A 57,671-nucleotide genomic window follows, 5' to 3' on the forward strand; every position below is an offset into this window, starting at 1 on the left:
GCCACAAAAAAGGAGCTGCCCTAAACAGGCTGGCACAAAGCCGCCTTGAAAAATAAAGATAGAAATTATTTGGAATTCATCACAGAATCTTTAATGGGCCTTTAAAAGCCAATTAAAGATACAATGGACAGCGTGTAAAAGCGCCCAAATAATCCTCAACATTATCGATCTAAATTAAATCTTAAAGAGTTTTTTAATAATTTGGGCGTTCCCCTGAAGAGGGTCGCGCTTTACGTTCCAATCTTTTTGCTCGTTCCTCACAAAAAGGATTTCCTCTGCAATCGCTAACCGAAATATCCGAAATGAGTGTTGCGCTAACGATGGGAATGGCATCTTTTAATTGGCAACTTAAAGCCAATTAAAGATATAATCGACAGCGTGTAAAAGCGCCCATATAATCATCCATTACCAACTGTACCTATTCCGTTTTCTATCGCGTTCCGCAAAACAAAATATTATAACTAGCGGGTAAAGCACAAAGCGATTTTCATTCAATTTGTAATTTCAGCCAAATGATCCTTTGCAAATTATGAATTAGGAGCTTAAAAACAATCGTCAAGTTTTCGACTTTCAAAAAAAACTATCAACAAACTGGGAAAATAACTCTTGAGTTTGGAATAGAAATAAGTGAATGCTACCAAACTGTAATTTCTATTGCAAGCACGGTAAATACAACGCTCCAACTTCCAACTTTCCAATTCCTTTATGCAAATTTGCGTCATGGAAATTTTTGATGTGCTTATTATTGGTGCAGGACCAATTGGAATGGCTTGTGCCATCGAAGCTAAAAAAGCAAATCTCAGTTATGTCATTGTAGAAAAAGGCGCTTTAGTTAACAGTCTTTATAACTATCCGGTATTTATGACGTTCTTCTCGACCTCGCAAAAATTAGAAATCGGTGGATTGCCTTTTGTAACCATAAATCCAAAGCCAAACAGAAATGAAGCCGTAGAATATTATCGCCGTGTGGCGGAAAGTTTCGAACTGAACATCCATTTGTTTGAGCGGGTTGAAAATGTGGTGAAAAATGAATCCAATATTTTTGAAGTAGCAACTTCTAAAGGACAGTATGAAGCAAAAAATGTGGTGGTTTCGACGGGGTTTTATGATGTGCCTTTAATGATGAATGTTCCGGGCGAGGATTTGCCGAAAGTTACCCATTATTATAAGGATCCGCACTTGTACGCTTTTCAAAATGTTTTAGTTGTTGGCGCTAACAATTCTGGGGTAGATGCAGCTTTAGAGACTTATCGAAAAGGTGCAAATGTGACTATGCTTATCCGCGGAAGCGAACTTGGTCCGCATGTAAAATATTGGGTTAGGCCAGATGTTCAAAACAGAATTAAGGAAGGTTCTATTAAAGCGTATTTCAATTCAGAACTTATCTCGATAAACGAAAAGGAGGTTGAAATAAAAACACCAGAGGGAAATGTGACGTTGGCAAACGATTTCGTCATAGCGATGACAGGCTACCAGCCAGATTTTAGTATGTTGCGCAAGTTTGGAATAGCGCTTCCCGAAAGTTCTTGTCCAAATTATAATGAAAACACCATGGAAACCAACGTTTCAGGCTTATATTTAGCAGGTGTTGTTTGCGGTGGAATGGATACGCACAAATTATTTATCGAAAATTCTAGAATACACGCCAACATTATTGTACATAATATTTCAGGTAAAAAAGAGACAATTTAGTTAAACTACTTAGGTTGTACAAACCTTCGAGGTTTTCTTACTTAATAAAGGTAAGTTTGCATCGAAAAAATTTTTCGACTTCATGCCGGGAATAGAAGAAATAAAAAGGCCAATTGCTGCCGATATAAAAGCGTTTGAAAAGACCTTTGAAGAATCGATGCACAGCGATGCACCATTATTGGATAGAATTACGCATTACATTGTAAAGCAAAAAGGTAAGCAAATGCGACCTATGTTTGTTTTTTTTGCGGCTAAACTTTGCGGCGGAATTTCTGAATCTACGCATCGAGGCGCAGCATTGGTTGAGCTTCTACATACAGCAACTTTAGTGCACGACGACGTGGTTGACAATTCTTACGAACGCCGCGGATTCTTCTCCATTAACGCTTTATGGAAAAACAAAATTGCTGTTTTGGTTGGCGATTATCTGCTGGCAAAGGGTTTGTTGCTTTCCGTAAACAATTCTGAGCACAGGTTGTTAAAAATTGTTGCCGAAGCCGTAAAACAGATGAGTGAAGGAGAACTGTTGCAAATCGAAAAGGTGCGTAAAATGGACATTTCTGAAGCGCTATATTTCGATGTCATCAGACAAAAAACAGCTTCTTTAATCGCTTCTTGTTGTGCTGCAGGTGCAGCTTCAGCTGCTGCAGATGAAGAAATGATTGAAAGAATGCGGTTGTTCGGTGAATATGTGGGGATCGCTTTTCAAATTAAAGATGATACTTTTGATTTTGGTACAGACAAAGTAGGCAAACCATTAGGTATAGATATCAAAGAAAAAAAAGTGACGCTACCGCTAATTTACGCATTGAACAACAGCCCAAAAGCGGAGCGAAAACACATCATTAATTTGGTTAAAAACCATCAGGACGATCAAAAAAAAATACAAGAGATTATAGATTTTGTGGTAGAGAAGAAAGGATTGGTGTCTGCCAATGAAAAGATGGAGGAATACCAGCAGAAAGCATTTGAAATATTATACCAATTTCCTGCGGGTGATGCAAGAACCGGCTTGGAGCAATTGGTTCTTTATACCACAGAAAGAAAGAAATAAATGAGCAACGAAATACTTTTTAGTCTTGGTTTCCTTCTTTTTATTGTGCTGATTCTTGCGCTAGACTTAGGCCTTTTTAGTAAAAAAGAACATATTGTTAGTTTAAAACAGGCCTCTATCATGAGTTTTATCATGGTGGCTTTGGCTATCGGTTTTTATTTTGTGCTTATTACGGAAGGACAAGAACTGCACGGGATACACAATTTTGCCCAATTAAAAGAGGTCGTTGTTAAGCACCAGCACAATATTGCGCTTGTACCAGATAATTTTGCTCAAAGTGTTGCTATTTACAAGCAAAATCTGGGTTTGGAATTTTTAACGGGTTATGTTATTGAATATGCACTTTCAGTAGATAACATTTTCGTAATTGTATTAATTTTTTCTGCCTTCGCTGTGGAAGAAAAATATTATCATCGTGTTTTGTTTTGGGGTATTTTAGGCGCGATAATTATGCGCTGTATCTTTATTTTTGTCGGGGCAGCGTTGATTACAAAATTTGGTTGGATTTTATATGTTTTCGGGGCATTTTTAGTTTTCACCGGCATTAAAATGTTTTTTAGCTCTGATGACGATGACAAGATAGACACTGAGAATCATCCCGTAGTCAAATGGGCCTCGAAAATTTTTGCCATTCACCCAAAATACGAAGGGAAAAAGTTTTTTGTAAAAATTAATGCAAAAACCATGGTTACACCTTTGTTTTTGGTCTTACTAATTGTAGAATTTACAGATTTATTATTTGCTGTCGATTCAATTCCCGCAATTTTTGCCGTGACTAAAGATCCGTACATTGTATTTTTCTCAAACATTTTTGCCATTTTAGGCCTAAGATCGATGTTTTTTCTGTTAGTAAATGTCATCCATAAGTTCCACTACTTAAAAACTGGCTTGGCATTTTTATTAACGTTTATCGGGCTCAAAATGCTGTTGCATAATTACCTTCATTTTTGGGGATTTACTACCCAACATTCGCTGATTGTTATTCTAGCCATTTTGGTAATAAGTGTAGTAGCTTCTATCGCATTTCCGAAGAAAAAAGTGAGCGATATTAATTTGTGAAAGTATTTAATTTCTTGGCTTATTCTTCTCCTCAATCCATAGCGAAAGATATTTGCTACTTTGTAAGGTATGGTGTCGCAATATTTGACCTAAAAAGTTAGCGTTCCTGTGTTTGGAAAAGTGTAGGCTTAAATCATTTAAACGAGAAATGAATGGTACTATCAAATTATCCGTACAGTATCGTTCATTTATGATTTTTGTACCGTTTTGCTGTGCAATTTTCCACATGCTTTCAACTGTATACAAACTAAACGCCGCCTCGATAAAAGAATCTAAATCATCAACAACGATTCCCGGCCAATTTAAATTTCCAACCATTCCTTCAGCACCAATAGTTGTAGTAACAGAAGGAGTTCCAACTTGCATCGCATCTATAAATTTACCTTTTAAACCTGCTCCAAATTTTGTTGGAGCTAATAAAACTCTGTGTTTTGCAAGCATTTGTTTTGCATCATCGGCTCTACCTTTTACAAAAAATCTTTCCTGGTTATTATTTAATTGTGATACTTTTTGAGACGGATATGCGCCATAAATATTCAAATGTGCGTTGGGAAGTAATTTACTCAGTTTAGGCCAAACCTCGTTTTTCAGCGTTAAGACAGTTTTCCAATTTGGCTCATGTAAAAAATTCCCAATGAACATAAAATCTTTTCGGGTTTCAAAAGAACTCCAATTCTGGACAGTGTCATTCGTAATCTTTTCCTCTAAAAATGGCAGGTAAAATAGTATTGAATGATCAATTTTAAACTGCTGACTTAAAATTTTCATTTCTACGTTAGAAATAATTAAAGATAAATCGCATCGAAGAATGGCAGCAATTTCTCGCTTAGCTTCTTCGGTATATAGGTGTTCAAACGAAAAATCTATTTTTTGTCGGTATGATTCTTCCCTAGCTTTTCTGAGAAAATGCAAGTCTTCTGTGTCTAAAATCCGTAATGCATCCGGACACTCTTGCTGCACACGCCAACTGTATTGTTCTTCAATCATAAACCGATCAAACATTACGACAGTCGGATTAAGGGCAGTTATAAATCTATTAAAACTTTCATCGTTTAGTTTAATATGTTCCTCTTTTACCGTTTCCGGAAATATAAAACTGTAGTCGCTTTTCGCTGCCGCGGATGCAAATGTTATTTCATAACCATTAGACATAAATAAGTTCACCAGTTGAATCATTCTCGTTCCTGAGGCAGAAGAGGTTGGTTCGGGCCATACGAGGCCAATAATTAGTAGCCGTTTTGAATGCATGAAGTAATCTTTTATCCAAAAGTACCCCTTTTCACAGCTTCGCACACAATTTGATGTTTAAATTTTTATTTTTGCTAACCCTAAACCCTAAAAAATGCTAGGATTAAAATTAGCTACAGACCCGCGTTGGGCACATATTGCAGAATCTAATCTAGAAGAAATTCTATCAGATCACGCTTGGTGCGAACAAAAGGCGGCTTCGAATGCAATTACGCTTATAACACAAAATTCGGAACATCAGGATTTGGTAGATGAACTCACGGCCATTGCTATCGAAGAAATGCAGCATTTTCAGATGGTAATTGAAATAATAAAGGAACGTGGATACACTTTAAGCCGTGAAAGAAAAGATGATTATGTAGGCAGATTGGTGAAGTTTAGCAAAAAAGATGGCAGTAGAAATATGGCTTTCATTGATCGATTGCTCTTTGCAGCGATGATTGAAGCAAGAAGCTGTGAACGTTTCCGGGTCTTATCGTTAAACATTAGAGACGAAAAACTATCGAAATTTTATCACGAGTTAATGGTTTCTGAAGCCGGGCATTATACAACTTTCTTAAATTTTGCGCGTAAGTATTCTCTGGATGTAGATGTAGAAAAACGTTGGGCAGAATGGTTAGATTTTGAGGGAGAACTCATCCAAAGTTTCGGGAAAAGGGAAGCAATACACGGATAGCCGTATATCGCCTTTAAGATTTAGGAATCAACTCTTTCTTGTGTATATTCCATAACCAAATTACAATATCTTGGTAGCTGTCTGTTCCTTTAACCTGGTTGTTTATTTTTAAAAAACCATCGAAGGCAGCATCCAAATAGCCAAACATGGCACCGTTGTATTTCGCCCAAAATTCTTTTTCGGTTTTAAAATCAGCCAAAACTGCTGGAGAAAGTTTGTCGTGGAGGAGTTTATAGTCTTCTGGTGATTTCATAGCAATTTCTATCAATACGTAGCGCAGCATTTCGTAGTTCGCCGAATATTTATAGTGCGTATCTTTACTATTTATTGCCGAGAGGTAACCGAGCAGATTGGCCTCGTCTTCGTAAGCGATACCCAATTGGTGCGCAATTTCATGACAAGAAACATAGGGTTTTGCAAACTCCGGTAAGTTAAAATTTAGGTTAGCTTCGCCTGTTAAAGGCGCATAATAGCCTTCTATACCAGATTTACTCACCGCCCATGGAAGCAGTACTTTCTTTAAGCAAGGTTGAGGGTAGTAAAAAGCCTTATTTTTCGTCGACATGAATTGATATGCTGCGGCAGATTTCTTTGCTAATTCGTCGATTGACAACGGAGTACCTTTTTTTGAAGAATCTAGTGCAGCTTTTTGCAGATTGCTTTGCTGTACAAAATAATTGCCCAAAAGCACAAGCTCCTTAATGTTGTATTTATCATCGCCAATGCCCAACGTTTTGCTAATGCTTATCCTACTATAATTTAGGCCCCAAACCAGTTTAAAGACAATATAAAGGGCTAATGCAAAATTTAGAATTTTGATTGGAATGTTTACCCGATCTACTCTTCTAATTGATTTTCGCTTCGCTTTTAGAAAAAATCTACTAACTTGATAAAGCACAAAAAATATTAGGAATGCATAAACTAGGTCGCCAATGGCAAAAGGAAAAATGGAGGAGACAAATCTTAATACAGAAGATATATAGAGATAAGCTCCGGTAGAATAGTATTTTTCAACTAAAGCAGGAAAATTCCCCAAGACATAAATGAGTGCGGAAAGACCAAAAAGAATGGCGAATTTTTTGAATGTGGGATTAGTACGCACTATTTGTAAAGGCCTTTAAAAGAATAGCTGTGTGGCAATTCGCCAACTAATCTATAAACAATTGGATGCTCTTTATTTATTGTTGCAGGCGATTTTAAAGATAGTTCGTGTGCCAATTGTTCGGGTTTGCCACTACCAAGATGTGGACTTTTTTGTACGACTAAAATTAACTGCTTGATCTTATTTTGAATTAAAATATTCTCAGATGACCTCCAACGGTCGAAATCCTTCGTGGCTTTTTTATGTAATTCAACTTCCATTATTATCTTTTTACTACAAAATTATATGCAAATTAATATTATGCAACTAGTCAAATGTTTATTTACACATATTTTCTACATCGATCTACAGTCTAGGTTTTTCAGATTTTCGTTCCGCCACTCCCTCTAAAATTTCTTTCACAATTGCTGGATTGTGGAGGCTTTTCTTTGTAGTGAAGCTATTTTTCATAACGTTAACAAAACCCATTAAAGTGGTTAATTAATCTTTGTTTTTTTGGATGGGCGATTAAGGTTTTATATAATCTTAATTTTTATCAGAACAAATATAAAAAATCTACCTCTCAAATGCCAACCGTTTCCCAATCTCGTTCGTCACAAATTTTCCATTTTGATAGGCTAAATTGCCCGATACAAAAGTGTGTGTAATGCTCGCTTTAAATGTATTTCCCTCAAAAGGGCTCCAGCCGCATTTGTAAAACGTATTAAGCTTAGTTACCCTCCAAGGGTCGTTTAAATTTACCAATACTAGGTCTGCCCAGTAACCTTCGCGGATGTAACCACGTTTTTCTACATCGAAACATTTAGCCACACTATGAGCCGTTTTTTCAACAATTTTCTCCAAGGTGATTTTCCCTTCCAAATGCATCTCTAACAATGCTGGCAAAGCATGTTGCACCAATGGTCCTCCAGAAGGTGCATTAGTGTAAGATTGGCTTTTTTCTTCGAAAGTGTGTGGCGCGTGGTCGGTGGCAATTACGTCAATACGGTTTTCTAATACCGCTTTTAAAATGGCCTGTTGATCTACAACGGTTTTTATAGCAGGATTCCATTTTATTAAATTGCCTTTTTCAGCATAATCTGCATCATTAAACCAAAGATGATGAATGCATGCTTCGGCGGTAATTCTTTTCTCTGTTAGAGGAATAGAGTTATCGAATAAAGAAATTTCTTTTGCAGTGGAAATATGTAAGATGTGCAATCGAGTATTGTATCGTTTTGCGAGTTCTACCGCCAACGAAGAAGATTTATAACAGGCTTCTGCGGTTCTAATCAACGGGTGCATTTGAATGGTTAGGTCATCGCCATACTTGGCTTTAAACGCTGCCATATTTTTCCTTATTGTTTGTTCATCTTCGCAATGTGTAGCCACCAAAAGGGGCGCTTTACTAAAAATTTTTTCTAACGTATTCTCGTTATCTACCAACATGTTACCTGTAGACGAACCCATGAAAACTTTTAAACCGCACACGTTTTTTACATCAGTTTTTAACACTTCTTCGATGTTATCGTTGCTGGCGCCCATGTAAAAGGAATAATTTGCCAAAGAAGTCTGCCCAGCGATTTCATACTTATCGTTTAGCAACTCCTGAGTCAGTGCATTTGGGACTGTGTTGGGCATTTCCATAAAAGATGTAATTCCGCCAGCGACCGCAGCCATACTTTCGGTAAAAATATCTCCTTTATGAGTCAATCCCGGTTCGCGAAAATGGACTTGGTCATCTATCATTCCAGGCAGTAAGAACTGCCCTTCGCCATTAATTTCTATGGCATTCTTCGAAGAAAGATTTTGACCGATTTTTTCAATGAAACCATCCTTGACCAACACGTCGGTCACTAATTTTTCTCCTTCGTTTACAACTGTGGCGGCTTTTATAAGGTAAATGCTCATGGGTGTAAAGTTAGGGAAATACATTAGATTTGTGCGTTGAGGCAGCAGATTTGAGACTAAGTTCAATAACTTTCAATTTGTGTAAGCATTATTTCTTAACTCAGGTGCTTACGATTACTTTCGCTTCCTCTTTCCTGCTTCCTCTAAAATTTAATATCTAATTTCCAAGGTTTCGTTTTTTTTTACGTGCCAGCGCTACCAGTTGCCTAAATACGAACATCTAACTACTAAATTTTTTTTACCCTATCTTTGCAGATATGGCAAAATCGTTCAAGGAATTTAAGTTAAATAGGCAAATTTTAAATGCAATTGCCGATGCGGGATTTACCGAAGCAACACCGATACAAGAAAAAGCCATTGGCCCAGTATTATCAGGCCAAGATTTATTTGGCATTGCCGAAACAGGAACGGGTAAAACTGCGGCCTTTGTATTGCCGATTTTAATGCAGCTAAAATATGCCCAAGGGAATAGTCCACGGGCACTTATTTTATCGCCAACTAGAGAATTGGCGATGCAAATTGCAGAACAAGTAAAGCTTTTCTCCACTTACACCGATTTGCGCTCTTTGGTTGTTTTTGGCGGCTTAGGTCCAAAAACACAGAAAGAACAGATTGCAAAAGGGATAGATATTTTGATTGCCACACCAGGCCGCTTTTTAGATCTTTATTTAACCGGCGACATTAATACGCAAAGCATCAAGTTTTTGGTTTTAGATGAGGCAGACAAAATGATGGATATGGGCTTTATTGGTTCTATCCATCGTGTGCTAGAAATTGTTCCCCGAAAGCGCCAAAACCTATTGTTTTCGGCAACTATGGGCGCTTTGGTTCAGAAAATAGCTGGAGATTTTTTAAAAAACCCTGTGGTTATAGAAACTTCAGAACAGGCTACACCCGCTGCTAATGTTACACAGACACTTTATTACGTGCCCAATTTTAAGACAAAACTGAATTTGTTGCAACATCTATTAAAAGATGATGAAGCTTTTAGCAGATTGATAATATTTTGTAAAACGAAAGTGGTGGCAGACAATATTTTTAACTTTATGCAACGAAAATATGGCATCCAAAATGTTCGGGTTATTCATGCAAACAAGGGGCAAAATACACGCATAAATTCCATAAATAGTTTTAAGGAAGGAAATGTTAGGGTTTTGGTTGCGACCGATGTCGCCAGCAGGGGAATAGATGTGAGCGATGTGAGCCATGTTATAAATTTCGATGTGCCCATCATAATTGAAGATTATGTGCACAGAATTGGTCGTACGGGTAGGGCTTTTGCCAAAGGCGACGCCATTACCTTTGCTAACGAAGCAGAAAAATATTATATCCGCAAAATAGAAAAATTGATTAGACAATTTATTCCTGTTACTGAAATTCCTGAAGTAGTATTTATGGAGGAAACTGCTTATGAAGAACGTCAGCAAATTGCCAAAGAAGTAGATCTGCAAAAGCGCAAAGACGATCCAGATTTTCAAGGCGCGTTCCATGAGAAGAAAAACGCCGCTACCATAGAGAAGAGGGATAGGGAAAAGGCAAAGGCGAAGGCAGGAAAGGAGCTAAAAAGTTTTAAAAAAGGCAAACGTTTTGATAAAAAGAAGTAAATGAAACTCAGGGTTACACCTTTAAACGTTGTTGGAGCCATAAGCTTGGCATATGCAGCTTATCGCATTGTAAATCCGGCAAAAAATACTTCATTACAAGTCAACACAAACGGAATTTTATTACTTGTACTCTGTTGTTTGGCAGTGGTTACATTTATTACCGACCTAATTTTTAGATTTACGTTAAAAGATTTAAAGCGGGTTTGGATTGTCGAAACGATCTTTATAGCGCTTGCCATAGTTTTGATGCTTATTTTACAAAAATTAGTTTAAGACATTACGGTTTTGGAAGCAAAATGAACATCTTTGCATCCTTAAATTTTTTAAAAATAGAGGTTCTGTCCTTCTAAATAGATGTACCATGAGAAAAGCTGAGATTAAAATTACGGTAGAATTAGACGATACCAATATGCCCGAAAATATTGTTTGGGAAAGTACTGATGCAGAAACAACAGATAAAGTGCCCGTAAAATCTATGATCTTAGCCCTATGGGATCATAATTACAAAAATTCTATGAGAATAGATCTATGGACCAAAGACATGCCTGTTGATGAAATGAAACGATTTTTTTATGAGACGTTGCAAACCATGGGAGACAGTTTCTTAAAGGCGACGGGTGAAACTTTAATCGTTGAAGACCTGCGCGATTATTGCGCACACTTTGCCGATAAGATGCAGATTGACGTAAAAAAATAAATCAATTAAGAGTAGAGTTACTCATAAAACGGAGAAAATGATCAACAAATTTATGGCCTGGCTTGGTATCCTGCTTTGTTTTATTGCAGGTTTTTGTCCAGTTTTAAAAGTACCCATTAAGGGGAATTGGAATCTTTACCAATCTGATAGTAGGCTATTCTTTATCACTTATTTTTTGTTGGCCATTACAGCTTTTTTTCTTTTTTTAAACAAGAGAGGAGCTTTTAGGTTTTTAGGCATTACTTTGTTGGTATGGTATGTAATAAGTTTGTTTGCTGTTTGGTTTACGGCAGGAAATTATACCTCGCATAAGTTTGTAGATAGGTTGCTCTTCAAAACCATTCATTTTCAGTGGGGATGGATAGTGGTACTTGTTGGCATTGCACTTATCGTGTTTAGTGTAGGTAAGAAAAAAATTACGGAAACCTCGTTTAATGAGAATGGAGGGGTTAGAAATCCGGTTCTTTAACCGTTTTTAAAATATTAGTTCAGACTGTCCAATTTGCGCGATATTGATTTCGTGTTGCAGCAACCATTGTTTTCGCCATAAACCGCCGGCGTAGCCTATCAGTTTACCGTTTCTGCCAATTACCCTATGACAAGGGATAATGATTGCAAGCTTATTTTTTCCGTTTGCTGCGGCAATAGCTCTAATCGCTAAAGGTTTATGGCTTGCAAATTTTGCATAGCTTTTGGTTTGACCAAAAGGAATGTCTAACAGTTTTTGCCAAACTTCTTGCTGAAAGTCAGTACCACTCTGTTTTATCGGGAAAGAAAATGAAGTATGCGTGCCTGCAAAATATGCTTCCAACTCTTTTGCTGCAATTGCCGTTAGTTTGTTGGGGCACACCGGTTTACTGTCGAGATTTTCAGAGCGGTCGGGAATTTTATTTTCTAAATGATCCTTAAAACAAACTTCACATACAAATTCGTCATTAGCCACAATGGTTAACCTACCGATGGGTGTTTCTATAAAAGAGGTAAATGTATCTGACATTATAAAAACAAAATTACAACAATCCAACAATTACAACAATCAAAATTTGCCAATAAAAGTATCTTTGTGGCATGCAACTGGTCCAGGAGGTCAAATACCTCATCCAAAAAGATTTGCTATTAGAATGGCGCTCAAAATATACCATTAATGGTATATTGTTATACGTTGTTTCCACTATTTTTACTTGCTATTTGTCGTTCGTTAGTCTCTCAGATCCACTTGCTTGGAATGCACTATTTTGGGTGATTATGCTTTTTGCTTCTATTAATGGCGTTTCAAAAAGTTTTTTACAAGAAACCAAAGGGCAACAGTTATATAGCTATGTATTGGCTAGTCCAGCTGCAATTTTAATTTCAAAAACAATTTATAATATTTTGTTGATGCTGGCTTTAACAACCATTGCACTCGCTTTTTATAGCCTAGTTTTTAATAATTTTACGCCGCCAGATGTTTTGTTATATTATATTGCGGTGGTATTCGGAAGCCTCAGCTTTTCTACCGTTTTTACTATGGTTTCTGCCATTGCGAGTAAGGCTGGGAATGGTGGCATGTTAATGGCTATTTTAAGTTTCCCGATTATAATTCCGGTACTTATTTTACTAATAAGGTTGGCCAAAAATGCGGTAGATGGGTTGCCATGGGAAAATAGTTATGATGAAATGGGTATGCTCGCCATAGTAAATGTGCTAACGGTGGCAACCTCGTTGTTGTTATTTCCATACCTTTGGAGAGATTAACAGGTTTAAATTTTAAAAGTTTCCATATGAATTGAAGCTGGAAATAATAGGTTTTAATAAATTTTATAAGATTGATATGTATAAAAATTGGTGGAAAATTATAGCTGCAATATTGGTGTTGTATTCCACCACTGCCGGTTTTTTGATGCCTGTACCTCGATTGGCCATTCTTAACGAAACGATCCGGAATCTATATTTTCATGTACCCATGTGGTTTTCAATGGTGGTTTTATTTTCTATTTCTGTTTTTTACAGTATAAAAAGTCTAAGTACTCAGCGCGAAGATTATGATTTGAAAGCTGCGGAAAGTGTAAACGCAGGAATTATGTTTGGAGTGCTTGGGATAGTTACGGGAGCCATCTGGGCAAAATTCACTTGGGGACAGTTTTGGAGTTTCGATCCGAAGCAAAATTTTGCGGCGATTTCCTTGCTGCTTTATTTCGCCTATTTAATTCTTCGCAATGCGATAGATGAAGAGCAAAAACGCGCCAAGATTTCTGCAATTTATAACATCTTTGCTTTTCCAATGATGATTGTGTTGCTTTTTGTGCTGCCGCGATTGCAAGATTCCCTTCATCCCGGCAACGGAGGAAACCCTGGTTTTAACAGTTACGATTTAGACAGTAGGATGCGTATGGTTTTCTATCCTGCTTGTGCAGGTTGGATTCTGATCGGGTATTGGGTATACACCCTTCGTTATAGATTACGTTCCATCGAACATAAATTACAGAATAACTAACATGAAAAAGATCTTATTTTCCTTGGTATTAATGTTTGCCTCAGTACAATTGTTTGCGCAAGACAATGGCATAGAAATGGCGGATAAGCTTCGCGAGAACGGCAAAATTTACGTTATTGTCATCTGCGTTGGTATAATTTTGATTGGTTTGCTACTTTATCTTTTTTCTTTAGATAGAAGATTAAAAAAAATCGAAAAAGAAAAATTTGGTTAAAAATAGGTTAAGGTCTTTTAAATACATATTTAGTATGAAATTCTCGTAGTGTTAAGGATACACTAAGTAATTTTACGTTTGGATATATTCCTTTTTTTTAGGCAATTTTGCTTTCAGACTATTATTATTTAGAAAAACAACAGCCATGGCTACAACACCTAATGAGAACAATTTCTTCGCCGATGTTTGCAAAAATTTCGACGAAGCGGCGCGCTTTACAAGCCACCCAGAAGGTTTATTAAACCAGATTAAAGCCTGCAATAGTGTTTACAGATTTCAGTTTCCCGTTCGCCGAGGAAACGGTTTAGAGGTTATAGATGCCTGGCGGGTAGAACACTCTCATCACATGAGTCCAACCAAAGGCGGTATTCGTTACAGCGAAATGGTAAACGAAGATGAGGTGATGGCTTTAGCAGCATTGATGACTTTCAAATGTGCTATCGTAAATGTTCCTTTCGGAGGCGCAAAGGGTGGTATAAAGATTAACACCAAGCAATACAGCGTCGCTGAGTTGGAAACCATTACTCGTCGCTATACAGTAGAATTGATAAAGAAAAACTTTATTGGCCCTGGGATTGATGTACCCGCACCAGATTATGGATCCGGTGAAAGGGAGATGAGCTGGATTGCAGATACTTACATGACTATGAATCCCGGCCAATTAGACGCCTTGGGTTGCGTTACAGGTAAGCCGATTTCTTTACACGGCATTCGGGGTAGAAAAGAAGCTACCGGTAGGGGCGTGGCGTACGCTGTTAGGGAATGTGTAACGGTTGCCGAAGACATGAAAAAAGTTGGACTTACTGCAGGTTTGGAAGGCAAGCGTGTAATTGTACAGGGATTGGGTAACGTAGGCTACCATTCTGCTAAATATTTGGTAGAGTTTGGCGCAATATTGGTTGGCATCTGCGAGTTTGAGGGAGCTATTTATGATGCAGATGGCTTAAATGTAGATGAAGTTTTCGCGCATAGAAAAAACTCTGGTTCCATTGCAGATTTCCCTGGTGCGAAAACATTTAAGAATTCGATGGAAGGATTAGAGCAAGATTGTGATATTTTAGTGCCCGCTGCATTAGAAAATCAAATTACCGCTGAAAATATCCGCAACATAAAAGCTAAAATTATTGCCGAAGGAGCGAATGGCCCATGTTCGCCAGAAGCCGAAGCTATTTTTACCGAGATGGGCGGGATGATTATTCCAGATATGTATTGCAACGCTGGTGGTGTTACCGTATCCTATTTCGAGTGGCTTAAAAATTTATCTCACGTTGCCTTTGGTAGAATGGAAAACCGATATGCAGCTAATTCTAATGCCAATTTAATAAATACCTTGGAAAACTTAACAGGGAAAACCATCTTGCCAGAACATAGAATGATGATTGTGAAAGGTGCCTCCGAAATGGAGCTCGTAAATTCTGGGTTGGAGGATACCATGATCCATTCTTACCACGAAATTCGGGAAACAATGGTACATACCCCTGCCATAGAAACCCTAAGAAAAGCAGCTTTTGTAAATTCTATAGATAAAATTGCAGTTTCTTATATGACGCTGGGCGTATGGCCTTAACAAATATAAAAGCGTTCAAATCATTTATTTAAATTAAGATTTTTAAGATTTTGATGCAATTTAAATGATTTGGGCGTTCCCCTGAAGAGGGTCGCGCTTTACGTTACAATCTTTTTGTTCGTTCCTCACAAAAAGGATTTCCTCTGCAATCTCTAACCGCAAAATCTGCTATGCTCTTAAGCGCTAACGATGGGAATGACATCCTTTAATTGGCCCCTTAAAGCCAATTAAAGATACAATGGACAGCGTGTAAAAGCGCCCAAATAATTAATATTCTTGATCTTAAATAAATTTGAACATTTTTTAGATCATCTGGGCGTTCCCCTGAAGAGGGTCGCGCTTTACGTTCCAATCTTTTTGCTCGTTCCTCACAAAAAGGATTTCCTCTGCAATCTCTAACCGCAAAATCTGCTATGCTCTTAAGCGCTAACGATGGGAATGACATCCTTTAATTGGCCCCTTAAAGCCAATTAAAGATACAATGGACAGCGTGTAAAAGCGCCCAAATAATTAATATTCTTGGGCTTAAATAAATCTAAACATTTTTTAGATCATTTGGGCGTTTCCCTGAAGAGGGTCGCTCTTTACGTTCCAATCTTTTTGCTCGTTCCTCGCAAAAAGGATTTCGTCTGCAATCGCTAACCGCGAAATAGCCGAACTGAGAGGTGCGCTAACGATGAGAATGGCATCCTCCTAATTGGCCTTTAAAAGCCAATTAAAGATACAATGGACAGCGTGTAAAAGCGCCCAAATAATGATCAAACTGTTTGAAAAACTAAAATGTTTTAGGGTTTTTGGGCGTTCCCCTGAAGAGGGTCGCGCTTTACGTTCCAATCTTTTTGTTCGTTCCTAAAAAAAGGGATTCCACTCCAATCGCTAACCGAAAATTGCGTCACGTTAGGGCGTGTTAAAGCACCCAAACATTAGATAATTATTTTAATTTCGATCAAATCTACAGCTTCATTAAGCGATTAGAGGTTAAGCCTAATTGAATAAGGCGCTTTCTATCGGCTACTATTTTGATTTTTCCGATAATATCATACACTGGAAAACAGAGTAAAATTGGATTTTTTTGAGCAGTGTTCTTATCAACAGTCCATTATAGCGATCTACAGAGCGCTAAAACGGCATGAAAATCTCAGTAAAAATCAAAATATCATAGCAGTGTTTTTGACAAATCAAACAATTGTCAAGTTAAAGACAAGAATAGATTAAGTTGGTCGATGCTTTGGCTTATTTTCTATCTTTGTATCAGCTTTAAACACTTAGGTTATGAAAAAAAGTGCCATTGTTGGGTTGTTAACTATTGCGATATCTATCTGCATTTTATTTAGCTTGAATGCCAACACCGATTCTTATTCTAATTTTTCTCAGGCTAGTTTGTCTAACAAAGAGGAGCATGTAATGGGTTATTGGGACAAGTCTAAACCAACAGAGTATGACGCTGCCAAAGATGCTAATCGTTTTGCTTTTCATATGAAAGACGACAAAGGCACAATAAGGGAAGTGGTTTATAACGGTACAAAACCGCAGGATTTTGAGCGTTCTGAAAAACTAGTTTTAATTGGTAAAATGGATAAAAACACCTTTTACGCATCAAAGATTCTAATGAAATGTCCTTCAAAATATAACGATAACCTTGTTGAGGTAAATAGCCAAGGCAAAGTAGAAAAATACAATTAATTTTAATGAACAATCAATTTATAGGCGAAAACCTGTTACCGGGTCAAATCGGTCAGTTTTTTATTGTGTTGGCATTTTGTGCATCCTTATTATCAACAGTTTCTTATTTCTTTTCGTGTAGGGCTCAAAACATTGAGGACAAGTCTTGGAGAAACTTAGGGCGAATTGGTTTTCTGGTCAATTGGTTAAGCGTTATTTCTATTGGGGTAATTTTATTTTACCTCATTTTAGGGCATTATTACGAATATTATTATGTTTATAACCACTCGTCTAAACAGTTACCTGTATACTATATTGTTTCTGCTTTTTGGGAAGGGCAAGAAGGTAGTTTTTGGCTTTGGGCTTTTTGGCAGTCGCTTTTAGGTGGTTTGCTAATTTGGAAGGCCAAAACCTGGGAGCGTCCGGTAATGACTGTTGTAGCATTTTCGCAAGTATTTTTAACCTCCATGCTATTGGGTGTTGAAATTTTTGGAGAGCGCATTGGAAGCTCACCGTTTATTTTGTTGAGAGATGCGGTAGACTTAAAGTCGTTTGCCCCTGTGGTTTTCGCCAATCCAGAGAATTTTAAAAATTATCTAAAATTCATCGTAGATGGTAAAGGGCTTAACCCTTTGTTACAAAACTATTGGATGGTAATTCATCCGCCAACTTTATTTTTGGGTTTTGCAAGTATGGTTGTTCCTTTTGCCTACGGTATCGCTGCGTTATGGCAAAAGCGTTACAGCGAATGGGTAAAGCCTGCGCTTCCGTGGACCCTTTTTGCGGTTATGGTACTTGGTACAGGAATCATAATGGGATCTTTTTGGGCCTATGAAGCATTAAATTTTGGGGGTTTTTGGGCTTGGGATCCGGTAGAAAATGCGTCTTTAATTCCATGGTTAACCTTGGTTGCCGGATTGCACGTAATGATTGCTTTTAAAAACACTGGCCACTCTTACTTTACAGCAATAGCTTTAGTATTTTTAAGTTTCTTGCTCGTGCTATATGCATCTTTTTTAACGCGAAGTGGTATCCTTGGAGACACGTCTGTACACGCTTTTACAGATATGGGAATGTTTGGGCACCTTATTTCATACAATGTAGTTTTCGCCATTTTGGCTATTGGCCTACTTATTCTCCGTTGGAAAGAATTGCCAATTACCACTAAAGATGAGGAAACGTATTCTCGAGAGTTTTGGATGTTTATCGGCGCATTGGTGGTAACTATCGCATGTATTCAAGTTATTTTTTCTACTTCAGTACCGGTATTTAACAAGGCCTTTGGAACCAATTTTTCTCCACCAATAGATGCGGTAAAGTATTACAACCAATGGCAAGCACCTTTTGTAGTATTGATCACATTAATCTCTGGTTTTTCACAATACTTGAAGTACAAACGCACTAATCCAAGACGGTTTTACAGCAGTATTATTTCTGCAATTGTTATTTCCATGGTCTTAACGGCAGTTTTGGCGTATGTAGCGAATATCTACACCAATACCATGTTCATTCTTATTACTTTTAGCTGTCTGTTTGCGGTGCTTTCTAACACCACTATTTTATACCAGGCATTTGGTGGAAAGTTTAAATTGGCAGGTTCTGCAGTTGCCCACATTGGATTTGCATTTTTGGTGTTGGGCGCATTAATTTCTGCAGCTACTAATAAGCCAATATCAATTAATGCAAATAATTTTATTCCGGTTAAGGATTTCGAAAAGGCAGAAAAACCGGGTGAGAACATTATGTTGTACAAAAACGAGCCTAAGAAAATGGGAAAGTACACGGTTACTTATGTAACCGATACAACCATTTTGCCCAATACCATTTACACGTTGAATTTCAAAACCACAGATTCAAAAACGGGGAAGGTAAAAGAGGATTTTGATTTGCACCCACACGTGCAGGACAATGCGAAGATGGGTTTGATTGCTTCACCAGATACAAAGCATTATTTAACCTACGATGTGTATACGCACATTACTAGTGCTGCAATTAAGGAAAGCAATCATCAGGAACACGAAGGGCATTCTGACGATGAAAACTACAAGGCGCCAAGAATTGTGAAAGTTGCTGTCGGCGATACCATTCATACTTCTAGCGGTGTAGTAACGGTACAACAGTTTAATAAAAATCCTACTGCTAAAGACTTGGTCCTAAGTAAAGGCGATTTTGCCATAGGGTTGCCTTTAGAGATAAAGTCCGGTGGAAAAACCTATCAAACAGAACCTATTTTTATGATTAAAGGGAATAATACGTTCGACTTTGCTCGAAAAGTGGATGCCCTAGATTTAAAGTTTCGTTTTAGCAACGTACTTCCTAATGAGAAGAAAGTTGAATTACAGATATTCGAAAAACCACAGCAGGCAAAAGACTGGATTGTTTTTAAAGCCATTGAATTTCCTTTCATTAATATGTATTGGGCTGGAACCATTATTATGGTTATCGGTTTTCTAATGTCAATTATTAGACGACGAAAAGAGGCACTTATTAGCTAGAATTATAAACAAACCTATTGTAGTAAATACACCAGTCATGAGCATTGTTATTCTGGGTTCTGGAAATGTGGCGACTCAGCTTGCATTGTCGCTAAGGAGTCACGGGGAAGACATTGTTCAGGTATACAGCCCGAAGCTAGAAAATGCAGAGAAGCTAGCCATTCAGGTTAATGCGCAAGCTATTACACGTTTAATTAATCTCGAGGCTTCCGCAGATCTATATTTAGTTGCCGTTAAAGACGATTCTATTTTCGAAGTTGTACAGCAATTAAAAGGATTAAAGGGAATTGTTGCACATACTTCTGGTTCTACGACGATAGACATTTTTTCCAACGAGATTGAAAATTTCGGTGTTTTTTATCCACTTCAAACTTTTTCTAAAGGCAGACAGCTTGCATTTGATAACATACCAATCTGTATAGAGGCAAATAATGCCTTCAGTTTGCAAACACTACAAGCTTTAGCTGCTCAACTTAGTAATAGTGTTCTTCAAATCAGCAGCGAAAAGCGAAAAGCTTTACACATTGCCGCGGTGTTTGCGTGTAATTTTAGCAATCATCTCTTCACACTTGCAGCAGATATTTTAGAAGAAAGAGGATTGTCATTCAATTTATTAAATTCGTTAATTACTGAAACAGCCGCTAAAGTTATGGACAGTGCACCTGCCGCCATGCAGACTGGACCAGCATCAAGACATGATGAAAAAACAATTGCAAGTCATTTGGCATGGTTGGCTGACTCGCCGAATCTCCAAAAAGTATATGAATCTATGAGTGAAAGCATAAAAGCGAAGTATAAATAATATTTATCGCCTTTTGCTTTGTACTTTTGGCCCTACAAATATGAGTATTTTTAAGATAAGAGTAAATTTTGAAGAAGCGGGACACGAGACAGTAGAGTTACCCATTGCACCTGGCGAATCTGTGCTAGATGTTTGCCTTGATAATGGCATCGAATTGCAACACAATTGTGGCGGAGTTTGCGGTTGTAGTACGTGCCATGTCTATTTAATTAATGGAATGGACAATGTTGAGGAAATTTCTGACAAGGAAGAAGATTTTATAGACCGTGCTGTTCGACCAAAAATTAGTTCTAGGTTGGGTTGCCAAGCCATCGTAATTAGTGGCGATATCGAGGTCACTATTCCAGATCAATCTGATTTTATGGGACATTAATTTCCTAAATTTTGAATAATAGAAATTTGATTTAAATTTCAGGGGTACACTTCAATAGGTAGCTATGAAGTTTCGACGTAATCAAAAAAACACATGAACAACGATAAATTTGCTTTACCTATTTACTGGAACGATTACGAAGACATCGGCCTATCGCTATACGAAAAATTTGGTGACGATTTTCCGGAGGCGAAAATTTATCGAGTGAGGTTTACTGAACTTCTTGACTGGGTATTAACGCTTCCCAATTTTAAAGGAACTCGAGAGCAAAGTAATGAAGGACACTTGGAGCAGATCCAGTCTGCCTGGTGCTACGAGTGGAGGGATAACCAATAACTAACGGTTTGAACGGCCTGAATATTCAGCCGCTTAAATTATAAATAAGGCTATAGAATGATTGATCAAAACTCGAAAATTCATACGAATGATCCGGGCGGAAGGTTGCTTGAGAAATTAAAAGACATTACAACGTTTATTTTTGATGTTGATGGCGTGCTTACCAATGGCTCTGTAATAACAATAGAGAACGGAGAATCACTTAGAACGTTTAATATAAAAGATGGTTATGCACTTCAATTGGCCGTTAAGCGCGGTTATCATGTGTGTATTATATCTGGAGGAGATGGGGCTGCGATGAGAAAAAGATTTGAAAATCTTGGAATTCAGGATATTTTTTTAGCAGCTGGAAGCAAGGTGGATATTTTTAAAAAGTATTTAGCGGAGAAAGACATTCAGGCTGCGCAAGTGTTGTATATGGGCGATGATATTCCGGATCTAGATGTGATGAAACTTGTTGGCTTACCTTGTTGTCCGGCCGATGCCATTCCCGAAATCAAGGCAGTTTCGATTTTTGTATCTCCACATAGTGGAGGGAAAGCAGCGGTTAGAGATGTTGTGGAAAAAGTAATGAAAATTCAACACAATTGGTACGATGAGCAGGCAAATGCTTCCGACTCTGGAAAATAATGTCAAATTAGTTCACTTTTTTTAGAGAACTAACCTGGAAATTTTGAGGTTTTTTAGAAAAGAAAGCAGCTACTCCTGAGGTTAATGTGCTTCAGCTTATCACAACCTACAGAAATTGCGTCCAAGAAAAAAAACTTTCGCTGATTAAACCAATTGACTTTTCTCAACTCCAAATACCTGAATATAATCAGAAAAAACATGAAAAAATTAATGATGATTTGTGCCATACTTTGTGCTGGCGTAATTTATGCAAATGCACAACAAAATGGTGGACGTATGGGCGGAACGCCGGCGGAAAGAACTCAAAAGATGGTTGATATGCTTGCTCAAAAGCTCAAACTTACTGATGCTCAAAAAGTGCAAGTAGACACAATTTTCTCGCAGCAAAATGCATCGATGATGAAGATGAGAGGCGATGGAACTGGAGATCGTACAGAGATGCGCGAAAAAATGACCGCCTTAAGGGACGAGAGTGATAAGAAAATAAATGCGGTATTGACAGACGATCAAAAAACTGCTTATAAAGCTTGGCAAGATGAGCGTAAAGCTGCAATGGAACAGCGTAGAAAAGACAATAATTAATTAGTCGACATTCTGTTAGTTAATGCCATTTCATTTATTTGGGATGGCATTTTTGTTTGACTCTAACTATAATTTACCAATTGCTATATTTGCCACAGAATCCAACATAATGTTAAAACTTCCATCAATAATTCTTGGTTCCAAATCGCCCCGTAGAAAGGAACTTCTACAATTAATGGGTTTAAATTTTGAAGTAAACGTTAAGGAAACGGATGAAAGCTATCCCCCATATTTAGCATCGGAAGACATCGTTATTTATATTGCCGAAGCCAAGGCGGCTGCATTTGAAGTAGAAAAAGAAAAATTAATTATTACTGCAGATACGTTGGTGGTTTTGGAGGATGAAGTGCTTGGAAAACCCGAAAACGGCTTGGAAGCTGCAGAAATGTTGGCTAAATTATCCGGAAAGCAACACCAAGTTTTTACCGGCGTTACGATTTTGCATAATAGACAGAAAAAATCATTTTTTGATTCGACGAAAGTTTTCTGTCGAGAATTAACCAAACAAGAAATAGATTTTTACATTGAAAACTACCAACCTTTTGATAAAGCTGGTAGTTATGGCATACAAGACTGGTTCGGTTTAAACGCCGTAACTCGGATGGAGGGCTCTTACACAAATGTAATGGGCCTACCTACTGAGAAACTATACGCTGCCTTAAAAGCGATTTCAAACTCGTATTCTTCTATTTAAATCTTTTGTTAGATTTCTTTTGTACCAAGCAATTTCGATTTTGTTAGAAACACTGTATATCCGCTTTGTTACTTAATCTCAAAATTCAAACCTTAATTTACTCGGCCTTCTTCCTCTGAAGTACTTGTTTTTCGGCTTTTAACAGTTTTCATTTTCATGTTTCCAAATTTATAGCTGAAGCTTAAGGACACTTTTCTGTTTTCCCATTCATTTTGCCAATAGGTATTTACGTTGCCATATTGCAATACCGAGCGAAACTTTCCTGTTGCAAAAATATCGTTAAACTTTAAGGACAAAGTTGCATTATCTTTCCAAAAGGTTTTTTTTGCTCCGACGTTTACGGCATAACTGGCCAAATTTTTAAATAATCCCGAAACAGATGGCGACTGATAGTAAGCATACAAGCTTAAAGAATATTTTTTTGGCAGGGAGAAAGTATTGTCTGTACTAATTCCCCAGTTCCACTTCGCCGCGCTGTATTCGGCGCCCTGAACAGGCGTATTAATCTGGTCATAAGAAACAGCAAGCTCTGTGCTGTTGTTCCACCATTTAAAAAAATCAATCGGAGAACCGGTGGCAAGGTATAAATTTTTCTCATTGCTTAAATTTTCTGGCCTGCTTATACTTTCCTTTGAATCGTTATTTTGATAGATGACCTGAGATATACCGCCTTTTGTATTGGCGTAGCTTACTGTTAACAATCTAAAAGAGCTGTAGGTATAGTTAAATTCTAGGTTATTTGAATAAGTGGCCTGCAGAAACTGATTGCCTTGGATTGCGGTATAAGGATCGGTGTAAAAAGCAAATGGATTTAAACTTCCATACGATGGACGATTAATACTCTTTCGGTAGGAGGCCGTGAATTGATTTTGTTCATCTGCTTTGTAAGAAATAGCAGCATTTGGAAACAGTTGCCAATAGTTGCAGTTTATTTTCTCGTCTGAACCTGAAGAATTTCCATCGCCAATAGTTTGTTCCAGTCTTAAACCAATTTTCACGTCAAATTTTTTAAATGTCTGTGATAAGGAAGCATAACCTGCATTTATGTGTTCATTGTACAAAAATAAATTTGTTCTGCGCGGATCGTTAATCCAACCCGCAGTTTTTAAAGAGTCGAATGCAAGGTTGCTTTTGGTATTTACCCAACTCGTTTTAAGCCCTGTCTCTAGTTTAAGATTTTTGTTAAATGGATGGATGTAGTCTAATTTAAACGCAAAAATATCAGTTTGACCAAGGCCGTTATTTCTTAAATATATTGGATTATTTATCAATTGATCATTTTGGTTGTAATAAAAATTTGTAAAATTTTCATTTTTCGAACTTCCGTAGTTTACGTAATCGGCATCGAAATTTAATTCCCTGCCGTTTGTGTCTACGTTAAAACGATAGTTAAAATTAAAGGCATTGTTAGCCGCTGTATTGTTTTGTGGATTTACCATCGCAACAGACCCTAATTTTGCGCCCTGTGAGTTAAAACTTGGGGAATTGCTAGTTACGTTGGTTTCATCAGGCGATGTAGCGCCTTTATACATGACTCCAATGGTCTGTTTATCATTGAGAGAGTAATCGAAACCTGTAGAATAGCTTGTGCTTTGTGTAATTGGATGCCAAAAGTTTATTTGATTAAATTGGTCGGTGCCGATAGTTCTGTCTAAACTTAAGCGATTGTAAGAGTTGTAGTGCCCAGTACTAATACGTGCGAAAGTGCTCAGTTTACCAATGTTATAATTTAAATTTGTGCCACCATAAGCTTTTTCATATTTGCCATAGCCGCCACCAATGTTTGCGTTTCCGTTAAATCCTTGTATGCGATTTCTCTTTAATTTTATATTGATGTACCCACCCGAACTTGCAGCATCGAAAGAGGCAGATGGATTAGATATAAGTTCTAATTTGCTTACCGCATCTGCAGGTAGGGATTTTAAATAGGTGGTAAGTTCTAGGCCACTCATGTAGCTTAGTTTTCCATCAATCATAATGGCCACGCTTTTTTTTCCTTTTAAAAGGATGTTTTCATCTTTATCTAACCGAATTCCTGGAGCTTTACTAATCACCTCTAGCGCATTATCTCCTGCAGTATTCATTTTTTCTACATTGATAATTACCCGATCAGCTTTGTAATCTACTACTGGCATTTTAGATTTTATGGTCACGTCGCTCAGTGTCTGAGTCCTGTTTAATAGCGTCATAATAGGAACCTTAAAATTGCTTTGCGTTACACTGAAAATCGCTGAGGTTCTTTTTTCAAATCCAACCATTAAAGCTTTCACCACATAGGTTCCTGGCTTTACTATTTTAAACATAAAATTGCCTTCGTTATTGGTTATTTGCACAACATTGCTGCTGTCTGCCAAGCGCAATAAAGAAACAGATGCATATTGAAGTGGTTTTTGTTTTTCGTCTTGCACGGTTCCAGTAACGGCAAATGTCTGCGCGTGTGCATAATTGGTTAAAAGGATTGTAAATATTGAGAAAGCAATAGATAAAAAGGTTTTCATGAGTTGGAATTTAAGGTTTCATTTCTTTTTTCAAAGATGAAAAGAAATAGAAAGTCTCTATAAATTATTATCCCAAAGACGCCGAAATTTATGCGAAGTTGCAACTTGACAGGAATTAGTGTTCGTCCGGTTATAACCGCATTTGGGATAATATTCTTTGTTGCTGGCATAACAAAATAGTTAGTTTGAATAAAAGCTACTACTTTTATTATATGAAACGAATTCCAGCATACTTAATCCACATTATTTGTTGGACTGCTTTTTTAGCTTATTCATATGGTTCCTATTTTGCAGATTTTAAAGGCTTTCGAAGTATTGCCTTCGGTATCTCGATGACTACAGTTCAGATTATTCAATTCTACATCTGTTTTTTGTGGGTTTATCCCAATTATCTAAAACAAGATAAAATAGTTAAGCTCATTGGTGGGATGTTCGTGGCATTGTTGGCTTTTATATTTTTACGTTATGGCATTGAGGAAATCGTTTATCCAAAATTTTTTGCAATTCGGAACTATAACGTAGGTACCACGTTCTCCTATTATTTTTGGGACAATGTTTACTGGGGAACGTCGTACATCGTGGTTGCGATGGCTGTGTTTTCGGTTCAACAGAGTTTTAGATCGGAAATTGCAAATAAAAATCTCAAAAACGATGTGATAAAAGCGGAGTTGGCTTTTCTGAAATCTCAAATTAATCCGCATTTTTTGTACAATACCTTAAACTACGTGTATGCGCTGGCCATTCCGGTTTCTGACAAGTTGGCTGATGCAGTTTTGAAATTGTCTGATTTAATGCGGTATACCTTGAGTGAAAGCGCTACAGGTTTTGTTCCCTTAGTTAAGGAAGTGGAGTATGTAAACAATTATATTGCGTTATTTGAAATGAGGTTTGAACCTAATTTCTACGTTCAATTTGGTACAGATGGCTTAACAGAGAAACAGGAAATTGCCTCGTTGTTGTTGATTCCTTTTGTAGAAAATGCTTTTAAACACGGGGTTGTAAGCGACCCGAGTAGCCCAGTAAAAATCAAGTTAAAAGCAAATCTGAAAACGCTGTCGTTTGAAGTAAGCAATAAGATCAATCGGAATCAAAAAGATACCTCAAGTGGCGTAGGGTTATTGAATATTCAGAAACGATTAAATCTTATTTATCCCGATAGGCACGAATTGATGGTTTCAAATAATGGAAATACCTACAAAACCACACTTACCATCAACTGGTAAAAATAACTATCTTTAACTAAATCGAAATTTAGAATGATTCGTTGCATTGCCATTGACGATGAAGCTTATGCTTCTGAAATTATCGCCAACTTTATAAAGAAAACGCCTAATTTAACGCTCGTCGGAACCACGCAAGATCCATTTGTCGGACTTAAAATGGTTGAAGACGGCGAAGTAGATTTAGTTTTTTTAGACATCCAAATGCCCGAGTTAAGTGGTATACAATTTCTAAAAATTTGTGGAGATAAATGTAAGGTTATATTGACCACCGCATATACTGAGTATGCATTGGCAGGTTTCGATTTAGATGCAGTTGATTATTTATTAAAACCGATTTCTTACGAGCGTTTTTATAAGGCGGTAACCAAAGCTCAATTGTTGCTCGATGGAAGTAAGCCACAAGAGCAGCCAGTTACTTTAGCGAACCAACAGTTGCCTAACGATTTTATGTTTATTAAGGGTGATGCAAAAAACCGTTTTGTTAAGGTAAATTACAACGATGTTTTATATGTGGAAGGAATGAGAAATTACTTGTCTATTTTTACCAAACAGCAGGAAAGAATTATCGTTTACCAAACATTGAGAGAATTAGAAGGCCAATTGCCGCATCCTCCCTTCTATCGCATTCATAAATCATACATCGTGTCTTTAAAACACATTAAAATAGTTGAGGGTAATTCGGTTCAAATTGGTGAACAATTTATTCCGATTAGCGACACTTATCGAGAAGATTTCTTTAAAGTATTGAAAGATTAAATATTAGTCAAGTAATTCGGCAACCAGACCCATTTTCAAATCGTAGGTAGAAAGCTTAACCGTCTCAATCTGTAGCCTGCCAATAACATAATTACAAATTAGGGCGGCGATCATACTCATATCTATACGCAGCGGAATCATACCGGGCATATTGGCGCGCTCATTATGTGTACTTTCGATCAGTTGTGCGGAGATGTCCATATATTGATGAAAGTTAAACGTATAGCTTTTCGAATCATCAATATCCAAAACGGAACTGTACTTTTCTTTAATGAGGGCGGCGAATGTTTCAAAAGCTCCAGCGGAACCTATTAAAGTTCTGGGTTTTAGTTTCCCACATATTTCAAATAATTCGGGAAGAAGTTCTTCAATTCGCCCAAGAATCCCTTTTTTATCCTGCTCATTAATGGGGTCAGAATTTAGAAATTCCTGCATCAACCTTGCTGCGCCTAAATCATAACTTTTTTTCCAGTAAAGTTCGTTGGCGTCGCAAAGAATGAATTCAACGCTTCCGCCACCAATATCCATAATGAGCGATAAATCGGTAATTGCTCCAGCAAGTTTTACACCTTTATAAATAAGGTTTGCCTCAATTTCGCCGGCAATAAGTGTGATGTCTATGGAAGTCTGGGCTTTAACGAGGTTAATAAATTCCTGCCTGTTTTCTGCACCGCGCAATGCCGATGTGGCTACTGCTTTAACATCGCGCACATCAAAATCGTCTATGACATTTCTAAAATGAATCAATGCGTTTATGCCTCTTCTAAATGCTTCCGGAATAATTTGATTATGATTTATCCTGCCTTCGCCCAATTTTACGGCCTCGGTATGCTTGTAAAGTATTTCAAATTTTTTGTCGAGTTTTTCTACTATAATGAGATGAAAAGTATTCGTACCTAAATCTATAATGGCTGTACGCATTTATTTTTTTCTTTTATAAACGCCATTTGAAGCAAATTGTTTAGATACCAACATGAGATTCTAGGCATAGGCTACTCTATAAAATTTCGTAGGGGTTTTTCAATATATTTAGCCTTTAAACCAAAACCATTTGGCCATCTCTTTAAAGCTTGCCTTTTTGCCGTACATCAATATGCCAACGCGATAGATCCTTGCGGCAAGCCAAACGGTAAAGATAAAACCAAGCACTAAAATTGCCATAGACGTGGCCAATTGCCAACCTGGAACGCCGTATGGCATGCGAACTACCATCGCGATTGGCGAAGTGAAAGGTATCATCGAGAGCCAAAAAGCAATTGTTCCATATGGATCATTGTTTACCACGCTTAAGGAAAGTGCGTACCCCAATAACAGCGGCATCATTACTGGCAACATAAATTGCTGGGTTTCGGTTTCGCTATCCACTGCTGATCCGATCGCAGCATATAAAGCGCTGTAAAACAAATATCCGCCAAGGAAATAGAAAATAAACACAACGGTTATTTTGCCAACTTCCAAACCAGCGAGTCCCGACGTGAGATCGGCCATTGGACCCGCGGCCACCTTTAAATTTTTAGCTGCCGGATTTACATTATTCACCTGCGTAGACGCGGCAATTTTTTGTACATCATTTTTATCCACAAAAACACTTACAGCAAACCCAGAAATAGAAATTGTTAGTACAATCCAGAGCAAAAATTGGGTTAAGCCTACCAAAGCAATGCCTATAATTTTCCCCATCATTAATTGAAACGGCTTTACAGAAGAAATGATCACCTCAACAATTCTGCTGGTTTTTTCTTCGATAATACCGCGCATTACCTGAATGCCATAAAGGGTAATGAACATAAACATCAATACGCCTGCCACAAAAGCGATAATTGTACTTGCGCCGGCACTGCTACTTTTTTCTTTACCGCCCTCACCAATTTTTTTAGTTTCTATGCTGACATCGGTTTTTAGGCCATCCAACGCTGATTGTGAAATTCCAGATTGCTTTAATTTGTAATTTCTAACTAAGTCTGAAATTGCATCTTCAATATGGCCATTTAAAGAAAGGCCTCCTTGCTTTATTCCAATGAGCTGTATGCCGGCAGGTTTATTCACATCAAAATTTGGCAAGTACAAAATATAGTCGAAACCACTCTTCTGCAGGTTTTTCTTTAATGTTTCAAAGGGCTCGTTCACATAAATAAATTGTAGATTTTTATTTGATGTTAGGTGTGCTGTTAGCGTTTTATTGTGGTTTATTACCGCAATTCTGTCTGACTTATCTTTGATGCCAGTGTAGGAGAAATAGATAATCATCCCATAAAAGGACGCAAAAATTAAAGGGGTTAAAAAGGTCATAATGATGAATGACCTTTTCTTAACCCTAGAAAGGTATTCTCGTTGTATAATGAGGGAAATCTTACTCATGTTTAGTTTTTTACACGTTCTATAAAAATATCATTCATGCTGGGCACTATTTCTTGCAACCTAGTAACACTCACTTTTTCTATCATAAAGGTTAATAAATTATTTACAGTGTAATTTTCGTGTAGTTGAAGTTTAACCTTTTTGCCCTCAGCCAACGGCATTTCTTCCAATACGTCGAAAATAGCGTTGTTTTCGAAGTGAAGATTTCCGGCATATTCTACAAAATAGGTATTGTTGCGATAGGTTGCTTTGATCTCCTGTACGTTACCATCCAAAATCTTTTTGGCCTTATGTATCAATGCAATGTTGTCGCAAAGTTCTTCAACACTTTCCATTCTGTGTGTAGAAAAAATAAAGGTAGTGCCTTGCTTGTTCAGTTCTACAATCTCGTTCTTAATCAACTCTGCGTTTATGGGATCAAAACCAGAAAAAGGCTCATCTAAAATGATCAGTTCTGGATTGTGAACTACCGTTGCCACAAACTGAACCTTTTGTTGCATGCCTTTACTCAGATCCTCCACTTTTTTGTGCCACCAATCGCCCATATCAAGTTTTCCAAACCAGTATTTTATTCTTTTCGTCGCTTCCGCGGATGGAAGACCTTTTAATTTCGCTAGATATAAGGCTTGTTCTCCAATCTCCATTTTTTTATACAATCCTCGTTCCTCTGGCAAATAACCGATTCTATTAATGTCTGCAGAGGTTAAGAGTTTTCCATTAAAAAAAACCGATCCACTATCTGGTGCGGTAATTTGAGTAATTATTCTAATTAAAGAGGTTTTACCTGCCCCATTCGGTCCAAGCAACCCGAATATTTTACCCGTTTCTACCTGTAAACTCACATCATCTAAAGCGGTATGATTGGCGTATTTTTTTACTATATTATTTACTTCTAACATAAATTTTATCTAGCAAATGCTGTATTATTGATTGGCAAGACTTCAAATTGTTTAAACTTTTATCCCCCTTAACATTTCTCTTTTACCTGGTGCTCCTGGCAGTTTTTCTATGGTAAGTCCATTGCGTTTCAATGCTCTTTTTAGATTGCCAGTCACGGCATAAGTTACAAAAATACCACCTACTTTTAAAAATCCGCACACCTTGTCTATCAGGTCGTCTGTCCACATTTCGGGTTGGTGTTGTACCGAAAAGGCATCGTAATAAATCAGATCAAACTGTTGGCCCGTAATAAATTCTTGTAATTTCTCGGCAACAATAGCTAAACTGCAATTTTGACTAAGCTGCTGTTTGCCCATAAATGCCATCGGATATGCGCCAAGGAATGTGCTCCAGATTTCATTTGAAAAATATTGATGATAAGCAGTCTTTCCGATTATTTCCGTAGAAAGTGGATAGGCTTCCAAACTAGTGAAATCTATTTTTTTTTTCGCGGTTTCTGCGTAATCCATGCTTAACAAAAAGTTTAGGCCGGTTCCAAATCCTACTTCAAAAACAGAAATTTGATTTAAGTCTTTCGTCGCATACTTTAATCCTGCTTCTATAAAAACATGCTTACTTTCTTGCAATGCACCATGTTTGCTATGGTAATTTTCGCCAATAAAGTCGTTAAAGATGGTATTAGAGCCATCTGCCGTTGGGATAATGGTATTCATTTTTCTATTTTTTTAAAGGTACGCGTTGCTCGATTACCGCTGAAGCAAATCAACCAAATTTTTTATATTTTAGCTAAAAATAAATTAATAATGAACATTGAAACATTGCGGGAATTTTGTTTGAGGATTCCAGGTACTACCGAAGGTATGAAATGGGGGACGCTGTGTTTTATGGTAGAAGATAAAATCTTTATCATCATAAATTTAGAGGGAGGAAGTAGTTTCTCGGTAAAATGTGAAGTAGAAAATTTTGAAAGCTTAACGGAACATCCCGGAATTAGCCAGGCTTACCATCTGGCTAAACGGCACTGGATACAAGTACAGCATTTTGAAGAATTCGATGATAAAAGGACAGAGCAGTTGATTTTGCACTCTAGAAAATTGGTTCTAGCAAAGCTGTCTAAAAAAGTGCAGCAACATTATGCTGGTCTATAGATTTCACTTACATGCCTTTTTACAAATAGCATTATGCGATCTTTTTTAGCTTTTCATTGTGCTTACAGTGATTGACCATATTGAATTTGCGCACATTTATTTTGCATTTCTGTTTAAAATCTCTTCCTTAATCTTCCGCAAAGTGCTAAAATTTATAATTAAAATGGGCAGCAGCGCAATTGGCAGCACGCTTAACGCATTAAAGCCTTTGTGAAATGTATTGTAGGTATTTAAGCAGAATAAAAAGAATAACACAACGGCAAAAATGTAAGTAACAGATTTTATAGATTGTTGATATTTCAACAACTCTTCGTTGCTCATTTGGCTAAGCTTATCAGTTGGCATTTTCTTTGTTTTTCATAAGCTCCTCGTGTTTTGCAATATTAAACTTATACATTGCTTCTACGTCTACCAGTTTTTTAGCAGATTCATCAATTGGTTTTCTATCTTTTGCCCAAAGATAGGGGCGAAAGCTGTACACTTTATTTCCGTCTAATTTAGAAATATAACTGCTCCACGTACTCCAGCGAAGGTCTTTGTAAAATTTTGACAAATCTGAATTAAAACAGAATAATAGGAATTCTCCATATCCCGCTCCTAAAGGTTCCCAGTTTAAACTGTTTGGGGCAAGATAGTAGAGGTTTTTAAGGTCTTTGCCAAGTGCACCATAATTTATAGCAAAAAAGCCGCCGACAGCATCGTCTGCAACAAGTAGAAATCCTGGCTCATCTCCAAAATTTTTCATGGTCTTGCCTTTATTCCAGCCAGGAACCGTTCTTTCCAGCTTTTGGTTGCCGGATCCTAAAATGCGCACCCATCCACTGTCTATTAAAATTCCGCCGGTGTTAAATACAACGCCTCCTAAAGTAGAATAAGTGCTTATTTGTAATTGGTAAAGTGCCGCTTTTGCTTCTAAAGAATCCACAGGTAAAACTTGCGCTTTGTTCATTGCAGTAGCAATCCAGCCTTTTACAATGGGCCAAGCCGGATCTTTTAAATCTATCAAGCTATCGAGGCCAAGCATTTTATGTTGGCTAAAACCAGCTGTAGAAATGGACATGATGAAAAATGTCAATAGAAATTTCGGTGTCAAGCATTGAGGTTTGAAAAATGAGCATAATAGAAAGCGGGTTTTTAGTGTTTGCACGAACATCTGAAATCAAAAATTTAATATCACAATTTACAAATAAAAACTAAAAACCCGCTTTCAAAAAAAGATAGGGAATTTTACCACATTCTTATGCGGTCTTCAGGTTTTTTATAGAGTTTATCTCCAGGCTTTACTTCAAATGCTTTATACCAAGCATCCATGTTTACAGGAGCGCCGATGGTACGGTAAGGGCCAGGTGAATGGGTATCAGTTTTGATTAATTGTGCGGCGCTTTCTGAAAGAATGTTACCACGCCAAACCTGTGCCCAAGCTAAAAAGAAACGCTGATCCGGTGTAAAGCCATCTATTTTAGTGTTGCTTTGGCCTTCTTTGGTAAGCTTGAATGCTGTGTAAGCAGCATTAAGCCCCCCCAAATCGCCAATGTTTTCTCCCATAGTCAGTTTACCTTGAACATGAATGGTATCTAAGACAGTATACGTATCAAATTGCTCACCAAGTGCTTTTGTTTTTTCTTCAAATTTCTTGCGGTCTTCAGGAGTCCACCAGTTTTTTAAGTTGCCTTTCGCATCGTACTGGCTACCGCTGTCATCAAAACCATGGCTCATTTCATGGCCGATTACAGCACCGATTCCACCATAATTTACCGCATCATCGGCAGTTGGATCGAAGAATGGAAATTGTAAAATGCCTGCCGGAAAAACAATTTCATTCAATGTTGGACTATAATAGGCATTAACGGTAGGCGGCGTCATTCCAAAAAGGGTGCGATCAACTGGTTTGCCGAGTTTGCTTACCATGTCGTTGTATTGCCAAACACTTGCATTTCGAATGTTTTGAAAATAGGTATTTTTGTTAATCGTTAATCCTTTATAATCTTTCCAATTGTTTGGGTAGCCAACTTTCGGGGTAAAAGCATCGAGCTTGGCAAGTGCTTTCTGCTTCGTTTCCCCACTCATCCAATCTAAACCTTTAATCCGAATGGCAAATGCTTTTCGAAGATTTACGATCATTTCATTCATCCTGGCTTTGGCCTCAGGTTTAAAATATTTGGCTACATAGAGTTGTCCTAGAAATTCGCCAATAGTACCATCAGTTTGCGATGACATGCGCTGCCAACGTGGAGTTTGTATTTTTTGCCCAGTTTGGGCTTGCGTAAAAATAAAATTCGCGTTTACAAAAGAGGCGCTTAAAAGTGACGAAGCATTTTTAAGTACATTCCAGCTCAAGTATGTTTTCCAATCTTTAACGGGAAATGCGGTTAACAGACTGTCCATACTAGAGAAAAACCTAGGCGAAGAAACCAATACGGTATCTTGACCATTTATGTTAAACTGATTGAGGTAACTTTCCCATTTAATATTAGGAGTTCTTTTATCAAAATCAATAACTGTGTATTTGTTATAAGTTTTGTAGGGGTCGCGCATTTCTAGCCTACTCATTTGGGCGGCCGCAAAATTAGTCTCGATTTTAAGCACAGTTGCCGCTTTTTCCTCCGCAATTTTCTGGTTATCGCCGGTCAGTTTAAACAGCGTAACCATGTACGTATTGTAAGCTATTCTAATTTTTTTACTTCTTGAATCATCTTTTAGATAGTAATCTCTATCCGGCAAAGTGGTACCTCCTTGGCCAAGATTCACCATGTTCTTGTTGACATTTTTTCTATCTTGACCTACAGTTAAGCTGAAAATACCGTTTCCAATTCCGTTGGTACGCATATAGGCAAATTGATTTAAAACACCCTGCAATGTTTTTATTTGATCAATCTTTTCTAAATCTGCCTTAATTGGTGTATAACCTAGTTTCTCGATGGCTGCACTGTCCATACCCGCAGCGTAAAAATCGCCAACTCTACGTTTTAAAGATCCTGAGGGAGCGGCCTTATCGGCTGCAGCATCCATCAACAGCGTTTTTACCGCGTTAATGTTAAAATCTCTAAGCTCATTAAAGCTTCCCCATCTGGTTTCTTTTGCTGGTACGGGATTGTTTTTTATCCAAGTTCCACTTGCATATTCATAGAAATCATCACCAGGCTTTACGCTTAGGTCCATGTTGTTCTGATCTATAAATTTTCTAGCGGTTTGGGCGTTTGCCACCGTACAGACAAACGAAACTACAGCAACCGAGAGGAAGCCTTTTAATTTGTTAAATTTCATGTTCGCTTTTAAGTTAGTTGTATTAGCGAAATTTAACAATTTTATGCAATTAGTGAGTCAATGCAATCTTAATGTTACTTATTAAACCAGTAGTATAATTTTGAAAGGCCAAGACGCCTTAACAATTCTGCTGGTGAAAATATTGATCTGATAGTTTTCATATCTTTTTTAAGCCATTTAGTACTATTAACATTTTTTAACACTTTTTATTGTGTCGGCGTACTCTTTTTAGTTATTTTATATGGTCAGAATACAGTAGTAAATGGAAAACTTTATTTTGTTTGTCAATAAATTTCAAGCCATGACCTCAATTTACAGCGGCAGTTAAAGTACTTAGATAATAAAAAGCGATCAAGGTGTTTTAACACCTCTGATCGCCATTAAAGTTTTATAAACCTATCATTGAGGTGTGGTAGGTCTAACCTCTATTTTGCTAGGTAACGTTCTGGCATTCATTTTTAACAGATCAGAAACCATTTGGCCTATGTCTTCAGGTTGAATTTTCCAAGCATCGGTATCTGCATTTGGTTCGTGATCGGCAAAATACGTTGCAACACTTCCCGGCATAATCGTAGTCACTTTTACACCGTATTTTCGTAGATCTAACATAATAGATTGTGAAAATCCTGTTAAACCAAACTTACTCGCATTGTATGCAGAGCCTTTTTCGAAGAAATTGGTGCCTGCTAAACTAGAAATAGTGATGATGTAACCCTTAGATTTTTTAATTTCTTCCACTGCAGATTTAACGCTATAAAAAACACCTGTCAAGTTGGTATCGATGGTGTCTTTCCAAGCTTCAACATCCATGTCTAAAATAGAAGAAAAGTGTCCTACACCCGCATTTGCAATAAGCACGTCTATCTGTCCCCATTTTTCCAATACCTTCTTTACGGCGTCTTTTTGCGATTGATAATCTTTTACATCCGCCATTAAGGCAAGTAGGTTTTCATCATTATTTAATTCTGATGCAGCACTTTCTGCACTTTCTTTACTGCGACTAGTAATGGCTACTTTAAAACCATCTTTTAACAAAGCTTCGGCAATGCCGAAACCAATTCCTTTACTTCCTCCGGTAATGAGGGCAACTTTGTTGTTCATAATCTTTTTTTGGTTAAACAATTAATTTGGACTTTTGTGTTGTCTAATAACTCCATAGTCGGGCAGCACGAATTATAAGCATTCAAATCCACATGATACATTTAATTAATGTAATGTACGAGTTGCTTTTAATTTGAGCCTACGTTTTTCGTACCTTCGCTGAATGGCTAAAGTTGCTAAAAATCAAAAAAAAAGAAATCCTTTTGTTCAGAAGATCATCAGTGCTGTAACCAAAATTTTTATCTATTTTTTGCTAGTTTCCGTTATTTGGGTTTTCGCATTGAAGTTTATCAACCCACCAATAACCTTGTTAATGGTTCTGCGAAATGTAGAACGCAAATCAGCTGGAAAGCCTTTCAAACTGGAAAAACATTGGGTAAAATTTGACGATATTTCCGACAACATGAAGCGTGCTGCGGTATCTGCAGAAGACCAACTTTTTTTAAAACATATGGGTTTCGATGTAAAAGCATTAGAAAAAGCTTACAAGAGTAACGAAAAAGGAAAAAAGATTAAAGGCGGCAGCACAATTTCACAACAGACTGCCAAAAACGTATTTTTATGGCCTGGCCGTTCTTACATTCGAAAAGGTTTTGAGGCCTATTTTACTGTGTTGATGGAGCTTTTTTGGAGTAAAGAGCGCATTTTGGAAGTATATTTAAATGTCATAGAGATGGGCGATGGCATTTATGGTGCAGAAGCCGCGTCACAAACGTATTTTAATAGGAGTGCCGGCGACCTGACAAAAAATCAGGCAGCTTTAATTGCCGCATGCTTTCCAAATCCGATTAGGTGGACACCAAAAAACGCAACACCTTATATTTTGCACAGGCAATATTTGATCTTAAGAAATATGAAAAGATTAGGGCCATTAGATTTTTGAGAAGAAAATGTAGTTAGTTAACCGTTGAGGGCGACAGCTTTTTGATGCTCTATTTTCGATGAATCTTGCAATAGCCGCAGTTTGCGCGCAACATGCAACCCATCCATCTAATCATGATCCTTGTTCCACTTTACTTTTACTTTTCCATCTTCATCAACTGCCTTTAGATGAAGTACAATTCCTCGCATCCTATTGTCTTTTTTTTCTCCCTTAGATAAACCTTTGTCTTTTTTTGGATTTCTGAGCGGAACGTCCATCTGAATATTAGTGCCCGAAGTGTATCCATAAACACCTTTTAAATTAATATTTATGACGCTAGAGTTTATTTGCATCGGTTTGATTTCTACCGTACTCCCTTTTAAGAGAAAGGTGCCATCCAAGTTTTTCAATTCAATGTTAGATAGATTTCTGCCGGGAAAGGCAAACTGGGCAACATCTGCTATGGGAGCAAAGTCTACTAAAGCGGCGTCTTTTAAATTAAAAATGACATTTCCATAAATTGATTTTGGAAATATTTTTCCACTTTGAGAGATCTTCCCAGAAATACTGGATCGAGCAGAAAGCTTACCTTTAAGATTTTTTGTTGTAATGGTGTTTTGACCAAAATTATCGAAAGCATAAAAGAAATCTTTAACGTTCACATGGCTAATTGTTGTGTTCAATTTAAAATCATTATATGCGTTATTCTGAATTAAATTCCCTTTTACCGATAGCTTACCGCCAGCGTGGTTTACGCTAATGTGATTAAAATAGATTCCCAAACCTCGCAAAGCAATATCAGCTTCTAAATTTGTTGCTGCAAAATGCTGGTAAATTGCCTTATCAACCCTTAGGTTTACATCCATTTGCGAAACCTCTAACACATTGCTAAGCTGCTTCGAAACAGGGTTTTTAGATTTCCCCTTGATGCTAGAGCGAGCGCTTCTTGGACCCAAAAGAGGTAAAAATTCGTTAAGGTATAACTGAGGACTATTTATATTTAACTTAACTAATATTTTATCTGGATCGTTATAATAGAGTTTCAAAAAATTATCTATGGAACAATTTAAGTTTAGAATGCTTTTGCCTAATTGAAGCCTACCATTTGTTATACTAAGATTATTTTGAGTGAAGCTCAAATTTAACGCACTGTTTGTTAAATGCAACTTACGGGGAGTATAGGTAATGTCGGCATTGGTGATGTTAATTTTGCCGGAAACTAAGGGTTTGGTAAACTTAAAATTATCTATATCTGCCCTGCAAAAAAGTCTCAAATCTGCCGAGCCACTCTTAAATAAAAAATCGTCTGTACCTAAAGAGTTGTTCAAGTTGCTTAATGGAAATTTGGAAGTTACAAGACCTGTCGCAATAGGATTTGATAAATTAGTGACCAAAAACGTATCTATTTTTAAAGGTGCATTAAAGTATTTTGCATTGAAAGCCAATAACTTGATCACGGAATTTTCATCCCCGATAATCCCTCCTGCGGTATCCTTATTGGTAAAATAACCATTAAAATTACATTCTGTCACCTCTCCAGCCGGGAAGGTAAGAATATTGTCTTTTACGATGATCCCAACTTTTATAAGTGGATCGTTGTATTTTCCAGTTCCATCGTCAATAATATCGCCCTTTACTGTTATAGGTTTTTTAAGATCAAACTTTAGCAGTTTTTTGGTAATGTTTGGAGAAAGCAGCATGGCTACGTTTTTAAAAAGCACTCGTTCTGCTACTATATTTATTGCAAAGGAAGTCGCCTTGTTTGCAAAACTTATCTGTGCACCAATTTTAAATGGATCATTTCCGATGGTAAGCACATTTGGATCTACAACCAACATATTTTTTGCTTTGCTATAATGGAAAACAATGTTGCCACTTAAATTTTTGTCTTTTAAAAAGCTACCCTTGCCAGTGTTGAACGCAAACTGATTAATTTTTGTAGTGATTTCTAACACTCCGGTCATGCCGGAATCTGGGTAATTCACTTTACCCTCCAGCTTATCAACAGCAAAATTAAACAGCTTATGTCGCTGCTGATTGTCAATAATTAAGTTTACTTTATTAAAATCTATTCGGTTTATTTCAGTCGATGTTGATTTGGAACCAGTCGGAGTCGCAGCTTTTTTCTTAAAAATGCTTGTATTGCTGTAGCCGCTACTGTCAGTATATAAATAAACGGTTGCGTTGTTTATGGTTATTTTGTTAACCTTAACTTTGCCAACAATCAACGACAGAAAATTTAATGAAACGCCAATGTCACCCGCATTAATTAAACTATGATGATGTTGGTTAATTAAACTGTCGTTCAAAACCACTTTTTTAAGTGAAAGTGATACACCCGGAAATTCTTTAAGCAGCGTAGGTTCCATGCTTACGACAGAAATTTTACCGTTGAGATTTTTGTTCAGTTGGCTTGTAACAGACTCGAGCACAGCGTCCTTATTTCTGCTGATGTAGAATGCGCCCGCAAGCCAAATTAAAATAATTAAGCCAATTAAAACCGAAATGATGAGGAGTGGGATTTTGAGCCAGCGAGTCATTTATAAAAAAAAACATTGTATAACGTAATATAATGCTTTTTTCGCCGGATTGTTTTGCTAAATAAAAAATATTTGAGCGCTATTTAAATGGAGTTAGATGCCAGATTAAATACTTTCGAATGCCAGCTCGCTTTAAATGGAACTTTCCAATTGCTATCCATCTCTTTTAATGTTTGCACTAGGTTGTTAAAAACAATCGTTTCTCCAGTTATTTTTCCTTGATTGATCAGATTTTCAAAGTTCGTCTTAGTAACTAACGCTACTTCATTGCCATTTAAATAGGCAATGTTAAGTCTATTAAAAAGATCTACATGTAGTTCGCGTTCAATCTCTTTAATCAATCTAACAGAACTGTCTATAGAACATCCTGTTACATTTGCTTGCGTCTCATCAACAATCAATACGATAAAAAAACCGTCTCGTACTTCGGCGGCGGCAGAAAGTTCATTGCCATGTGCCTTCCACTGTTTAGTAAATACTGAAAGTTTAGTTAAAACAATATCTTCTTCTAATGCTGTAAATTTTCGGTCGCTTTGGTAGATCCATACGCGAGATTGTGGAGAAAAACTCATCTACAAATTTAGTAATTTATTTATTTTAGTGTTGTCGAAAGTTGTCTACATGGAAAAGATTACAAAAGCCTTAATAATTGCTGCTGTTGCAGTGGTGGGTTTGATTTTTTGCGCTTTTTCAAACCCAAATCCTTTAAACGATCACTTAATCTATCTTCAGAAAACATTAATTGATCATTACGATACTGGTCAGGATCAAAACACCGTAAAGCGCTACGAACTAAATGTTACCAACACAGGTTTTTGCAGATATCGACGTTTCTATAGCTCGGGCAAAACTGAATATTTTTCTTTTAAATTATCGAAATTTAAAGATTTAGATTTCTTCGGAACGACACAGGGAGGTAAACTGATTTTGCGCACCACTGGCGATGATGTGATTGTACAAACTTACAACGATAGAGCGGGAGATGTTGATAGCATGACCAACTCTGTTAGTATCCCACTAAAAAATATAGAGGTAGATGATTTAAATAAAATTAAGGTTACAGCTGTCAAAATAAGCGGTGAGCTGAAGTAAGTTTATATTATTTACGCCAGTCTGCTTTTCAATAAGAGGATTTAAAAATGGTATGTCCTCATAATTAGTAATACGGCAATAACGCCTATGTCATCAAGATGGAAAATTCTTCTTAACAAATGTTTATTTATTGATGGGTTAAAAGAGTTAATTAAACACATTTCTTAGAGATTATTTTTAACAAGGGTTTAATTAAGTTTTGTTGTTAATTATATAAATGTTAGATTTAACTAATATTTAAATTAGATTTATAAAGTATTATTAAATTTAAGTCATGGTTAAGTTAGAAAGAATAGCTAAGAATTATTGGAGCAGGCCGTTTTTAAGGCAATCAGTTAATTCAAATAAGAGAGATTGCTTAACAACTCCATAAGTATCGCAAAGTGTTATATTATTGTAAGTTAACGGTCTGGATTGCAAGATAGGTGTATGTGTTTAACCATAATATCGCTTTTTGTATCTCGTCTTAATTTTTCAAATAACTTTTGGAACTAATAAAATAGGTCAGTTAATAAGGTATGTTTTCTACAACTCTAGATATTTAAAAAAAATAGAGCATTTGGGAAATGTCGTGCCCCTATTGACTGAGTTTTATCAAAAAAATGGTTGGGCTTTAGAGATAGATTTCTTGAATGATGAAACCTCTGCAGGAATTGTAGCTTTATGCAACTTATTGGGTTTTAATACAGCAAAGCTTAACGAATGGCAAAACATCAAAAACGTCACAGACAGAATTTAGAAATATTTAATAAGTGCCGCTTGCAAATTTTGCGTTGCTTCAAGATATGGTAGATTACTTGATTCGTTTTCTTCTAGTTCGAAAAAGCTCGACAAATTGTTGAGCTTTTTTCATTAATTTTTTTGAGAAGATTTTGTTTCAAAAAAGACGGAAGTTAAACTATGCTTAGCTAATAACCAAAATTGGAACGGTTACTTTGTGCCGTACGGCATCAACTGTGGTCCCTAGCGCAATGTCTTTTAATCCTTTGTGTCCGTGGGCCCCTAATACCAAAAAATCGATGCTATTTTCATTGATAATTTTGGCAATCTCAGAGGCGGGATTTCCAAAACCAATTTCCGTAGTAGCTTGATAGCCCAAATTTATAAGCATTTTAGCATATTTTGTCAGGTTCTCTTGATCAAGTTGCGTTTCATGATCTCGTGTGTTGGTTTTTAAGTATCGTGCTGCAGCACTTTCAACCACATGTATGAAAGTATAACTTGCATTTTTTCCGCCTTGTTTTAGCGCATTTTGAATGATTTTTTGTTCATTTCCAGAGAAATCTATAGCGATACCTATATGATGATAGTTTACTTCTACGTCTAACGCCAATGTGGTAGCAGCTCCATGAGGCACCTGCTTTCTAAAGGCCTCTGCCTTAGTAAAGAATGGATGAAAAAAAACATAAGCAAGCAAAAGTAAACAAGTAAGCGCCACAGGAATGACTATTGCATAAACCCAAATTTTTGCGTCTCCTGCTTCGGCGGCCCACTCCTGTATTTGTTGGATAACCAATTGAATGTTTAGATACACAATTATTGCTGCACTTAACCAAGCCAATACTTTTACCCAGGTTTTTATTGCAAACGCTTTCATTTTTACCTTATCTGATGTAAAATGGATTAGTGGAATAACAGCAAAACCAAGTTGTAAACTTAATACCACCTGGCTCAAAACAAGCAACTTCCCTAGTGCATCTGGGCCAAAGTATAAAATGGTGAACAATGCAGGAATAATAGCCAATAGTCTGGTAATTAAACGTCTTAACCATGGTTGAATACGTAAGTTTAAATGCCCTTCCATTACAATCTGTCCTGCAAGTGTACCGGTAATGGTAGAGCTTTGTCCCGCTGCAATTAATGCGATGGCGAAAAAAGTAGGTGCGGATTTGCCAAACATTTTGTTTAGCATCACAGATGCATCCTGAATTTCAGCGATATTGTAATGTCCGTTTACGTAAAAAGCGGCGGCAGCTAAAATAAGAATTGCTGCATTCACAAAAAACGCCAGGTTTAGCGCAATAACGGTATCGAAGAAGTTAAACTTTATCGCCCTCTTCATACCTGAAAATGTTTTCTCAAACTGCCTAGTTTGCACTAAAGAGGAGTGGAGATATAAATTATGGGGCATAACCGTCGCGCCAATAATGCCAATTGAGATGTAAAGGGCATCACCGCTAAGTTTACTTGGAATAAATCCTTTCAAAACATCAGCATAAACAGGTTCTACAATAAACATTTCTATTACAAATGAAATTCCGATTATGGCAACTAAACCTATAATGAAAGCCTCCATTCGGCGCATTCCTTTTTTTAATAAAAATAGTAGAAGTAAAGTATCTAGGGCGGTTACAGATATTCCCCAAATAAGCGGTAGGCCAAACAAGAGATTTAAACCAATTGCCATACCTACAATTTCGGCTAAATCGCACGCAGCGATGGCAATTTCGGCCAAAATATACAGTGGGATATTTGCCCACTTGGGATAGGCATTTTTAGAAGCCTGTGCTAAATCTAATCCGCGAACAATACCTAAACGTGCACTCAACGTTTGTAGCAGTACTGCAATTAGGTTGCTCATTAGCAATATCCAAATGAGCTTATACCCAAACTGAGAACCGCCTGCAATGTCTGTAGCCCAATTGCCCGGATCCATGTAGCCAACACTTACCAAATAAGCAGGTCCTAAAAAAGCCAATAAGCCACGCCATCCTCGTTTTTTCGTATTAACTGAGGAATGGACTTCGCTTAATGAAGGAGCCGAAAAATTTTTCATGTGATGCAGTACAAAATAGAATCAGGTAGTTAATTTCCTGCAAATATACAAAGTTAGACTAGGCTAAGAAATATATTTTATTATTTGTGAATATTTTGTGTTCTTGTAAATGAAAATGTTCGAATAGGTTAGGGATTACTCAAGTTGCTTAATCCGAGAGGATCGACTTTTTTCAGGATTGATTTTGCGTAGAATATCATTTTTAGCAGAAGTAATTATTCTTTCAATGTGCAGCGCATTGAACCGAATTGCGAAGAAATTAGCTAGAGCGCTGAGAGGGTAAATCGGGTTTCGACGCAGTTACCGCATTAAATGTTACATTTTTATTTTGGAGTTAGAAGTTAACCCTCTAACCAATATATCGTAATATTCAAGGTAACCTATCAACTTTCAGCATAAAGGCTACAGCCCATTTGCTCTAGCAGTAATTTCTGCAATGTCTAGCACGCTAACTTCCTGTTCTTTGTCTTTCATTTTTATGCCATCGCTTAGCATTGTCATGCAAAAAGGGCAACCGGCAGCAATAATTACAGGCTGTGTTTCTAATGCTTCTTCGATGCGTTCTATGTTGATGTCTTTTTTTCCTTTTTCTGGCTCTTTAAACATTTGTGCGCCGCCCGCGCCGCAGCATAAACCGTTGCTTTTGCAACGTTTCATCTCCACCAAATCGGCGTCTAAGGCTTCCAATGCTTTTCGAGGGGCTTCATACACCCCATTTCCACGACCTAAATAACAGGGATCGTGATACGTTATTTTTTTGCCCTTAAAGCTTTCTCCGTTTTCTGCTTTAAGTTTTCCTGCTTCAATTAAATCTTGAATAAGCTGCGTATGGTGAATAACCTCATAATTGCCACCTAAACCTGGATATTCGTTTTTGATGGTGTTGAAACAATGCGGACAACCAGTCACTATTTTTTTTATGTTGTAGGCATTTAAGACTCCGATATTGGTCATGGCCTGCATTTGAAATAAAAATTCATTTCCCGCACGCTTTGCCGGATCGCCGGTGCAGCTTTCTTCTGTGCCTAAAACCGCATATTTTATACCAACGTGGTGGAGGATTTTACAAATGTCGCGGGTAATTTTTTGGGCGCGTTCATCATAACTTCCGGCACAGCCTACCCAAAATAAGATTTCTGGCGCTTCTCCTTTTGCCACTAACTCTGCCATGGTAGGTACTGTAAATTGCATATTTTTCTCGTTTAATAATTGTTGTGGAGTCGTTTTAGACTGTAGTTTGGTCTCTGTTCGTGGCTCCTTAATCCTTGTTCTTTATTTCTTACTTAACCGGCGACTTGCGTATTGCAACTTTACTTTCTTGTAAAGACCTGCGTACCTAAACCCGATTGGCGCGGCAGCCCGCGAAGCATGAGTGGCTACAGCAGAAAGCGGGAATACACTTTGAAAATAGCTACCGCACTTGCTTTTCCATAAAATAGTTTAGTCAATGTTGTTGCACTTTGCTTCTTATTCTTTATTCCTTAATCCTTCTCTGCCCAATTAAACCGATCTGCAGGCGAATATTTCCAAGGCGCTTGATTGTTTTCTATATTTCCGAGCATAGCATTTAGGCTAGCCGGAGCCTGAGATTCTTCCATCACCGCATATTGACGGAGCTCCATGATGATTTGAAGTGGATCAATATTTACCGGGCAAGCCTGTACGCATGCATTGCAACTCGTGCAAGCCCAAATTTCTTCGCGGGTTATGTAATCATCTAATAAGGACTTTCCATCCGTAAAATCTTTACCGTTTTTGTCTAAACCTTTGCCAATTTCAGTAATTCTATCCCGCGTATCCATCATTATTTTTCGGGGAGACAGCAGTTTGCCTGTAATATTTGCTGGGCAAACGGAAGTACATCGACCACATTCTGTGCAGGTATAGGCGTTCATTAAATTGACGCGCGAGAGGTCGGTTGCATCTTTTGCGCCAAACTTAGTAAGAGGCAGTTCCTGGGGTACATAAGCCGGATCTAACATTGCTTTGACTTCGTTCGTTACGGAAGCCATATTATCGAATTTTCCTTTCAAATTTAAATTAGAGCGATAGGTATTTGGAAACGCGAACAGGATATGGAAGTGCTTAGAATAGGGTAGGTAATTTAAGAAAGCAAAAATACCGACGATATGGAACCACCAACAGCTGCGTTCTATTGCGATGAGTGTGGACTCGCTATTTGGCAACCAATCCAACAGATGGCTGCTAATTGGAAATGAACCTGCTTCCACATAATGCGACAATCCCATGGTCTGCAATTTGGCATCAGCGCCATTCATGAGTAAGAAAGCAGACATTAATAAGATTTCTATAATGAGGATGTAATTGGCATCGGATTTTGGCCAAGCAGTCATCTCTGGGCCGAAAAAGCGTTTGATTTTTAGCACATTTCTGCGGATGAGGAAGACGATGCAGGAGAGGAGGACCAAAAACGCCAATATTTCGAAAGCACCGATAAGTACGTTGTAGATGTTTCCAATTTCGCTAAAAATTCTGTGCGTACCGAAAATTCCGTCGGTAATTATTTCTAAAACTTCTATGTTGATGATGACAAAACCTGCGTAAAGGAAGAAGTGCAGAATGGCGGGGATAGGCCGAACGATCATTTTAGATTGTCCGAACGCAACCCGAAACATCGTTGCCCACCTTTTATCTGGTTGATCTGCACGATCTGTTTTTCTGCCGAGTTTGATGTTTCGCAGAATTTTCCGCAAATTAAAGCTGAAAAGCACAACAGCAACTGAGGCAACAATTAAGAAAAGGAGTTGAGCTAACATGTGTGTATATGTGTATATGCTAAATTAGAATTTTTAGTTGGAAAATAAAGCTATGCTTGCATAAAAAGACGCTAAAACTACCTATATTTTCGTTGATCGCATTTAAGCGCTTCGAATTTTAGTAGTAGTTGAAAAACTAAGCAATTGATAATCAGAGCTAGTTCCGGTTTTTTTCAAAAAAGTTTTGGGATTAAAAAAAGAACGCTACATTTGCGGACACAAAAACGGTTGGTGCCTTAGCTCAGTCGGTAGAGCAAAGGACTGAAAATCCTTGTGTCGCTGGTTCGATTCCAGCAGGCACCACAATTTGAGCCCTTTAGAGACAATCTAAAGGGCTTTTTTTATGAATACAGGTCATTTGTCTGAAAGCTGATTTAATGTCTAGTTTTAAATGATGGGGAATTCTGCGCATAGATAAGCAAGGTCTTTCATTAATTTGCAAAGCGATATCTTTAATAAACCTAGTTCAATCAAAGCACCTAGCTCTCCAATAGTTAAAAATTTGCGCTTAAAATATGATGTAGCCCTTTTAGTTTCCGTTAAAGACCTTCTTGCTCCAACAGTGCTAACCTGGAGATCATCTCTAAACAAGCGCCCTGATGAAGAATGTCGAAATTAGCCTGCGTACTTCCTCCTCTAAAGTCTTCGTTTATTAAATTAGTGGTTCTATTTCGAGCATTAGAAAGCCAGGCATTGTCCATCGTATTTTGATAGGCCTTTACATATGTTTTGTTGCCATCTATTTTATAAAGTTCAATAAATCCTCTAAACATAATGGCTTGAAACCAAACATGACCTGGCTCTAAAATTCTAAAAGATTTACCGGTTGTATAAGAATTGAACGGAACAAACCATTTTTTATAGGCCGATTTAGCGATATTTTGAGCATCCGTTAAATATTGACTATCGCCGGTTATATTATACAGCAAAGCAGCAGCCTGCATCGGTTGGCCAGAATTATAACTGTATTTTTCTTTAGATATAATTAAAGTCGAATTCGGATCATTATTGTCAGACAGTGTTACGTTGTCCCAATACAGATAATCTGAAGGATCTTGAAGATGTGTCTTGGTCCAAGTGTACAACTCTTTAGCACTCTTTAAATACGCAGGATTATTTGTTGCTAAATATAACTTCGCCGCTAAAACAGCGGCAGGAGCGTTGGAAACTGTGTTTTTAGAATTCCCGTATTCTTTCCAATAAACGCCGCCTCCCATCTTATTGTCTGTACCGTCTAAGATAAAGCGCCAAACCATCTCAGCGCGTGAAAGGTAGGCAGGATTTTTTGTCAGTTTATATAAATCAATCATATCCAATCCAACCCAAAGATTATCGTCATAATAACGTTCATCTCCACTCCCTGGATAAACCGCATAGGCTTCGGGTTTGTTGTTTGCGGTATTTCTAAATTTATCAATTCCTGTAAGCAATCTAACATCATATAAACTGGTTATCTTTGCTTTGTAAGCGGGAAAGGCTTCCGAAGCTTCTTTAAGCGCAGCGTAGCCGGAAAAAGCACCACCGTGACCCCAAATTACTGCAGCTCCGTTCCAAAAACCATCTTTGAAAGGATAATTTGAAGACCATATGTCTCTTTCTTTTCCATCGAGGTACAATTTTACGAGCGAAGTCATCAATGTGTCTGCCCGCTTTAAAAAAACTGGTATAAGGTCTGGACTAATTATAGAATATGGAGTTGCCTCCACATTACGCGCTTCAGACTTTGCGCCAGCTCTATTTATGGCGACTACACTAATTGTATATTTAATAGCCAAAGGAACTGTAATAGAGGCTTTTTGATTTGTCCCCTTTGAGGCATTTACAATGAGAGGGTTTGGAGTTGCTTTAACTCCTCCATCTACTGGAGAAAAGGCGATGGAAATTTTCATCAATGCATCGTCATCTGGATTGGTCCAGCTCACCTCAAGTTCATTTTCGTCGTCGGTCGGCATCACAACCAATTTAGTAACGGAAGCAATGCTGTTGCCAACTGTGTCTTCTGGTAGTTTTATCTCGTTTTTTTTGCACGATAAAACAAACAGGCAGGAAATTAAACATAGCGTTATTATTTTCGATATTATCTTCATTTCAATTGTATTAGGGATGAAAAGTTGAGAGAGATGGTTTTAATTAGGACAGCCTTTGCTTACAAATACACTTGTTGGAACTTTAACTTGAGTATAGTTTCCGCCAAGCTTCGCATTTGCAATAATTAAATTGGTTTCGTATTTACCACCGTTGCTGTCTTGGATATAGCCAGTCTCGGTTCCTGCGGTAAAATTCCATCGAGTAAGTAAACCTGTATGAGTACCGGCCGTTAAAGCACACATATTATCTTTAATTTGTTGTGCGGTACGAGCTACCGTCCAAACCCGGGCTTCGGATACTGCACCTCTCATCGCCCTAAAATCTTGTCCGGCAGCGCGGCCAATTTCAAACCTGTTGCCATCATTGCTAGAAGCAAGATTAATTGAACTATGCGTACTTTCCTGTTTGGACACAATTAATACATCCTGAACGCCATTGATATAAAGTTTGTATTTTTCGTTGATTTCCTGTTTACTGCAATCTACTGTTAAAGCAATATTCATCCATTCATTTAGGTTAAAGCTTTTTGTGCTTTCTAGCACAATCTTGTCGCCTAAGCCAACAATCTGTAAAGGATGTGTTGGTCTGTAGTCGTCATTTTTACCTCTAATGATCAACTGTCCTTCTAAACCCATAAAAGTTTGCAGTCCGCGGTAACTCTCAATTTTGCAAGTCATCTCAAAGGTGACTTGTTTCAGCGATTTTATAGATTCATCGACAACGGCAATGTCACCGAAGTTGGCGTAACCAAAGAATTGATCGCTAAAATTCATTGCGAAAGCTGCGCCTTCAACCTTTACATTCAACGTTGCTTTTTGTCCTTTTTTATCTTCTACAACCACCGTTGTACTTCCATTAATCTTGCCTTTTATGGTAATTAGATTTCCGTTGGCGTAAGCTTTGGCTACAAAAGGATTCGTTACAGTAACTTTATAGTCACCATTACCGGATACAACCGTAATATTCTCACTCCCCTGCACCGAAGATAAGGTTAAGTTATTTTTGGAAAGTTGTAGGGTGGATGGTGCAGTAACTGTAATAGTTACAATTCCCTGTTTACCCTTGGTATCGGTAATCTTAATTTTTGCAATCCCAACAGCAATGGCCTTAATCGTAAACTTAGCATGCGATTCCAGTTTGGAAGTATTAAGCTCGATAAATTGATTCGAGTTTTCCATCAGTTCGGCTTTATAGCCAGAATTACCTGTATTTATATCTATGGTTAGCTCGTTTTTTCCTGGTACACCTACTTCTAGATTACCGTCGGTTTTGCTTAATGTCAGCTCAAATAACTTCGAAATAACCACATCTATGCTTTGTCTTTTAAACATTTTGTCGGTTACAACAATCACGGCGTTGGCTTTGTCTTCTTTGGTTGTTGCTTTAATGGTGATTACGTTATCCGTTATACTAGCAGTTGCAACGTTTACGTCCGACGAAAGGACTTTGTATTCGCCGTTACCTGAAGAAATGTTCACACTGACGCTACTGCTCGGAGTTAGAAATACCACTGACCTATCCAACGTCATCTCTACGGCATTTAAGGAAAGTTCTTTTTTTGCGCAACTATACAGCATTAACTGCAATACAATTACGGAAATAAAAATTAGAAGATAATTTTTTTTAGACATGAGGAAGGCGTATTTGATTAGAAAAAAAGATAAGAATTCCATACAATTGATGGAATGATTGAGGGCTATTTTTAGGTTTAAGATTTGGTTTCAACCAAAGTAGCAAATATTTGGAACAATCGTATGTTTTTAGCTCAAATAACTAAAACGATTAAGTAGATGGAAGTGGTGTTTTTCTGAGGTGCTTTAATGTGGCTATTTACAATGCTTTACTAGTAAGGTAACAAACAGCGTATCCATCACTATTGGTTTTACCGCACCTAAGACGATAATGTCGACTGGTTTGTAGGAATGTAAAAGCTATAATTATAATGCCATCAAAACGATACAATCATTTCATCAATCCCAAGTAAATGGGAGTTGAAAACAGCATCTAAAGAAAGTAAACTTGCGTTTTTTATCGTGTCAGCAATTAATAATTAAGCTGCGGCGGAACGCAGAGTTAGCTTTTAGCTATTGCTTTTTCTCTTTAGCTGACTATGGAAGGGTAAAGTTCTTGCTAAAATGCTTAAAATTACAATGATAAGTCACATCATCCACATTCCGTCTACAGCGTTTAATATTTTTCTGACGTTATTTCCTTAATATCCGTTTTTTAAAGGTTTTTGGATGGCCTGATAAGTTGTCGTATAAGGGGCGGTAGGATTTGGATTTTGAAATTTAATGCTATTTTTAATGGTGTTGTGACAGTTAGCCGATCCTTTTAATGCACTTACTTTTTAACTTTTTAATAAAACTCTAAGTATATTTACCAATTTGGCGGTCTTCAATCGAGCAGTAAATCTTTCATACAAAACCGTAATCTGTTAATTTAACGCTGCGGATATAAATAATGTCAATTTTATATGAGAAAAAACCTTTCAAAGTTATTTTGCTTCTTAATCATCTTCTGCTCAATGCAGACTTTTGCTGTGGTTAAATTGCATATCAGTTGTTATGCTCCTGTCGTTCCTTTGTTTAAAGGAGTTGTAACAAATCCTTTAATAAGAATCAGAATCTACATTCCTGCGGGAGGAAAGCACCTTGAGCTAAAAAACGTTTCTTGTATTTTAAATTTGGATGGGCTAAAAGCAATAGATCAGATTTTTGCTTATGATAATGGTGATGAGCCTATGTTCTCTACTAAATTCAACTCAATTTCTCTTACACCAATCCAAACAGCGTTTAAAATTCCATTAGCGATAAACCTTGAGCCTGGTATTCATTACATCTGGCTGGCAGTAAGCCTAAAACACGATGCAAATATTGATTCCAAAGTGCTATTTCAGATGAAAAATCTGGGAGACGGAGCCGCTTTATCACAACAAATAATCTATGGCGGAAGTGTGGTAAAGCGTGTTGGTTTAGTGCTTAAAAAAGCTGGTGAAGGCGGCGTAAATACATTTCGTATTCCTGGCATCACAACGACAAATAATGGGACTCTTTTAAGCGTGTATGACGTTCGCTATGAAACCTCTGGCGATTTGCCTGGAAATATTGATGTCGGTATGAGTAAAAGCAGCGATGGTGGAAGAACTTGGCAGCCGATGAAAATAATTATGGACATGGGCACTCCGCAAGAAAATAACGGTGTCGGGGATCCTGCAATTCTTTTCGATCCGTTAACGAATAAAATATGGGTAGCGGCACTTTGGAGTAAAGGAAATAGATCCATAGCGGGCTCGAAACCCGGTTTGTCGGCAGATGTAACTGGTCAATTGGTATTGGTTAGTAGCGCTGATGATGGTGAAACTTGGACAAAACCGCGTAGCATTACGGCAGAAGTTAAGAATCCCAATTGGAATATCTTCTTCAATGGACCTGGCGCTGGCATTGCCATGAAAGATGGTAAACTGGTTTTCGCGGCTCAATATTGGGATGAAAATGCCATACCACATAGTACGATTTTATACAGTGCTGATCATGGAGCAAGTTGGAAAACTGAAAACGGGCCAAAATCAAATACGACTGAAAGTCAGGTCATTGAAACCATATCGGGCACGCTTATGTTAAATATGCGCGACAATAGAGGAAGTTTTAGAAGTGTGGCCACTACCGATGATATGGGGAAAACTTGGATTGAGCATCATACTTCGTACAGCGCATTGCAAGATCCTGTCTGCATGGCTAGCTTTATCAGTGCGAAAGTCAAAGTTAAGGGAAAGGAGAAAGAGGTAGTATTTTTTGGGAACGATAACTCTTCATTAGCACGGATTAATTTAAGCATAAAAGCAAGCACAGACTCGGGTGAAACTTGGGTAAAAGAAAACCAAGTGCTGATCGACAACCGAAATCTATTTGGTTATTCGGCGCTTACAAAAATAGATGAAAACACTTTGGGATTTGTTTATGAAGGACTGGGAGATTTATATTTTGTTCGTATTCCAGTGGCCGATATGATTAAAAAAATAGCCAAATAGACCGGAGTAGTCATAAGATTCAAATTTGTAGCAAAAATATCTGGGTGGAATTTAACCCACACAAAAGAGGAGGTAATAATTCTGCATGTACGTTTGCTTAATGAAGGCAAATCAAAATAAAATAATACTTTTACGAGTCAGATATAATAAAATTTTGCCAGCTACAAAAAAAAGGTGGCAAAACGATTTTTTAACCAAAAAACTATGAGTACGAGAAGAGACTTTATCAGAAATTCTGTTATCGCGGGAGCGGGAATTGCTTTAGCTCCGGCAGCTTTCGCCATGGATAGTAACCATATCGATCGTAAATTAAAGGTGGGTATGATTGGCCTTGGCCAGCGCGGAATTATGCATCTCCAAAACCTTTTGTTGCGAGACGATGTGCGCATTACCGCCATTTGCGATGTAGACCCGGAAAGAGTCGCGCTTTCGCAAAATATGATTTCTAAAGCAGGTCAGAAAAAAGCATCGGTATTTAGCAAAAATGAATCGGATTACAAGAATCTGTTGAATTTAAAGGATGTAGACGCAGTAGTTATTTCTACACCTTGGTTGTGGCATACGCGCATGGCTAAAGATTCTATGCTGGCTAAGAAATATACTGGCGTAGAAGTTTCTGCAGCCAATACTATGGAAGAATGTTGGGATTTAATAAACACACATGAGCAAACTGGCGCCCATTTAATGATTTTAGAAAATGTAAATTATAGGAGAGACGTAATGGCTGTTTTAAATATGGTAAAACAGAACGTTTTCGGCGAGCTTATTCACTTTAGGTGCGGCTACCAACATGATCTAAGGAACGTTAAATTTAACAATGGCAAACAACCTTATGGAGGAGGTGTAGAATTTGGTGATCAGGGATATTCTGAAGCACACTGGCGCACACAACATTCATTAAAACAAAATGCCGATACCTACCCAACCCATGGTTTGGGGCCAGTTGCCGCAATGGCCAACATCAATGCAGGCAATCGTTTTATTTCACTTACGTCTCATTCCACCAAAGCAATTGGACTTCACAACTATATTGTAAACCATCCGAATGGTGGCGAGAATCATCCAAATGCTAAGTTAAAATGGAAACAGGGCGACGTAATTACCACCACTATAGCAACTGCAAATGGCGAAACCATCATCGTAACGCACGATTGTAATTTGCCCAGACCTTATTCTTTGGGATTTAGGGTTCAGGGATTGAATGGTTTAACAGAGTTTGATGCCCATACGAAGCGCATCTATGTAGAAGGGCTAAGCAAAACGGACGATGCTTGGGAGGACATGGACAATTGGTTAGAAAAATATGACCATCCGCTTTGGAAAAAATTTGGCAAAAGTGCAACTGGAGCCGGCCACGGAGGTATGGATTTCTTCGTAATCAATGCGTTTGTAGAATCTGCGAAACAAAATATTGCACCCCCTATGGACGCATATGACGCAGCGGCATGGAGCGCGGTCACTCCACTTTCTGAAGTTTCAATAGCAAATAACGGAGAGCCGCAAAATTTCCCCGATTTTACCAGAGGAAATTGGATAAAGCGGAAACCATATAATTGGATGAAAGATACTTTTTAGTTTACAAAAGAATAATATATAAACACTTTTTGCCTACCTTATAGGTTGCCAAATAGGAAATGTCGTTAGCAAAACATGAAAAAATTAGTAGTTTTTATTTTGACCGCAGCAGTGCATTTCGCTGCTTCTGCGCAACAAGAAGTTAACATCATACCAAAGCCGGTAAGCTTAAAGGTTAATGCCGGTAATTTCGTTATAAATGCTAAAACAGTAATTGAATTGGATGGAAAAAAAAGCATACTAAAACCTGCGGCACAATTTTTAAACGCCTATTTAAACGATATTGCTGGAGTTACTTTACCCGTTAAAAAGAGTGAAGCCAATTGCATTAAATTGTCATTAATTGCTGATTCGGCAATTGGCAGCGAGGGCTATAAACTAACGGTTGTGCCGCAAGGCATTCACATTAGCGCAAATACCGCGGCGGGGATTACGTACGGAATGCAATCGCTATTTCAAACCTTGCCTCAAGTTAGGACAAATGCCATTTTAAAAATACCTGCTATGGAAATTACCGATTATCCTCGGTTTAAATGGCGTGGAATGCATCTCGATGTATGTCGGCATTTTTTCTCACCAGATATGGTAAAAGAGTACATTAACCTGATGGCGTCGTATAAACTGAATACCTTTCACTGGCATTTAGTTGATGATCAAGGGTGGAGAATTGAGATAAAACGCTACCCAAAATTAACCGAAATTGGCGCATGGCGTGTAGATCAAACAGATAAAATCTGGTCTGCCAGACCCCAGGCAAAAGCTGGAGAACCTGCCACTTATGGCGGTTTTTATACACAAGAACAAATTAAAGACATCGTTAAATATGCCGCAGCTAGAAACGTTACCATCCTGCCCGAAATAGAGATGCCAGGGCATGTGGCTTCGGCTATCGCATCTTATCCGTATTTAAGCTGTACGCAAAAACCACAACTTCCGCTTACAGGTGGCGATTATACCGGCATGGCATCTGGATATTGTGCAGGAAATGATTCAGTTTTTACCTTTTTAGAAAATGTGCTAGATGAAGTTGCCATGTTATTTCCATCAAAATATATTCATATTGGGGGTGATGAGCTGGACAAGACACCTTGGAAAACCTGTCCGAAATGCCAAGCAAGGATTAAAGCAGAAGGTTTAAAAAATGTAGGTGAATTGCAAAGTTATTTTATTAAAAGGATTGAGAAATACCTGATTGGTAAAAACAAAAAAATGATTGGCTGGGATGAGATATTGGAAGGTGGCTTGGCACCAGAAGCAACAGTAATGAGTTGGAGGGGAGAATCTGGCGGGATTGAAGCTGCAAAAATGAAGCATGATGTGGTGATGACGCCAGGAACACCTGTGTATTTCGATCATTATCAAGCAGGACCTGACGGGGAGCCTTTAGCTATCGGAGGTTTCAACACGTTAAAAATGGTGTATGATTACGAGCCAGTGCCGTCAGCATTATCGCAGGAGGAAAAAAAGTATGTGTTGGGTGCCCAGGCAAATGTTTGGGCAGAATACATCATCACCAGGGAAAACCTTGAATATATGGTTTTGCCGCGCATGCTCGCGCTCGCCGAAGTGGTGTGGACGCCAAAAGAAAACAAAAACTGGATAGACTTTAATAAAAGATTGCCGTATCAATTTACTGGGTTCGAACAAAAGGGATATCATTATTCGCCAGGAAACTATACTGTTAACATCAAACCTCAATCTCAAAATGGAAAGCTGTTTGTAAATCTCTCTACAGAAATTGTAAATGGCGAAATTCTTTATACGCTTGATGGAAAAGACCCTGATTTAGCAAGTAAGAAGTTTCAGTCGCCTATACCGATCGATTCTTCTGCCTTGTTGAAAGCCGTTACCGTATTGAATGGAAGCGTAATGGGTGTAAAACCGGCATCACAGAGTTATGTGATGCATAAAGCCGTGGGGAAAAACGTCTCTTACCTAAACCCAGTAAGTAGCTATTATTTGGCGGATGGACCGAATACACTTACTGATGGCGTAAGGGGTACAATGGCCGTAGGAAAATATTGGCACGGCTTCAGCGGAAAAGATTTGATTGCAACCATTGATTTAGGTAGTGAAACTTCCATTAGCAGCATGTCTTTAGGTTGTTTACAAAACAGCAATGATTGGATTTTTATGCCGCAATGGGTAAAATTCGAAGTATCTGAGGATGGAATTACTTTTAAGGAAGTAAAAACAATCCAAAATCCAATATCCTTGAACGAGAAGCAGGTTATCCATACATTCACCGCTCAATTTAAGCCGACTAAAGCTAAGTTTGTCCGTGCAACGGCTAAAGTATTAGAATCGCTTCCTAAGGGGCACAGCGGAGAAGGAAAACCCGGTTGGCTATTTGCTGATGAATTTGTAGTGCAGTAAACAGTAAAAATTTGAGTGTAGCAAGTTATAATCGTATATCCAATTTTTATTTCGGTAAAATACCGGTCCTTTAATAGTTAAATGAATGGCATGGTCTGCCACTTTTTTAAAAAAAACTCAATTTAGTACATGAAAAACATCCTCAAATCTCCCTTTAAAAGTATCTATCCGTTATTAGTCTTATTTGCGTGCTCAACTGCGGCATTGGCTCAAAGCATAACCATCCCCATTGAAACAAAAGACAATGCAATAGTCGTTCAGGTGAACAATGAGAAGGATTTAAACATCATTTATTTTGGTAAAAAGCTCGAGCAGGTTATTGAATATGATAAGGTTGCCGATGTTTATCGACAGGCAAATGATGAAAGTGGAGTTGCAAATGCTGCCTATACTCCGTCGGGTACCAGGAGTTTGATGGAACCAGCTATTACCGTCACACATGCGGATGGCGACAATTCTTTGGACTTAAAATACATAAGTCACTCAATAGAGAAAATAGGGAATGATGTGAGTTTACTTAGTGTAGTTTTAAAAGATCCTGTATATAAATTCCAGGTTACACTCTTTTACAAAAGTTATTTTAAGGAGAATGTTATCGAGCAATGGTCGGAAATTCAACATCAAGAAATGGGGAGTGTGACGCTGCATAAATTTGCTTCGGCCAATCTACATCTTAGATCAGCAAGCTATTGGCTAAAACAATATCATGGAGATTGGGCGCAGGAAATGCAAGCCGAAGAAACCCAGTTAACACATGGAATCAAAACACTCGACACTAAACTCGGCACTCGCGCAAATTTATTTATGCCTTCTGTGTTTATGGTTTCTTTAGACAAACCCGCGACTGAAAATGAGGGTGATGTGCTTTTTGGCGCGCTAGAATACAGCGGTAACTTTAAAGTAGATTTTGAATTAGACATGCAGAATAATCTTAAAATTATTGCCGGAATAAATAATTATGCTTCTGATTATACTTTAAAACCAAAGGAAGTTTTCACCACACCAAAATTCCTTTATACTTTTTCTAGCCATGGAAAGGGGGAGGCAAGTAGGAACCTTCAAAGCTGGGCTAGAGATTATAAGTTGTTGGATGGGAATGGAGAGAGGTTAACGCTTTTAAACAATTGGGAATCCACCTATTTTGATTTTAATGAAAATAAGCTCTTCGATCTATTAAAGGACACCAAGAACTTAGGCGTAGATCTTTTTTTGTTGGATGATGGTTGGTTTGCCAATAAATATCCAAGAAACGGAGATAAGTCTGGCCTAGGTGATTGGGAACCAAATAAGAAAAAACTACCGAATGGTATTGCGGCTCTAGTAAAGCAAGCAGATGTAGAAGGGGTTAAGTTTGGCATCTGGATAGAGCCCGAAATGGTAAATCCCAAAAGCGAACTCTATGAAAAGCATCCTGACTGGGTGATAAAAGAGCCTGCTCGACCGGAAAAATATTACAG

At 37.7% G+C, this 57,671-nt stretch carries 51 protein-coding genes and 1 tRNA gene (1 of these 52 running past the window's edge); 31 read left to right on the plus strand and 21 right to left on the minus strand.

The window, feature by feature from the left end:
* Positions 1-720 precede the first annotated feature (720 nt).
* From ACVWYG_RS17095 to ACVWYG_RS17105, 3 genes are all read left to right on the plus strand, one after another.
* A complete protein-coding gene (locus ACVWYG_RS17095; protein ID WP_457271903.1) occupies positions 721-1,692 on the plus strand; it encodes a YpdA family putative bacillithiol disulfide reductase in 972 nt (323 codons plus the stop codon).
* An 82-nt stretch (positions 1,693-1,774) separates the two neighbouring features.
* Positions 1,775-2,746: a polyprenyl synthetase family protein gene (locus ACVWYG_RS17100; protein ID WP_457271904.1), complete on the plus strand. Its 972-nt coding sequence runs from the start codon at positions 1,775-1,777 to the stop codon at positions 2,744-2,746.
* The gene (locus tag ACVWYG_RS17105; RefSeq protein ID WP_457271906.1) at positions 2,747-3,805 is read left to right on the plus strand and encodes a TerC family protein; all 1,059 of its coding nucleotides are present in this window, start codon (positions 2,747-2,749) and stop codon (positions 3,803-3,805) included. It abuts the gene before it with no gap.
* Positions 3,806-3,811: 6 nt separating this feature from the next.
* On the opposite strand, the gene ACVWYG_RS17110 is transcribed toward ACVWYG_RS17105, so the two are convergent.
* Positions 3,812-5,053 (minus strand): glycosyltransferase, encoded by a 1,242-nt coding sequence (locus ACVWYG_RS17110; RefSeq protein WP_457271908.1) that lies wholly within the window; start codon positions 5,051-5,053, stop codon positions 3,812-3,814.
* 94 nt (positions 5,054-5,147) lie between these two features.
* Between ACVWYG_RS17110 and miaE the strand changes: the two genes are divergently transcribed.
* A complete protein-coding gene (gene miaE, locus ACVWYG_RS17115) occupies positions 5,148-5,729 on the plus strand; it encodes a tRNA isopentenyl-2-thiomethyl-A-37 hydroxylase MiaE (RefSeq protein ID WP_457271910.1) in 582 nt (193 codons plus the stop codon).
* A 13-nt stretch (positions 5,730-5,742) separates the two neighbouring features.
* On the opposite strand, the gene ACVWYG_RS17120 is transcribed toward miaE, so the two are convergent.
* The 3 genes from ACVWYG_RS17120 to ACVWYG_RS17130 form a co-directional block, all read right to left on the minus strand.
* The gene (locus tag ACVWYG_RS17120; protein WP_457271912.1) at positions 5,743-6,831 is read right to left on the minus strand and encodes a DUF3810 domain-containing protein; all 1,089 of its coding nucleotides are present in this window, start codon (positions 6,829-6,831) and stop codon (positions 5,743-5,745) included.
* Entirely contained in the window at positions 6,831-7,091 is a 261-nt protein-coding gene (locus ACVWYG_RS17125) for a type II toxin-antitoxin system YoeB family toxin (protein WP_457271914.1), read from the minus strand. The genes ACVWYG_RS17120 and ACVWYG_RS17125 overlap by 1 nt, the downstream gene beginning before the upstream one ends.
* 295 nt (positions 7,092-7,386) lie before the next feature.
* Positions 7,387-8,721 carry a dihydroorotase gene (locus ACVWYG_RS17130; RefSeq protein ID WP_457271916.1) on the minus strand — a complete coding sequence of 445 codons (1,335 nt, stop codon included), beginning with the start codon at positions 8,719-8,721 and terminating at the stop codon, positions 7,387-7,389.
* Between the two features lie 257 nt (positions 8,722-8,978).
* On the opposite strand from ACVWYG_RS17130, the gene ACVWYG_RS17135 reads away from it, so the two are divergent.
* The 4 genes from ACVWYG_RS17135 to ACVWYG_RS17150 all read left to right on the plus strand — a co-directional run bounded on the left by ACVWYG_RS17135 (position 8,979) and on the right by ACVWYG_RS17150 (position 11,491).
* Positions 8,979-10,325: a DEAD/DEAH box helicase gene (locus ACVWYG_RS17135; RefSeq protein ID WP_457271918.1), complete on the plus strand. Its 1,347-nt coding sequence runs from the start codon at positions 8,979-8,981 to the stop codon at positions 10,323-10,325.
* Complete coding sequence (locus ACVWYG_RS17140) at positions 10,326-10,598, plus strand: hypothetical protein (protein ID WP_457271920.1); 273 nt, start codon at positions 10,326-10,328, stop codon at positions 10,596-10,598.
* Positions 10,599-10,686: 88 nt separating this feature from the next.
* Positions 10,687-11,022 carry a gliding motility protein GldC gene (gldC, locus tag ACVWYG_RS17145; protein ID WP_457271922.1) on the plus strand — a complete coding sequence of 112 codons (336 nt, stop codon included), beginning with the start codon at positions 10,687-10,689 and terminating at the stop codon, positions 11,020-11,022.
* Positions 11,023-11,059: 37 nt separating this feature from the next.
* Positions 11,060-11,491, plus strand: a complete 432-nt coding sequence (locus tag ACVWYG_RS17150) for a hypothetical protein (protein ID WP_457271924.1) — start codon at positions 11,060-11,062, stop codon at positions 11,489-11,491.
* A gap of 6 nt (positions 11,492-11,497) precedes the next feature.
* Here ACVWYG_RS17150 and ACVWYG_RS17155 read toward each other — a convergent pair whose 3' ends face one another.
* The gene (locus ACVWYG_RS17155) at positions 11,498-12,019 is read right to left on the minus strand and encodes a methylated-DNA--[protein]-cysteine S-methyltransferase (protein WP_457271926.1); all 522 of its coding nucleotides are present in this window, start codon (positions 12,017-12,019) and stop codon (positions 11,498-11,500) included.
* Between the two features lie 71 nt (positions 12,020-12,090).
* Here ACVWYG_RS17155 and ACVWYG_RS17160 point away from each other — a divergent pair, with 71 nt between their 5' ends.
* The 12 genes from ACVWYG_RS17160 to ACVWYG_RS17215 all read left to right on the plus strand — a co-directional run bounded on the left by ACVWYG_RS17160 (position 12,091) and on the right by ACVWYG_RS17215 (position 22,850).
* Positions 12,091-12,756 (plus strand): heme exporter protein CcmB, encoded by a 666-nt coding sequence (locus ACVWYG_RS17160; protein ID WP_457271928.1) that lies wholly within the window; start codon positions 12,091-12,093, stop codon positions 12,754-12,756.
* Between the two features lie 46 nt (positions 12,757-12,802).
* The gene (ccsA, locus tag ACVWYG_RS17165) at positions 12,803-13,495 is read left to right on the plus strand and encodes a cytochrome c biogenesis protein CcsA (RefSeq protein ID WP_457272016.1); all 693 of its coding nucleotides are present in this window, start codon (positions 12,803-12,805) and stop codon (positions 13,493-13,495) included.
* Between the two features lies 1 nt (position 13,496).
* Complete coding sequence (locus ACVWYG_RS17170; RefSeq protein ID WP_457271930.1) at positions 13,497-13,709, plus strand: CcmD family protein; 213 nt, start codon at positions 13,497-13,499, stop codon at positions 13,707-13,709.
* Positions 13,710-13,854: 145 nt separating this feature from the next.
* Complete coding sequence (locus tag ACVWYG_RS17175; RefSeq protein WP_457271932.1) at positions 13,855-15,276, plus strand: Glu/Leu/Phe/Val family dehydrogenase; 1,422 nt, start codon at positions 13,855-13,857, stop codon at positions 15,274-15,276.
* A 1,272-nt stretch (positions 15,277-16,548) separates the two neighbouring features.
* Positions 16,549-16,959: a cytochrome c maturation protein CcmE domain-containing protein gene (locus ACVWYG_RS17180; RefSeq protein ID WP_457271934.1), complete on the plus strand. Its 411-nt coding sequence runs from the start codon at positions 16,549-16,551 to the stop codon at positions 16,957-16,959.
* 5 nt (positions 16,960-16,964) lie between these two features.
* On the plus strand, positions 16,965-19,433 hold the full coding sequence (gene ccsA / locus ACVWYG_RS17185) for a cytochrome c biogenesis protein CcsA (protein ID WP_457271936.1): 2,469 nt from the start codon (positions 16,965-16,967) through the stop codon (positions 19,431-19,433).
* A gap of 37 nt (positions 19,434-19,470) precedes the next feature.
* Positions 19,471-20,235, plus strand: a complete 765-nt coding sequence (locus ACVWYG_RS17190) for a Rossmann-like and DUF2520 domain-containing protein (protein ID WP_457271938.1) — start codon at positions 19,471-19,473, stop codon at positions 20,233-20,235.
* Positions 20,236-20,275: 40 nt separating this feature from the next.
* The gene (locus ACVWYG_RS17195) at positions 20,276-20,608 is read left to right on the plus strand and encodes a 2Fe-2S iron-sulfur cluster-binding protein (RefSeq protein ID WP_457271940.1); all 333 of its coding nucleotides are present in this window, start codon (positions 20,276-20,278) and stop codon (positions 20,606-20,608) included.
* 93 nt (positions 20,609-20,701) lie between these two features.
* Positions 20,702-20,944 (plus strand): Fe-S cluster assembly protein IscX, encoded by a 243-nt coding sequence (gene iscX, locus ACVWYG_RS17200; RefSeq protein WP_457271942.1) that lies wholly within the window; start codon positions 20,702-20,704, stop codon positions 20,942-20,944.
* Positions 20,945-21,001: 57 nt separating this feature from the next.
* Positions 21,002-21,574: a KdsC family phosphatase gene (locus ACVWYG_RS17205; protein ID WP_457271944.1), complete on the plus strand. Its 573-nt coding sequence runs from the start codon at positions 21,002-21,004 to the stop codon at positions 21,572-21,574.
* A 198-nt stretch (positions 21,575-21,772) separates the two neighbouring features.
* Complete coding sequence (locus ACVWYG_RS17210; protein WP_457271946.1) at positions 21,773-22,156, plus strand: hypothetical protein; 384 nt, start codon at positions 21,773-21,775, stop codon at positions 22,154-22,156.
* Positions 22,157-22,178: 22 nt separating this feature from the next.
* Positions 22,179-22,850, plus strand: a complete 672-nt coding sequence (locus tag ACVWYG_RS17215) for a Maf family nucleotide pyrophosphatase (RefSeq protein WP_457271948.1) — start codon at positions 22,179-22,181, stop codon at positions 22,848-22,850.
* Between the two features lie 92 nt (positions 22,851-22,942).
* On the opposite strand, the gene ACVWYG_RS17220 is transcribed toward ACVWYG_RS17215, so the two are convergent.
* On the minus strand, positions 22,943-25,348 hold the full coding sequence (locus ACVWYG_RS17220) for an outer membrane beta-barrel family protein (RefSeq protein WP_457271950.1): 2,406 nt from the start codon (positions 25,346-25,348) through the stop codon (positions 22,943-22,945).
* Positions 25,349-25,560: 212 nt separating this feature from the next.
* On the opposite strand from ACVWYG_RS17220, the gene ACVWYG_RS17225 reads away from it, so the two are divergent.
* Both ACVWYG_RS17225 and ACVWYG_RS17230 read left to right on the plus strand, forming a co-directional pair.
* On the plus strand, positions 25,561-26,571 hold the full coding sequence (locus tag ACVWYG_RS17225; protein ID WP_457271952.1) for a sensor histidine kinase: 1,011 nt from the start codon (positions 25,561-25,563) through the stop codon (positions 26,569-26,571).
* A gap of 33 nt (positions 26,572-26,604) precedes the next feature.
* Positions 26,605-27,327, plus strand: a complete 723-nt coding sequence (locus ACVWYG_RS17230) for a LytR/AlgR family response regulator transcription factor (RefSeq protein ID WP_457271954.1) — start codon at positions 26,605-26,607, stop codon at positions 27,325-27,327.
* 3 nt (positions 27,328-27,330) lie between these two features.
* Here ACVWYG_RS17230 and ACVWYG_RS17235 read toward each other — a convergent pair whose 3' ends face one another.
* The 4 genes from ACVWYG_RS17235 to mnmD all read right to left on the minus strand — a co-directional run bounded on the left by ACVWYG_RS17235 (position 27,331) and on the right by mnmD (position 31,298).
* Complete coding sequence (locus ACVWYG_RS17235; RefSeq protein WP_457271956.1) at positions 27,331-28,248, minus strand: Ppx/GppA phosphatase family protein; 918 nt, start codon at positions 28,246-28,248, stop codon at positions 27,331-27,333.
* A gap of 108 nt (positions 28,249-28,356) precedes the next feature.
* Positions 28,357-29,685: an ABC transporter permease gene (locus ACVWYG_RS17240; protein ID WP_457271958.1), complete on the minus strand. Its 1,329-nt coding sequence runs from the start codon at positions 29,683-29,685 to the stop codon at positions 28,357-28,359.
* 2 nt (positions 29,686-29,687) lie between these two features.
* A complete protein-coding gene (locus ACVWYG_RS17245) occupies positions 29,688-30,584 on the minus strand; it encodes an ABC transporter ATP-binding protein (protein ID WP_457271960.1) in 897 nt (298 codons plus the stop codon).
* Positions 30,585-30,635: 51 nt separating this feature from the next.
* A complete protein-coding gene (gene mnmD / locus ACVWYG_RS17250) occupies positions 30,636-31,298 on the minus strand; it encodes a tRNA (5-methylaminomethyl-2-thiouridine)(34)-methyltransferase MnmD (RefSeq protein ID WP_457271962.1) in 663 nt (220 codons plus the stop codon).
* 90 nt (positions 31,299-31,388) lie between these two features.
* Between mnmD and ACVWYG_RS17255 the strand changes: the two genes are divergently transcribed.
* Entirely contained in the window at positions 31,389-31,733 is a 345-nt protein-coding gene (locus tag ACVWYG_RS17255; protein WP_457271964.1) for an MmcQ/YjbR family DNA-binding protein, read from the plus strand.
* Between the two features lie 96 nt (positions 31,734-31,829).
* Here ACVWYG_RS17255 and ACVWYG_RS17260 read toward each other — a convergent pair whose 3' ends face one another.
* From ACVWYG_RS17260 to ACVWYG_RS17275, 4 genes are all read right to left on the minus strand, one after another.
* Entirely contained in the window at positions 31,830-32,078 is a 249-nt protein-coding gene (locus tag ACVWYG_RS17260; protein ID WP_457271966.1) for a redox-active disulfide protein 2, read from the minus strand.
* Positions 32,068-32,793: a DUF2625 family protein gene (locus tag ACVWYG_RS17265; protein WP_457271968.1), complete on the minus strand. Its 726-nt coding sequence runs from the start codon at positions 32,791-32,793 to the stop codon at positions 32,068-32,070. The genes ACVWYG_RS17260 and ACVWYG_RS17265 overlap by 11 nt, the downstream gene beginning before the upstream one ends.
* A 167-nt stretch (positions 32,794-32,960) precedes the next feature.
* Complete coding sequence (locus ACVWYG_RS17270; RefSeq protein ID WP_457271970.1) at positions 32,961-34,997, minus strand: M13 family metallopeptidase; 2,037 nt, start codon at positions 34,995-34,997, stop codon at positions 32,961-32,963.
* Positions 34,998-35,396: 399 nt separating this feature from the next.
* Entirely contained in the window at positions 35,397-36,098 is a 702-nt protein-coding gene (locus ACVWYG_RS17275) for an SDR family oxidoreductase (RefSeq protein WP_457271972.1), read from the minus strand.
* A gap of 163 nt (positions 36,099-36,261) precedes the next feature.
* On the opposite strand from ACVWYG_RS17275, the gene mtgA reads away from it, so the two are divergent.
* Complete coding sequence (gene mtgA, locus ACVWYG_RS17280; protein ID WP_457271974.1) at positions 36,262-36,981, plus strand: monofunctional biosynthetic peptidoglycan transglycosylase; 720 nt, start codon at positions 36,262-36,264, stop codon at positions 36,979-36,981.
* 107 nt (positions 36,982-37,088) lie between these two features.
* Here mtgA and ACVWYG_RS17285 read toward each other — a convergent pair whose 3' ends face one another.
* Together ACVWYG_RS17285 and ACVWYG_RS17290 are read right to left on the minus strand one after the other, a co-directional pair.
* Entirely contained in the window at positions 37,089-39,500 is a 2,412-nt protein-coding gene (locus ACVWYG_RS17285) for an AsmA family protein (protein WP_457271976.1), read from the minus strand.
* Positions 39,501-39,583: 83 nt separating this feature from the next.
* Entirely contained in the window at positions 39,584-40,072 is a 489-nt protein-coding gene (locus tag ACVWYG_RS17290; protein WP_457271978.1) for an ABC transporter ATPase, read from the minus strand.
* A gap of 49 nt (positions 40,073-40,121) precedes the next feature.
* On the opposite strand from ACVWYG_RS17290, the gene ACVWYG_RS17295 reads away from it, so the two are divergent.
* Together ACVWYG_RS17295 and ACVWYG_RS17300 are read left to right on the plus strand one after the other, a co-directional pair.
* On the plus strand, positions 40,122-40,592 hold the full coding sequence (locus ACVWYG_RS17295; RefSeq protein WP_457271980.1) for a hypothetical protein: 471 nt from the start codon (positions 40,122-40,124) through the stop codon (positions 40,590-40,592).
* A 454-nt stretch (positions 40,593-41,046) separates the two neighbouring features.
* The gene (locus ACVWYG_RS17300; protein WP_457271982.1) at positions 41,047-41,331 is read left to right on the plus strand and encodes a hypothetical protein; all 285 of its coding nucleotides are present in this window, start codon (positions 41,047-41,049) and stop codon (positions 41,329-41,331) included.
* 165 nt (positions 41,332-41,496) lie between these two features.
* Here ACVWYG_RS17300 and ACVWYG_RS17305 read toward each other — a convergent pair whose 3' ends face one another.
* The 3 genes from ACVWYG_RS17305 to ACVWYG_RS17315 form a co-directional block, all read right to left on the minus strand.
* Positions 41,497-43,368 (minus strand): Nramp family divalent metal transporter, encoded by a 1,872-nt coding sequence (locus tag ACVWYG_RS17305; RefSeq protein WP_457271984.1) that lies wholly within the window; start codon positions 43,366-43,368, stop codon positions 41,497-41,499.
* A gap of 402 nt (positions 43,369-43,770) precedes the next feature.
* On the minus strand, positions 43,771-44,559 hold the full coding sequence (locus ACVWYG_RS17310; RefSeq protein ID WP_457271986.1) for a (Fe-S)-binding protein: 789 nt from the start codon (positions 44,557-44,559) through the stop codon (positions 43,771-43,773).
* Between the two features lie 290 nt (positions 44,560-44,849).
* Positions 44,850-46,145, minus strand: coding sequence for a 4Fe-4S dicluster domain-containing protein (locus ACVWYG_RS17315; RefSeq protein WP_457271987.1), 1,296 nt, complete (start codon positions 46,143-46,145; stop codon positions 44,850-44,852).
* A 230-nt stretch (positions 46,146-46,375) separates the two neighbouring features.
* Between ACVWYG_RS17315 and ACVWYG_RS17320 the strand changes: the two genes are divergently transcribed.
* Positions 46,376-46,448: transfer RNA gene (locus ACVWYG_RS17320), tRNA-Phe, on the plus strand.
* A gap of 236 nt (positions 46,449-46,684) precedes the next feature.
* Here ACVWYG_RS17320 and ACVWYG_RS17325 read toward each other — a convergent pair.
* Entirely contained in the window at positions 46,685-48,232 is a 1,548-nt protein-coding gene (locus ACVWYG_RS17325) for a glycoside hydrolase family 76 protein (protein ID WP_457271989.1), read from the minus strand.
* A gap of 39 nt (positions 48,233-48,271) precedes the next feature.
* Positions 48,272-49,864, minus strand: coding sequence for a LamG-like jellyroll fold domain-containing protein (locus tag ACVWYG_RS17330; RefSeq protein WP_457271991.1), 1,593 nt, complete (start codon positions 49,862-49,864; stop codon positions 48,272-48,274).
* Positions 49,865-50,760: 896 nt separating this feature from the next.
* On the opposite strand from ACVWYG_RS17330, the gene ACVWYG_RS17335 reads away from it, so the two are divergent.
* The 4 genes from ACVWYG_RS17335 to ACVWYG_RS17350 all read left to right on the plus strand — a co-directional run.
* Positions 50,761-52,263 carry an exo-alpha-sialidase gene (locus tag ACVWYG_RS17335; protein ID WP_457271993.1) on the plus strand — a complete coding sequence of 501 codons (1,503 nt, stop codon included), beginning with the start codon at positions 50,761-50,763 and terminating at the stop codon, positions 52,261-52,263.
* A 204-nt stretch (positions 52,264-52,467) separates the two neighbouring features.
* Positions 52,468-53,838, plus strand: coding sequence for a Gfo/Idh/MocA family protein (locus ACVWYG_RS17340; RefSeq protein ID WP_457271994.1), 1,371 nt, complete (start codon positions 52,468-52,470; stop codon positions 53,836-53,838).
* Between the two features lie 75 nt (positions 53,839-53,913).
* Positions 53,914-56,214 carry a glycoside hydrolase family 20 protein gene (locus tag ACVWYG_RS17345; protein ID WP_457271996.1) on the plus strand — a complete coding sequence of 767 codons (2,301 nt, stop codon included), beginning with the start codon at positions 53,914-53,916 and terminating at the stop codon, positions 56,212-56,214.
* Between the two features lie 129 nt (positions 56,215-56,343).
* On the plus strand, positions 56,344-57,671 hold the 5' portion of the coding sequence (locus tag ACVWYG_RS17350) for an alpha-galactosidase (RefSeq protein ID WP_457271998.1). Its footprint extends 874 nt past the window's final position; 1,328 of the gene's 2,202 nt are visible here — the first part of the coding sequence; its start codon is at positions 56,344-56,346; its stop codon lies off the right edge, out of view.

This window comes from Pedobacter sp. UYEF25 (assembly GCF_054061655.1).

What these genes read in the sequence shown, in the direction of transcription:
- ACVWYG_RS17095 (WP_457271903.1), top strand. Translation starts at nt 721, where the DNA reads ATGGAAATTTTTGATGTGCTTATTATTGGTGCAGGACCAATTGGAATG.
- ACVWYG_RS17100 (WP_457271904.1), top strand. Translation starts at nt 1,775, where the DNA reads ATGCCGGGAATAGAAGAAATAAAAAGGCCAATTGCTGCCGATATAAAA.
- ACVWYG_RS17105 (WP_457271906.1), top strand. Translation starts at nt 2,747, where the DNA reads ATGAGCAACGAAATACTTTTTAGTCTTGGTTTCCTTCTTTTTATTGTG.
- ACVWYG_RS17110 (WP_457271908.1), bottom strand. Translation starts at nt 5,053, where the DNA reads ATGCATTCAAAACGGCTACTAATTATTGGCCTCGTATGGCCCGAACCA.
- miaE (WP_457271910.1), top strand. Translation starts at nt 5,148, where the DNA reads ATGCTAGGATTAAAATTAGCTACAGACCCGCGTTGGGCACATATTGCA.
- ACVWYG_RS17125 (WP_457271914.1), bottom strand. Translation starts at nt 7,091, where the DNA reads ATGGAAGTTGAATTACATAAAAAAGCCACGAAGGATTTCGACCGTTGG.
- ACVWYG_RS17130 (WP_457271916.1), bottom strand. Translation starts at nt 8,721, where the DNA reads ATGAGCATTTACCTTATAAAAGCCGCCACAGTTGTAAACGAAGGAGAA.
- ACVWYG_RS17135 (WP_457271918.1), top strand. Translation starts at nt 8,979, where the DNA reads ATGGCAAAATCGTTCAAGGAATTTAAGTTAAATAGGCAAATTTTAAAT.
- ACVWYG_RS17140 (WP_457271920.1), top strand. Translation starts at nt 10,326, where the DNA reads ATGAAACTCAGGGTTACACCTTTAAACGTTGTTGGAGCCATAAGCTTG.
- gldC (WP_457271922.1), top strand. Translation starts at nt 10,687, where the DNA reads ATGAGAAAAGCTGAGATTAAAATTACGGTAGAATTAGACGATACCAAT.
- ACVWYG_RS17150 (WP_457271924.1), top strand. Translation starts at nt 11,060, where the DNA reads ATGATCAACAAATTTATGGCCTGGCTTGGTATCCTGCTTTGTTTTATT.
- ACVWYG_RS17155 (WP_457271926.1), bottom strand. Translation starts at nt 12,019, where the DNA reads ATGTCAGATACATTTACCTCTTTTATAGAAACACCCATCGGTAGGTTA.
- ACVWYG_RS17160 (WP_457271928.1), top strand. Translation starts at nt 12,091, where the DNA reads ATGCAACTGGTCCAGGAGGTCAAATACCTCATCCAAAAAGATTTGCTA.
- ACVWYG_RS17170 (WP_457271930.1), top strand. Translation starts at nt 13,497, where the DNA reads ATGAAAAAGATCTTATTTTCCTTGGTATTAATGTTTGCCTCAGTACAA.
- ACVWYG_RS17175 (WP_457271932.1), top strand. Translation starts at nt 13,855, where the DNA reads ATGGCTACAACACCTAATGAGAACAATTTCTTCGCCGATGTTTGCAAA.
- ACVWYG_RS17180 (WP_457271934.1), top strand. Translation starts at nt 16,549, where the DNA reads ATGAAAAAAAGTGCCATTGTTGGGTTGTTAACTATTGCGATATCTATC.
- ccsA (WP_457271936.1), top strand. Translation starts at nt 16,965, where the DNA reads ATGAACAATCAATTTATAGGCGAAAACCTGTTACCGGGTCAAATCGGT.
- ACVWYG_RS17190 (WP_457271938.1), top strand. Translation starts at nt 19,471, where the DNA reads ATGAGCATTGTTATTCTGGGTTCTGGAAATGTGGCGACTCAGCTTGCA.
- ACVWYG_RS17195 (WP_457271940.1), top strand. Translation starts at nt 20,276, where the DNA reads ATGAGTATTTTTAAGATAAGAGTAAATTTTGAAGAAGCGGGACACGAG.
- iscX (WP_457271942.1), top strand. Translation starts at nt 20,702, where the DNA reads ATGAACAACGATAAATTTGCTTTACCTATTTACTGGAACGATTACGAA.
- ACVWYG_RS17205 (WP_457271944.1), top strand. Translation starts at nt 21,002, where the DNA reads ATGATTGATCAAAACTCGAAAATTCATACGAATGATCCGGGCGGAAGG.
- ACVWYG_RS17210 (WP_457271946.1), top strand. Translation starts at nt 21,773, where the DNA reads ATGAAAAAATTAATGATGATTTGTGCCATACTTTGTGCTGGCGTAATT.
- ACVWYG_RS17215 (WP_457271948.1), top strand. Translation starts at nt 22,179, where the DNA reads ATGCCATTTCATTTATTTGGGATGGCATTTTTGTTTGACTCTAACTAT.
- ACVWYG_RS17220 (WP_457271950.1), bottom strand. Translation starts at nt 25,348, where the DNA reads ATGAAAACCTTTTTATCTATTGCTTTCTCAATATTTACAATCCTTTTA.
- ACVWYG_RS17225 (WP_457271952.1), top strand. Translation starts at nt 25,561, where the DNA reads ATGAAACGAATTCCAGCATACTTAATCCACATTATTTGTTGGACTGCT.
- ACVWYG_RS17230 (WP_457271954.1), top strand. Translation starts at nt 26,605, where the DNA reads ATGATTCGTTGCATTGCCATTGACGATGAAGCTTATGCTTCTGAAATT.
- ACVWYG_RS17235 (WP_457271956.1), bottom strand. Translation starts at nt 28,248, where the DNA reads ATGCGTACAGCCATTATAGATTTAGGTACGAATACTTTTCATCTCATT.
- ACVWYG_RS17240 (WP_457271958.1), bottom strand. Translation starts at nt 29,685, where the DNA reads ATGAGTAAGATTTCCCTCATTATACAACGAGAATACCTTTCTAGGGTT.
- ACVWYG_RS17245 (WP_457271960.1), bottom strand. Translation starts at nt 30,584, where the DNA reads ATGTTAGAAGTAAATAATATAGTAAAAAAATACGCCAATCATACCGCT.
- mnmD (WP_457271962.1), bottom strand. Translation starts at nt 31,298, where the DNA reads ATGAATACCATTATCCCAACGGCAGATGGCTCTAATACCATCTTTAAC.
- ACVWYG_RS17255 (WP_457271964.1), top strand. Translation starts at nt 31,389, where the DNA reads ATGAACATTGAAACATTGCGGGAATTTTGTTTGAGGATTCCAGGTACT.
- ACVWYG_RS17260 (WP_457271966.1), bottom strand. Translation starts at nt 32,078, where the DNA reads ATGCCAACTGATAAGCTTAGCCAAATGAGCAACGAAGAGTTGTTGAAA.
- ACVWYG_RS17265 (WP_457271968.1), bottom strand. Translation starts at nt 32,793, where the DNA reads ATGTCCATTTCTACAGCTGGTTTTAGCCAACATAAAATGCTTGGCCTC.
- ACVWYG_RS17270 (WP_457271970.1), bottom strand. Translation starts at nt 34,997, where the DNA reads ATGAAATTTAACAAATTAAAAGGCTTCCTCTCGGTTGCTGTAGTTTCG.
- ACVWYG_RS17275 (WP_457271972.1), bottom strand. Translation starts at nt 36,098, where the DNA reads ATGAACAACAAAGTTGCCCTCATTACCGGAGGAAGTAAAGGAATTGGT.
- mtgA (WP_457271974.1), top strand. Translation starts at nt 36,262, where the DNA reads ATGGCTAAAGTTGCTAAAAATCAAAAAAAAAGAAATCCTTTTGTTCAG.
- ACVWYG_RS17285 (WP_457271976.1), bottom strand. Translation starts at nt 39,500, where the DNA reads ATGACTCGCTGGCTCAAAATCCCACTCCTCATCATTTCGGTTTTAATT.
- ACVWYG_RS17290 (WP_457271978.1), bottom strand. Translation starts at nt 40,072, where the DNA reads ATGAGTTTTTCTCCACAATCTCGCGTATGGATCTACCAAAGCGACCGA.
- ACVWYG_RS17295 (WP_457271980.1), top strand. Translation starts at nt 40,122, where the DNA reads ATGGAAAAGATTACAAAAGCCTTAATAATTGCTGCTGTTGCAGTGGTG.
- ACVWYG_RS17305 (WP_457271984.1), bottom strand. Translation starts at nt 43,368, where the DNA reads ATGAAAAATTTTTCGGCTCCTTCATTAAGCGAAGTCCATTCCTCAGTT.
- ACVWYG_RS17310 (WP_457271986.1), bottom strand. Translation starts at nt 44,559, where the DNA reads ATGCAATTTACAGTACCTACCATGGCAGAGTTAGTGGCAAAAGGAGAA.
- ACVWYG_RS17315 (WP_457271987.1), bottom strand. Translation starts at nt 46,145, where the DNA reads ATGTTAGCTCAACTCCTTTTCTTAATTGTTGCCTCAGTTGCTGTTGTG.
- ACVWYG_RS17325 (WP_457271989.1), bottom strand. Translation starts at nt 48,232, where the DNA reads ATGAAGATAATATCGAAAATAATAACGCTATGTTTAATTTCCTGCCTG.
- ACVWYG_RS17330 (WP_457271991.1), bottom strand. Translation starts at nt 49,864, where the DNA reads ATGTCTAAAAAAAATTATCTTCTAATTTTTATTTCCGTAATTGTATTG.
- ACVWYG_RS17335 (WP_457271993.1), top strand. Translation starts at nt 50,761, where the DNA reads ATGCAGACTTTTGCTGTGGTTAAATTGCATATCAGTTGTTATGCTCCT.
- ACVWYG_RS17340 (WP_457271994.1), top strand. Translation starts at nt 52,468, where the DNA reads ATGAGTACGAGAAGAGACTTTATCAGAAATTCTGTTATCGCGGGAGCG.
- ACVWYG_RS17345 (WP_457271996.1), top strand. Translation starts at nt 53,914, where the DNA reads ATGAAAAAATTAGTAGTTTTTATTTTGACCGCAGCAGTGCATTTCGCT.